This is a genomic window from Halostagnicola sp. A-GB9-2 (assembly GCF_030068615.1).
Classification (GTDB): domain Archaea; phylum Halobacteriota; class Halobacteria; order Halobacteriales; family Natrialbaceae; genus Halostagnicola.
On sequence record NZ_JASJOC010000006.1, the window covers coordinates 227240 to 280438 of the forward strand.

Genomic DNA, 53199 nt, shown 5'->3' on the forward strand with positions numbered 1-53199 from the left:
CGATTCGAGGCCAGTATTGACAGAATCTCTGATTGTCAACGGACATCACACCGATTATTGGAGGATCGAGCGTATAAACAAACGGCCTGCATGGACACGGAGCACTCGCACGCGATCTCGTCGCGACTCGAGAACGAGCGATCCGGGCGGTTTTCGAGGGGCCCGCGACTGTCGTCCTGGCCGACGACGACGATACTTTACGTTCGCTACCCCTACCGATCGCTATGGCAGATCTGGCGGGCCTTCCCGATAGCTGGACCGTCTGGAACGAGGGCGAAGACGGTCGTGTCGTCCTCGCGTACCGACCCGACGTCTTCAACGGCGACGCGTTTCCCGCTCCGTGTTTGCCCACGCTCTATCTTACGCACGGACGCCGCACTCGTCGACCCGGAGCCAACCCGGGGACCGTCGACGACGATTGGCACGTTACGCTCTATCTCGAGCCCGAGGTTTACCTCCGCGAGACCAATCGATTCCCCTCGCGCCCCGAGGCGCTCGAGAGACTCGTCGAACTCGCTCAAGCGTTCGCCGACGGCGAGATCGATTACCGCGACATCTATCAGGTCCCTCGCGAGGAGTACTTCGACCGACTCGACGAACTCACCGGCGGAACCAGCGTGAAAGACTGACGGGCGTGAGTGGCTGAGAAACGCGTATAGTGACGAAACGCGTAGAACTGCAGAGAGTGAAACGCACACCGCTTACCCGCTTCGATCCGGGACGTGAGGCTTAACCGCGAGTGGCGACTACATTCCGATATGTCGACCGTCACCCTCCTCGGAACCCGGCTAGCCGAACCGGGGACCGAATTCGTCTATCAGGGCGAAGCCGACGCCTGTGCTGGCTGTCCGTACCGAAGTCAGTGTCTCAACCTCTCCACGGACACCAAATACCGCGTCACGTCAATCCGCGAAAACGCCCAGACCCTCGAGTGCGCCATGCACGACGAGGGTGTTCGAGCCGTCGAAGTCGAGCCGGTCTCGGTGAAAGCAAACGTCAGGAAGAAAGGCGCGTACGCGGGAAGTAAGAACAGTCTTCCGGGCTCCTGTCCGTACGTCGAGTGCCCGAGCCACCAGTACTGCGAACCCGACGGGGTCGACCTCGACGAGGAGTACCGCATCAAAGAGATCGTCGGCGATCCGCCACACGACGTCTGTCACCTGAACCGATCGTTGCAGTTGGTCGAACTCGAAGTCGACGAATAGCGCGCCCGCCGGTCGGAACGAACGATTCCTTAGGAAGATCGAGATTTGCGGTGGGGTGGTTCACACACCCAGTACGTCTCTCGCTCGTCGATCGTGTATCCGTGATCGGCGAGGATCTCTCGACACTCTGCGGGCGCGTTCCCCTCGATCCCCTCCTCGTGGCACTCGAGAAAGACGAGCGGGTGCTGGGTCTCGAGGGTGCTCCGGCCCCCCTTCAACACCGCGGGTGCGGTTCCCTCCACGTCGATTTTGAGAACATCGGGAGCAGGTCCCGCCTCGACCATCGCGTCGAGGCGCTCGACCGGAACCTGCAGGACTTCCGCGACCGACGCCTCCCAGCGCTCGGCGCTCTCGCGGTCGAACCCGGAGAGTTCCGTGTACGTGGAGACGTAGAACGGCTCCGACCCCCTCTCTTCGCCGAGTCCGACGGGACTGAATTCGAGGCGGTCTTCAAGTCCGTTTAGCTCTGCGTTCGAGAGGAGGTGTTCCGCGGCCGAGGGTGCGGGTTCGAACGCGACGACGTGTCGGTTCGGTTCCGCCGCCAAAAGCGCGAGCGAGTAGGTTCCGACGTTCGCGCCGATATCGTAGATGACGTCGTCCGGACCGCACCGGCTGTCGAGTTCGGCGAGCATCTCGTCGTTGCCGTGGCGGTTGTAGAGTTCGTAGCTCCGGATCGTCCCGGCCGCCGTCCGTTTTTGCGGCGCGATCGCCTCTCGAGCGTAGTTCGCTCTGACGAGCCGATAGTAACCGCCGAGAACCAGTCGTCGAAGTTGCTGGTAACCGCGGCGGCGGATTGACCCTTCGGACATACTCGCCTTCTCGGGCTCTTCGCTGTTGGGTGTTTTGTTGCTCGCTCGGGAGCCGACCCCGATTTCGGCCAGTTCGCGAGAGTCAACAGGGAAACCCTGATACCATCACCCACCCAACCGATTCCCATGAGCGACAACGCCTGGACCGACCGGATCGTCAGCGAGCGGATGACCGTCGACCAGGAGTTCTCCCCGCGAGTGGAGAGCTCCCGGTTCTCGAGTCAGGAGTGGAGCCTGATCATGACCGCGACGGAGTTCGAAATCGAACAGCCCGAAACCCCCGAGGAGGCTCGAATCGTCGCGAACACCGAAAACGTCGATAGTATCCTTCCGGAACTCGAGAACGTCCGATCGCAGATGGGGGCGATGGGCGCTGGCGGCGGCGCTGGTGGCGGCTCGGGATCCGGCGGCGGCGTGGTCGATTCGATCAAGAGCGCGCTCGGAATGGGCGGGGGGTCCTCGGGCGGGTCCCACGATGCCGAACGCGAAGCCGCGGAGACGCTCACCCAGGAGTACGCCGAGGAGTTACAGGCGCAACTCGAGTCGAACCACCGCTGGGAGTCCGTTTGCGAGGCCGCGGTCGACGCCGGAGCGGAGACCGAGTAGTCGAGGTTGTCCCTCCCGGGCGAATCAGAAGGAGCGCCAATCGCCGAATCACGCGTAGCTATAGTCACTGATGATGAAGGATTCTCCGAGACGAACCGTCGGGAAACGCGTCAAGAATCGGGTGTTGCTGCTGGCTGTCCTTACCTAATCCTCGCTCTCGTTGGTGTGAACGACCCCTGCCTACTCGCTCACGTTGACGCCCTCGCTCCTTGAGGAAGGGATCTTGCCCGCCTGCATTTCAGATAAAATCGCCAAACTTCGCAGTAGTTGCCCGACGAGACGGCTCTGTTTCGCTAACCACCCGAGTGAAACATCGTCAACTCGCTCGCTTCGTAGATGTTCATGAGTTCGGTAATCAGTTCGTCGTACGATTCGTCCTCGACTCGCAGTTGATCCAGGCGCTCTACCGTCTCTTCGTCGAGTTCGACTGATGGCATACTCAAGGCTACGTCATCGACAGCTAAAAACACCGAGCCGACACTGAAAGGGGTTGAACCGTCCGGGATTCTAGCCCGTATCCGCCGGGCTGGGAGTCACAAGCCACAGCACATTTAGGTAGCCTCCGCCAGCATAGAAGTATGACAGACGAAGTAGAGACGATAACCTTCTCGATAGAAGCTGACGACGGCGACACGGAGACCGTAACCGTTCCGGCGGGACTCGTCGACATGGTCGCCGAAGGCGGACAGACCCCCACGGAAACGCTCGGCGACGTCGCACTGCTTTCGTTCGCGAGCCGAGCCCACCACGTCGTCCACCACGGCGAGGGCACTGACGAGGAACTCGAGGCCCAGGAAGCTCGCGTGATGGACCTGTTCGAGGAGCGCTTCGGCGTCACCTTCGGCGAAGCGACCGGTCACCAGCACTGAGTTCCGACGGACGACTCGTTCGCTGATCCGTTTCTTCGAGGTCGCACTTCGAGAGTGGAATCGTTCTCTCGGTTCAGCACTCGAGTCACTGTTTCATCTCGAGAACGTCGGTTCAGTTCGACTCGATGACAATCGCTCGGCGGCTGGCTAACTTAATAATATCTCGGGTGTCTTTAGCAAAATACTTGGCACTGAAGCGATTTGACGTAGATTGATGCTCCATCGCTTCGATCCGAGCGACAGATACCGAGGCTCAACGAGTGCTCACAGCCGATGACCGAACAGATCGAAACCGAACGAACTGACGATGCACAGACCGGACAAACGCAAGTTTGTCGAGCAACCGGTCGAGAGGATGGATTGGTCGGCAAGTACGATATCTGGCTGTGTCGCCAGTCCTTCCGAGAGATGGCTCGAGACATCGGCTTTCGAAAGTACGACTGATCCGTGCGGCCGACGAACCCGTTTCCACAATAGTTAGGTGATCTTGCCGGAATTGTGACGTATGGGTGCGTTCGTCGGTCTCGCTCGAGAGCGCTTTAGCCTCCGCTCTGCCGCGGAACTCGCCGTGATTCTCGGCATTGTCGCGCTCATTTTCGACATCTCGATCGGAAGCTACCTCTCGATTCTCGGCGTGATCGCGGCGATCCGTCTGGGTTACGTCTTCGCCGACTCGCGCGGATTCAACCGCGACATCGTCTCGCTCGGATACATGCTACTCGGGACGGTCGTCATGGCCGTCATCATCGCCTTCGAGTCCGCGGGAATCGCGTATTACGCTCTGCTCTGTATTGGGGGCGTCAGTTCGGTCCTTCTCGCTCGAGCCGTCTTCGGTGGCGCCGGAGCAGACTCCTAATCGTCGGTGTCGCGCTATCCGCGATCTTACCGGACCGTTGAAAGTATCGGATTCTCCTCGGGTGGTTCGCCTTCGGTACCGTCGTCCCCATCGGCACCGTCGTCGCCGTCAACTTCGACGCCGTCGCCGTTCTCCGGTGACGCTCCGGGTTCCTCAGGTTCGGCTTCATCCTCCGCCGGTGGTTCCTCTGGAGACTCGGCATCCGACGGACCGTCCGCTTCGTCGGGTTCGTCGTCGAACTCGTCCTCGACGACCCCGTCGTCCTCGGGCACCGGATCCTCCTCGTCCGCGGCTTCCTCGATCGTCACCGTCGCCGTATCGCTGTCGTCCTCGCTCGAGACGGTCGCGTCGTACTCGCTAGGCTCGAGATCAGACGTATCGACGGCGAACGCGACGATCTCACTGTCGCCCTCCCCGAGCGTCAGTTCGATCGAATCAGAGACGCCATCGATTTCGAGATCTATCGACTGCGCCCCCGTTTCCCCACCGACGTTTGCGATTTCGACCTCGAGAGTTAGCTCGTCGCCCTGCTCGACCGGTTCGATCGGCTCGAGGATGTCGACTGAGAACTCGGCGGGTTCGTCCGGATCGATCTCGCCCGCAGGCTCGGTCTCGACGACAACGGGCTCGTCGTAGTCGTAGAATCCCATATCGACCACCCAGGCGAGTTGTTCGTCGTCGTTTTCGGGCGTCCAGTCGACGGTGAACGAGTTCGAACCGGGCGCGAGTTCGTTCGGCGGTTCGTCCTCGGTCGTCCCCTCGAGTTCGCTCTCGACGATCAGGTCGGCGCCGTTGGGATTGTCGTAGCCGAAGGTGACGTCGATCCCGTCGTCGGTCGGCGTCGTCTCCTCGACGTCGAGTTCGGGAAGCTCTGGCCGGACTTCTTCGACGCACTCGCCGGCTTCCGGATTCGAGTAGTCGATGCTCCCGGGAATCGCGTCGGGCGAACTGAAGCCGACAATCGTCGCACCGAAGTTCCCGCTCGGAACTTCGACGAGCGCCCCCTCCTCGGTCTCGGTGACGGCGAACTCCTCGCCGACTTCGAAGACGATCGTTCCTTCGAGCGGTGCCTCGATGTCTTCACCGACCGTGACGGAGTACTCGCCCAGCGTGTTTCCGATACCGCCGCTCTCGTAGAACGTCGTCGCGACGATAATCCGGTCGCCGTCCTCGAACGAGCCGGTCATCTCGGCTTGATAGCAGGTCGGGAACTCCGCCTCGAACTCGTCGGGAACGTCGTCGGGTTCGACCGTGTACTCGATGGTTTCGGTCTCGAGCACGTCGCCGTCGAATTCGGCGGTCTCGTCGTCCGGCTCCGCACCGTTCGCCTCACCATCGTCCGTCTGCGCATCGTCCGCTTCCGCCCCGTTTTCAACCCCATCGACTTCCGCCGCCGAAACGACGTTGACGTCGAGGGTGGCGTTCTCCTCGAGGGGTGGCTCGAGCACGAGCGTCTCGTCGGTGGCCGTTTCGTTCGCCTCGTACGGTCCGCTTGCGGCTAGCTCGGCCCCTTCCTCGTCGGTTACGGTCAGCCCGTACTCGACGGTCGCGCTCGCCTGGTCGACCGCGAGGGTCGAGCCGTTCCCCGTCTGATCGACGACCGAGAGCGTCGCTTCGGGCTCGGCAGGCGGGTCGGGCTCCTCGTCTTCGAGCGCGTACTCGATCGACTCACTCGCGAGTTCGGTTTCGTTCTCGGCGTCGAGAACCGAGACATCGACGGTCGTGTTCTCCTCAATCGGCGGCTCGAGGGAAATCGTCTCGTTCGTCACCGGTTCGTTCGCTTCGAACGGGCCGATTTCTGCCGTCTCGCCGTCGTACTCGGCGGCGATCGCGTACTCGACGGACGCGTTCGCTTCGTCGACCGTGAGTGTCTCGCCGTCGCCCTCCTGATCGGTCACCGAGAGCGTCGCCTCGGGCTCAGCGGGTGGGTCCGGCTCGTCCTCTACGGTGACGAACGCGCTGTCGAGCACCGGTGTGCCACCCTGGGTGACGTAGGGCTCGTCGTCCTCGCCGCCGCTGTCGACGTACTGGAAGGTTTGGTCGTCGGTCGTATCGTGGTGGACGGCCGCAACGATGGGGCCGCTCTCCTCGAGCGGTTCGTCGAGGTCGATCTGGATGTCCTCGTAGTTGCCCGACTCGAGGTACTCGGAGTGGCCGATGACGCCCGCCGGATCGACGCCGACATCGACTCCGTCGTAGACCGCGACGAAGCCGCCCTCCGAGAGCGAGACGCTGTCGACGGTGACGTTCTCACCGGCACTTTCCTGATCGGCGAGGCTAATCGACGCCTCGCCCTCGAGTTCGTCGATCTCCTCGACGATCTGGACGACCTCCACCTCGACGTACTGGACGATCTGGGCTTCGTCGTCGATTCCCTCCGCGACTGCGTACGCAACCGCGTCACCGGCCGCCGCTTGGGTCAGGGACTGCACCTGCGAGACGCTGATCTGCTGGTACTGGATCACGCTCGCGGCCTCCTGGCAGGCGCTCGAGGCGGCGGTCTGGATCTGCTCGATGGACGCTTCCTGATGTTGGGAGAGCGCGCCGCTCGAGGCGCCTTCGGCCAGCGCCTGTACTTGCGTCACCTCGACGGCTTGCTGCTGGAGGACCGCGCCCTCTCCGGCGCCGAACGCCGCCGCTTGGATCTGTTCGACCTGGACGATCTGTTGCTGGATTGCCGTCTCGACGGCACCCTTCGCCGCGCCCGTCGCCGCAGCCTGAATCTGCGTGACCGAAATCTCCTGTTGCTGGACGAGCACGCCCTGTCCCGCGCCGTCCGCGGCGGACTGGATCTGTTCGATTGAGGCCTCCTGGCTCTGGGCGATCGCACCCTTTGCCGAGCCGAAGGAGGCTTCCTGTACCTGCGTGATCGAAATCCGCTGTACCTGCTCGACGCTGACCGTCTGGAGCTGTTTCAGCGGACCCATGCCCGCACCGTGGGCCGCGGCCTGCGTCTGCTCGACGCTCACTGCTTGCTGTTGGACGAGCGCCCCTTTCGCGGCCCCCGTGGCGGCTTTCTGGATCTGTTTGACCGTTACCTCCTGTTGCTGTTCGACCTCAAGTCGCTGATCCTGTTCGAGCGCCTCGGCGGTGCTCCCCTCTATCGCGCCGCTCGCCGCACCCGCCGCCGCGTACTGGACGTGCTCGAGGGTGACCTGCTGGCGCTGTTCGGCCGTGATCTTCTGGTACTGCTCGAGAACGCCGTAGGCCGATCCCTGTGCGGCCTCCTGGATCTTCGGCGCTCGATCGACGCCTTTCTCGCCGGCTTCCGCGGCCGCCCCGGCGGCCGCGCCGACGGTTGCGACCTGTATCTGTTCGACCGTCACCCGCTGGTGCTGTGCCATCGCGCCGTGGGTCGCCCCCCAGGTCGCACTCTGCATTTGACTCGCGTTGACCGTCTGGTACTGCGCTAACGCGCCGCTGGTCGCTCCGCCTACGGCGGCCTGGACCTGCTCAGCCTCGACAGCCTGCGATTGCATCAGCGAGCCGTGGACCGCACCTTTGGTCGCCTCCTGGATCTGTTCGGCTTGTGCCTCCTGATACTGGGCCGCGGACTGGCTCGCTCCCTCGAGGGCCGCCGTCTGCTGTTCCTGCGTGATCTCGACGCCCTGGGCCTGTGCGAGTTCGATACCCTCTTCGACGCCCGCTTCGACGGCATTTTCGTCCTCTTGTGCGAGCGCTCCCGCATCGACCGCCGCGGTTTCCGGTTCGACGGCGGCCATCGAGACGCCCTCGAGGTCAGCCGCCCCCGTCACGACGGATTCGCTTTCGTCGAGTTGCCCGACCTCGGCGTCGTCGATGGTGCCGCCCATTTCGACGCCGTCATCCGCTTCGTCATCGGGAGTCTGCTCGAACAAACCCCCGCCCCCGAGAAACGGCAAGGCGACGACACTGACAACCATCGAGACAGCGACGAGTGCTGTGAGAAGAAGCGTCGCTCGCTTCATCGTATCCCTCGAATCCCGAAATCCGTCGCGTCCCGACTAGCCGCCCCCGTTCGGTCGATTTCTGCTGATCCGTGACTTTTTGCCGGTCCGCATTTCGCCGATCCAAAGTTCCGATGACCTCCCGCCGGTCCGCGATCTGCGTTCCCCCGCGCTTGAGCCGTCGTGCTATCGGTCCCCATACGACCCGAAGCGGGACTAATCGACGCTTAAGCACCCCGTTCGTTCCAGTTAGGAGGGCGATACAATGTCATGTTGGAAACCGACGTTATTTTTTGAAAACTCTGTATACGGCCGGTTGAGTCCATTTTCTCGCCGTTTGGAGAATCTTCGAGGGGCCTTCGAACGGTGGACGAATCTGACAGGTAGTGATTGGTTGGAGTCGTTCATGTGAATCGGGCTCCGCTGGTGCTCGAGTTGATCGCCCCCGTCCGATTAATCTTAGATAGTTGATGTGTGGGCTTGTTTGTGATGTGTTCGATACCGATGAGCCGATGAGGCATTCGATCGACTCGATCGGACCCGTGACGCAGCCACTCGAGACGCGGTAAACCGAAGTTTTCATCACGGTTTACAGAAGAGGGTGGGTATGGAAACCGAACAGGGGTCGGTCGACCTCGTCGAGGGGGACGTGGTCCGGTCGTTTGCTCGAGCGGCGTTACTCGCGGCGCTCATGGGGGCGACCGCTTTCATCGCGATACCGATTTCGGGGGTCCCGGGAACGCTCCAGATGCTCGTCGTCTTCCTCGCTGGGCTGTATCTGGGTCCAGGGTGGGGAGCGTTCGCGATAATTCTCTACCTTCTTGCGGGCGGACTCGGTGCGCCGGTCTTCTCCGGGTTTTCCGCGGGCCCTGGCGTTCTACTCGGGCCGCACGGTGGATTTCTCCTGACGTTTCCCGTCGGTGCCCTACTCGTCGGGTCGATCGTTCATCGCGGACGCGAACTCCGGGATCCGGCCGCCGTTGCCCTTCCGATCGTGATACTCGGTCTCGTTGCCGCGACCATCGTCGTTTATCTGGCCGGTTTCACCTGGTACGCGTGGGTGACGGAAACCTCACTACCAGAAGCGTTCACTATCGTCGCACTCCCGTTGATACCGGGTGATCTGCTCAAGATGGCCGCCGCAATCGCCATCGTTCGCTCCGGCGTTATCGACACGGTGTGACCGAGACCACGCAACGAATTCGCCCGTACAAACTGTATCCATGATCGAACTCCGATCCGTCACGTACGGCTTCGACGATCACGCCGTCCTCGAGGAGTGCACTCTCGAGATCGAAGACGGCGAGTTCGTCCTCCTCGCGGGAGCGAATGGGAGCGGAAAGACGACCTTGCTCCGGCACTGCAACGGGTTGCTAACGCCTGACGACGGCGAAGTGCTCGTCGACGGCGTTTCGGTCGCCGAAAACCCCGTCGCCGCCCGAACCGCCGTCGGGATGGTGTTCCAACACCCGCGAGATCAGTTTGTCTCGTCGACCGTCGGCAATGATATCGCGTTCGGCCCCGAAAACCTCGGTCTCGAGCGAGAGGAGATCAACCGCCGCGTCGAGACCGCACTCGAAGCGGTACATCTCGAGGGTCGGGGGGATGACCGCATCGATACGCTTTCGGGCGGCGAGCAATCACGGGTCGCCATCGCCGGCGCGCTGGCGATGGAACCGACGCATCTCCTGCTGGACGAACCGTTTACCGGTCTCGACGCACCGTCGCGTGACTCCGTTCTCGACCGGCTCGAGTCACTCTCGTTGGCTGGAACGGGGATCGTCCTCGCGACGCACGACCTCCGAGATGTCGCCACTCTCGCGGACCGAATCATCGTGATGCAAGACGGGCACATTCTCGTCGACGAACCGCCAGCAGTGGCCCTCGAGTTGCTGGCCGACCTCGAGATTCGAGTGCCGGCATGATCGGTGGCACGAATCGCTGCCTGACGACCGGCCCGCGTACTCACTCGAGTACTGAACGCAGTATTTTCCTGGATACCGAGGGAATGGTGGAGACTCGACTTTCACTCAGCAATTCTCGAGGTGATTGGGGCGGATGCTGACCTACGAACCCGACGACACGTTCGCCCATCGGCTCGACCCGCGCTCGAAGCTCGCCGTCCAGATCGGGTTCGCCGTCACGGCGCTGGCTCACACCACGCCGCGGGCGCTGGTCGTCTTCACCGCCTTCACGATTCTCGGGCTCGCGGCCGCGGGCGTCCCGCTTTGGCGAGCGTTGTACGGCTATCGGTTCGCGTTGCCGATACTGGCGGCTGCGCCGGTCATTTCGATGCTGACCATCGGCACACCCTGGCTCGTCCCGGCCGACGGCGTCGATCCCGCGCTGGCGAGTTACCGGGTGCTGTTGATCCTCCTGTTCAGTGCGGCATACGTCAGGTCGACGCCCGCACGCGACTCTCGAGCGGCTATTCAACGAACGGTTCCCGGAAAACCCGGCCAACTGCTCGGCATGGGTGTCGGGTTGGTGTTCCGGTTCGTTCCGCTTCTTTTGGCGGATCTCCGTCGCATTCGTCAGGCGATGACCGCCCGTCTTGGCTCCGAACGAAGCGTACTCGACCGTGTCAATCGGATCGGCGTTCTCGGACTCTCGAGGGCGTTCACTCGAGCTGACCGGCTATCGGTCGCATTGCAGGCACGATGTTTCTCGTGGAATCCGACGCTTCCCGCGCTTTCGTTCTCGAAACTCGATTGGGCCGTGTGCGCGTTCGGAGCCGTCCTCGGACTTACGGCGGTGCTTTGACCGTTCGCTCTCGGGAGCGCTCGAGGATTCGATACCCAAAGACGACGCCGCGATGAGAGATCAACGGATCGAAAGCCGACCCGTTTCGGCCGTCCCGTCCTCCGTCTCAGAATCCGGAGCGAAAACGGGAATATCTGAACCGTCCTGTAACTCCCGTTCGAAAAACTCCCGATTGTCTCGAATCGTCGCTTCGTCCCAGGTCCACCACTCGATCTCGAGGAGCTTCTCCCGAACCTCCTCGGGGAATCGCCACTTGATGTGCTCTGCGGGAACGCCGCCGACGATCGAGTATGGTTTTACGTCGTTGGTGACGACCGAGCCGGCACCGATGACTGCGCCGTTACCGACGGTCACCCCTGACAGCACCGTCGAACCGATACCGATCCAGACGTCGTTGCCGATCGTTATCGGGCCGTTCGATGCGGGCGGTAGCTCGCTGTCGAGCACTTCGTCGTACAACCGAATCTGCATCGACGGCTTCGTCATTTCGTGGTTGATCTGCTGGAAGGTACTCCGCTTTGCGATCGCGCAGTACTTCCCGAACTCGACGTTCCCGATCACGTCACAGTTCGGCTCGAAATTCGTCTGTTTGTCAACGGTGATATCCCCATTGAGTATACACCCACGGCTCACTCTCGTCATCGGTCCGAGGCCGATCTCCCCCCGGAACAGACAGCCGCTAGAGACCCGAGCCGACTGTGCAATCTCGAGTTCGAGCCCCTCCGCGTATCGGTTGATCAAGCCGTGTGTGACGGTCGGATATCCGAGGGTGGAGAGAACCCGATCGAGAGTGGTAGTGAGGTTCACATGTAATAATCGTCCCAACGCCGTTTCTGATATAGTTCACTAAACGTACGTGAATAGTCTCTCTCGATATAATAAATACCGAGATGGTACGTTCTCTAGGCGATGAATTATCCCGTTGAGTGGGGTTGTGGATTTCGAACAGACGGCTGTCTCATCCCGGTCGACAGTCAAGCAACAGAGCGCACGCGAACGAAGATGCTATCAACCGCCTACAGATTTGTTTCGGGGCTAGCCGATGGGGTTGAGGGAAGTTCCGCGAGACAGTCCCGACAGTAGGTGAAAACGAAGTCGTTTGCGGTGCCACAGTGCGGACAACTAGCCGGTTGTTCGGGGTCTCGCATCGTGCCGGTTGGTTCTGCGGTCATACTTCGCCGTGTGTGGCTCAAACGTATAGCGACTACCCGTACGTATGCAAGCTTTCGTAGCCCTCCAATAAATCTCGGTCGAGCCGTCCCGGCTCCGTCGCACACGAGCCTCCGAAACCGAAACGGATCTCCGATCTTCGCCTCGGATTCTGCCTGCCGTTGCCTTTTGCTCGCCGGTACCCTTCCTCGAGTATGAGCGCGAACCACGAACGGGAACTCGAGGAATCGCTGATCGAGGCGATCGACGACGTTCGGTACAACAGCGACGACCTCGACGTCGACGAGGTGAGTGAGTACATACTCGGTGAGGACCAAATAAACCGCTACCTGATCGGCCTGCAGGACGACTGTACGCGGGCGTCGTTTTACTGTACGGCGACCAGATCCATCGCCTACAAACCGGTAACTGGCGAGTCGCCGTCGAAACTCGTCGACACGGTAACTGGGGTGTCTAACCGACAACAGCTCCGGGATTGGATCGTCGATCAGGAGTGGTCGTGGATCCACCCACGATTTCGGTGGCTACTCACCGATTGAACGCGGACGAGGTTGCCGAATTTCTCTCTCCAGGTATTATACCACGCTCGTGGATGAAGAATCGCCGCGGTTTTCGTGGCAGTTTCAGCGCCGAAACCGAACCGGCGATAAGATTGATATGTTCGTACTTGCAATAGCAAGTTGCGAAGGAGGAGGATGGGGGGAATCTGTTGTTGCCAACAGTCCGATCATCGCCAACACACCATTCCTTCCCCAACGCATACCCAACACTAGGGTACCCAACGTCAGGCCGTAACAGGCCTTTTGCAGCCGGGAATCAGGGAACGCCACACTCACCAGACCCGTAGTGTGACCAATTGGCTGCTGGTTCGTTGGTCGATGATCTTCGCACGATACTATCTTCGTTTCTCCGAAACTGGCTGTCCGATAACATGTTCCCCGGAACTGACTGGTCAGAAGCATGGTGGTTGAAATCGCCAGCAATAGACGTATCCGCTCGAGTAATGTGACCACAGTATGGCGACGAAACCACCACTCGAATGTCCGCTCTGTCACGATCCAATCAGACACGGTCAAAAACTCGAGCACCACCTCGTTCACAATCACCAAAAACGCCAGCTCGCGAAGTTCGTCGCCACGGAAACGGTTGCCATGGAAAGCAACGAAATCTCGGAGTAACAGCGACTGAACGGTCTCTCCCCGGACATAATTGCTGAGACGATTGTTGCAATTGACACCATTGATCAGTGATAAGAGCCGCCTGTCCGCCGTCAAACCACAATATTCTACGACGTTATCGATACTGCCCATTAGTTTGTGAACCATGTTCACAACCTTATTACGATATAGCGCCGATTTTTACTCGGATGCAACGACGTGACGTTCTTATGGGAAGTGGTGCAGCGTTCTCACTGATACTGGCTGGCTGTGCTGGCGACGACGCGGAGGATGTCGAAGGTGGGACGCGCGATGATGACAACGGGACTGGCGACGACAACGGTTCGTCGGGTTCCGCGGATCTCGAAATCGTTGATCACGATCTCGTCGTCGAGGAGGGAGCGTTCTCAACGGATATTTACGTGGCGGCGACTGTCGAGAACAGCGGCGACGAACCCAGCGGAGATATCGAACTGCAGGCCGATTGGTACGATAGCGACGGAAACTATCTCGACAATGACGCCGGTCGACTCACGTCGCTCGAGGCCGGTGAGACATGGTCAGCGCGCGTCTATCACCACGGATCGGGCACAGAGGATGTCGAGGACTACGAACTTGAAGGCGAGTTCGACGAAGATGCCCACGAGCCCGCAGATGGGTTGACACTGGCCGATAGTACGATGGAGGTCAGAGACGACGAGTTGGTCGTCGAAGGCGAAATCGAAAACGAGACTGGCGAGGAGCAGAGTTACGTGGAGATTGTGGCGAAAGTCTACGACGAGGACGGGGTCGCGCTGGGCGACGAATGGACCAACGTCACCGACCTTCGAGCCGACGAGACGTGGGCGTTCGACGTCGAGTACTTCTCTGCGGACATCCGAAACCGCATAGACGAAGCCGAGGATCACGACATTCTGATCAAGGACTCGAGCTGGTAGCGCGCCGAATCCCGTCTGTTTGGATACCCCACTCATCGGTTGCTACGAGCAAGGGTATCCACGGGCCATCAACCGCAGAGTACTGGAATCGAATGGACCGTCTGCACACCGTCAGACACTCGTCTGACCGGTTTTTCACCTACTGAGTGTCTGACTGAGGTACAAGTGAAACGGCCCCCCGTCGTCGGTATGGTGATCGACCCGTCCACTCGTACACGAAACCGACAGTTCCACCGACAGCGTGTGCCAAACACGCGGAGAACAACACGATGACGACGGTGACGATGGCGATTCCGATGGTGGTGACAGCTATCCGATTGGTCTGGGCGACGCGAGACCGACGACGCGTGACGCTCCGCGAGCGGGTTCGAACGATCGTTCCATTCGTGCTCGTCCTGTTCGTCATCTCCGTCGCGACGCTCGGCTATCTCGAACTCGTCGCCGCGCTACTTGAGATTCTGGAATAAGTGAGCCGAAAGCTGGTCTGTGACCGTGGCCGCGGATTCGTCCGTTCCGAACCACGGCTGGAGCAACGGCCAGAGACACTCTGTTTGGTTCGTATGGACGCCGTCTTCCAAAACGTATTCCTCGTCGTGAAGGACGGGTCGATGCTCATTCTCCATGGCTTGGTAGGCCGGTAACTCATCGGTCCAGACCTCTCCCAGCGGCTTGGAGAGGCCGTCTATCTCCTCAATCATCGGGCCAAGTTCGTCGTCATAGTTCGTTCCCTCCTCAGCAGACACCACTCAAAGCACGTCGCGGCAGGCCGCGACGAGCGTCAGTTCATCTCCCTGTTCTCCCGTCCATCGTGTTCATCCTGCGTTAGCAGATCGTTCAAGATCAAGTTGACCCGAGTGACGCCCCGGCCGTAGCGAGCCGCTTTCTCGCCGTCGTGTGCGGCTACCTCGATTCGACCGTGGCGTTCTCCGGCGGCTCGAACTCGAACGTCTCGTCGTCGAGTTCTTCGTTGAACGAGACCGTCTCGAACCGTTCGATCATCTCGTACCGTTCGCCGTCGGCGTTCTCGAAGATCATCCGCTCTTTCAGCGGGTAGTCGTACTCGTCGTCGACCCAGACCGTCTGCTCGACGACGTTGAGTTCGTCGGGGACGTCGACCGCCTCGAGCGCGTAGACGTATTCGGTGCTACCGATGAGAACGGAAATACCGTCTTCGACCCCTTCATCCTTCAGATCGATGTCGAGGACGTTGGTCTCGCGGTCAGCAATCACTTCGGTTCCTTGGTAGTCGAGGTCGTACCACTGGAGTTGTTCGGCAGCCATCTCGGCTCGATCCGACCGCACGTTTTCGCTCTCGAACGGTTCGTCAGTCTCGTGGTGTTCCGCGAGCGACAACTCCGGATAGTACCACCACGCCCCCGACGCGTTCGAGGCGAAGACGGCCCCGTCCTGATCGGGTTCCGTCGTCTCGAGAACCTCCTCGCGGTAGTCGACGTAGGGTCGTTCGTGGACGAGAACCGTTTCAGAAATCGTCTGGTTGCCGCCGGTTATGTCGATCGTCATCTCGCCGGTGACGTCCTCGAGATCGTCGTCGTAGACGAACGTGCTCTCGAATATCGCCTCCGAATCGGGTTCCTCGCCCGCCGGGAGCGTGAGACAGCCGCCGAGGAGAACGAGCAGCGCGAGCGCGCCGAGGAGCGCCACGAATCGACGAGAGGCCATGGCATAACGACAAAAATGCATCGGCCTAAACGTTTCTATCTCCGTGTCTGTTTAGCGTGGTTCCCCATAGATGTCTCTGCTTGCGAATTTTCTCCTTTTCCTCCCAGCACGGATGTCAGTTATCAGGTGGACCGAGTCCCCGCCGTTCCCACGTTGCTACCATCGTCGTGAGCGTTTCGTGTATCCAGATCCCCTCCTCTGAACAGAGTCCACAGAAGATTTTTCGCATCACCACTTGCTCGCTCAGAGCGTAATGAGTACGAAAAATTTTGGTCGTGTCGCAAAGTCCTTTAGAACTATCTCGGTGCGGAGTGAGACTGCTCTCGGTGAATATCTATATCGGGTTTTGGACTGTTATACCCGCCAATTTCGAAGGTTATGTTCTCAGTGACTGGCCGGGAACGACGAGTCGCCTGGAACGTCTAAACGGTTCGAAGATGCCAATCCCGAACTAAGCGAGCACGCCTGGCAGTTAGCTGCTGATCGACTGCTTGAGTACGACGTCGGACTCGCGGAGGCTGTGGAGGTGCTCAAGAATACAAGCATTTGACAAGAGGGGCGCCACGAGACTTTCACATTCAAATTATATTATCTCACATAGGACTTTCATTCACCCCAAACAGTACACTTGGATTTGGTATTTCGATCACCCTCGTTGCCTACTTAGGTGGTGTTTATCTCGAAATGCCAGAACTGACCGAGGCTTCGCGGCCACTCTTATACCTATTTTTGGCTGTTTGGACATATTCGTCACAGGTCTGTTATTAGAAATATTTCGTTGTACGATGGATGCAATAGATCGGAATATCTCACTGTTTTTCCGGTTTCGAGTGAATCGATCTTGACCGAGACGCCGAGATCCTCGAGGAGTCCCGCCTGCTTGTTCGTCAGCGAGGCTAAGCGAAGAGAGCCCAGTCCGGAGAGCGGTGGCCGCTTCCGAGCCCGAGTACCCGACGTCTCCGAGCATCCCGATCACGCGGCGCCGAAGTCGGGAACGGTCCGAACTGAACGGACATCGTTGCTCTCGTCTAGGACAACGCTCACCCATCACGGTTCCACTCGTCGTCATCACGAACGCCGGCCTCGGGGTGATCGCGGTCGGCCCAGGGGGCGAACAGCTTCTTGTCGACGTGGCCCATCCACTGCTCGCGCTCGAGCAGTTCGTCGGGCCAGATGTTCGACGCCGGCGTGGCGAAGTCGGCGTCTGCCCAGTTGCTCCAGCACGCTTCTGGATCGGTGGAGACCGAGGGGTTGCGTCTGTGACCAGGCTCTTGGTCAATGTTGTCGACCGACTCGCCGGCGACAATCGCCTCGGCGGCCTCGAGGTAGCTGGGATCGGCGTCGGCTAGCCAGAGCAGTCGTTTCGCGCCGGCGTTCGGGTTGTTATCGTGAGCGAACCGAAGCCGTTCGAGGGCGCTGTCGCTCACGCCATCTCACCTCGTACAGCACCGCGAACTCGGTGACTGTTTGCCTTCGAGCAGTCGAAGCAGAGGGAGTTGTGCGGGTGGTCGCTGTTGCGATCAACCACGTACACCTCGCGCTCGTGGTTCTCGGGATCGAACGTACGCCCGCAGTACGTGACGCCGATGAGACTCTCGACACAGAATCCATTGTGGCCAATGTCGAGGTTGACGACGTGGCCGGTCGTCACGCCTGATCACCTCGCCAGTCCGCCCATGTCGACTGGCCGTCGACGTTGGGGCGCTCGACCGTCTGGTCGGGATCGATCTACGGGAAGCCCTCGGTTCGCTCCTCGCCTTGGGGTTCGGGCTCGCTCGCGTACTCGACGCGATCGCCCTGCTCCTCGTACTCGGGGCGCTCAGTAATGTACTGAACAGTTCCGTCGAGTGCGCCGCCGTGCGCCTCGCGATGACCGACTACCACGTCGCGACACCTCCGTTGGTTATCGCGATATCCGATTCATTACCACTCTTAATAGTATTCGGAGTATAAGTAAACCCACAAGAGGCGTCGGGATACCCCGAACCTGAATCGTGGGGTTATAAGTAATTTGGTAGAAGCCGGTGGAGGGACGCAAACCTGAGGTTGAAAGCCGCACGTAAGAATTATATAAATACAGCACTTCGTGAAGGTCATGTCTGATCCGGCCGATCGAGTCGATACGTTGCGGGATCGAATCCGGTCGAGCGAGGACGTGAGTGACGCCGATCGCGACGTCTTGCTCGAGTTCTCCGACGAACTGTTCCTCCGTGGTGCTGAATACTCTGATCATCGTCACGAGAAGTTGCTCCGTCACTGTACGCGCATCGCCGAGGAGGTCGGCGGCCTCGCCGACGCCCTCGAAGATCGCGCCGCCGCGAAGTCGGCGGTCCGTTGGGTCAACCGCCAGTACGACAACGAGGAGACGAACCGGGACTACCGTGTCGCGATCCGCGTCTTCGGCAAGCACGTCACCGAGGGGAGTGAGCCGCCTGAGAGCCTCGAGTGGATCTCCGGCCAGACCTCGAGTAGCTACGACCCGAAGCCTGACCCCCGTGACATGCTCCACTGGGAGGAACACGCCCTCCCGATGATCGAAGCCTGTCACAACAACCGGGACAAGGCCATGATCGCAGTCGCGTGGGACTCTGGCGCTCGGTCCGGCGAATTCCGGTCTCTCCGAATCGCCGACGTCACCGATCACGAACACGGGTTGCAAGTCACCGTCGACGGAAAGACCGGCCAGCGAACGATCACGTTGATCCCGAGTGTACCGTACTTGAACCGTTGGCTCCAGGACCATCCGACCGGCGATCGCGATGACCCACTCTGGACGAAACTCCACAGTGGGGAGGGGCTCTCCTACCAGATGTTCAAAAAGGCGTTCGAGAGCGCGGCCGAACGCGCCGGCGTCGAACGCCCCGTGACGCTCACCAACTTTCGGAAGTCGTCGGCTTCGCACCTCGCGAGCCAGGGCATGAACCAGGCTCACATCGAGGAACATCACGGCTGGACGCGGGGGTCGAAGGTCGCCGCGAGATACGTCTCGGTCTTCGGCGACGCCGCCGATAACGAGCTCGCGAAGATTCACGGAAAGGACGTCAGTGAAGACGAACCCGACCCGATCGCGCCGGTACCCTGTCCGCGTTGTAATCGGGAAACGCCTCGCGACGAGGAGTTTTGTGTCTGGTGTGGTCAGGCGATTGCACGTGGTGCCGTCGAGACGTTGAAAACCGACCAGCGAAAGGTCCAGCGCGTCATCCTGGGCCTCGCAAAGAACGACCCGGAGATTCTCGACGACGTCGAGGAACGTGAGCAAGTGATCTCGGTCCTTGAGGAGGATGCCGAACTCCAGGAGCGCGCCCAGGCCTTCGTCGACGAGCTCGGAATCGACGTCGACGTCGGCGATCTCTGACTGGCTCATGCGTTTGCCTCCCGCTGCTGGCGCAGCGCATCGAGTTCGTTCTCAATCTGCTCGAGCTCGGGATCGCTCGCACCACGATCGAGAAGCGCCCACGCACACGCTCGAGCGTATCCGTCGGTTCCGTGGCGGAGGATCCGAACGAGCATGTCGCGGTTCTCTTTTACCCACTCGCGCAGTTCGTCGTCGGTCTGAGGAAGGTCGTTCATTTGTTGATCACTTGATTGCGGACGTAGAGCCGCTCCTCGAGCGGCCGGTCCATCAGCTCAGGTGACCCGGCCTCGAGGTCGACATCGTCGGGAACAATCCCGTCGTTGAACAGCCCCTGGACCTCGCTGTAGTCTGCCGGTGGCCGGCCGACCATCTGCTCGAATTTGTTTTTATGTTTGCGCGCGTGAGCCGGTCCGGCAAGCGGGTTCTCGAGTTCTTGCTCGCAGACGGAGCACTCGCGTTGGCTCATTGTCGCCCTCCTGGGATGTCTCGAACATCTCCATAGCAGTCGAGTGCAACCGTGATCGCCCGCGCACGCCCTCTCGTGATGCCGAGTTCGTTGGCGACATCGCCGAGTCCTTCGTGGTCCTCGGTCGCCGCCTGTACGTCGGCCTCGGTCACTCCGTCGGGAAGTGCGATATCCGGCTCATCTTTCTCGCCATCGACGCCGTCGACGGTGATCTCGTCGTTTGCTTGGACGTCGTCGCCGGTGCCCGCCGGCGCGTCGTCCGCGGCATCCTCCTCGAGGTCGACATCTGGTGCCTCTGACTCTGACTCCGACTCGTTTTCGTCCTCGGTGGAGGTGCCGTTTTCACCGTTAGTCTCGTGAACGCCGCGGTTGGTCATCTGGCGGTAGACCGCGCCATAGCCAACCTCGAAGCGTTCGGCGGCGGTACTGATATTGCCGTCGGCCTCGTCGTATGCCCGCTCGAGATCCTCGGTGACGGTGTGGTCGAGAACATCCGTCTCGTCGGGATCGCCCGTGTCGCCAGTTCGATCGTCGGGTTCGGCGATCACACCGGAGCCGTCGAGATCGCCGTCGTGAACGGTCACGGTCAACTGTCCGCGGATCGTGTCGTCGGCGGCCTCGAGCAACTGAGCGCTGTCGATGTCGATCGTCGTCTCCTGGAGGGCGTCGACGACATCGGCGAAGCGACGAAGCCCGTCGGCGGCTTCACTCATCGTAATCACCGTACACGGGCTCGTCGAACTCCGCACCACAGCGATTACAGTAGTGCGATGGGCCATCCGGACTGCCGGACGGTTTCCCAGTCTTCTTCCGGACCGCAAGTTGTCGACACTCGGGACAGCGTGGTCGTTCCTTGTTTGGCGTCGTCGATGGTGCTTGACGGGCGTGTTTGAGGTCGAAATCCTCGGGAATGATCTCACTCACCGACGGTCACCCCCTTCGGTTCCGGTGGAGTTCTCAGACTTTTCGACTGGGAGATCAGTTCCCGGCCCGTGTGTTCGATCTTCAGTCGCGATAACGACTCGAATGTCTTCCGGCCCTCCAGCACGTATATCGTTCAGAACACGGTTGACGGCACGAGTGAGGTCGTTTACATCCTCGATGGATTTGACATGCTGGCCGACCATCTTCTCGCACTCGTAGCTATTCGTGCGCTCAGTACCGTCCACACACTGACCGCCATCGGTCGCGACCGCCCGCTCGAAGTCGACGTCGTGCATCTCCTTTCGCGCGTGGCGTTCCATCTCGTCAGAGACATCGACGAGATCCGTATCCCGGTAGGACCAGGAACAGTCATCACAACGAGCCCGATGTTCGGACCGACCGCCATCGGCGACTAGCTGTTGGTCCTGGCAGTCGTGGCGGATCAACTCGCCAAGCGTATCGAACGGCGTTGAGCAGACGTCGCACCAGTGGGCGTCCCCGCTGAGGAACGCATCGCGACCACCGTCAGCGACGACCGCCCGCTGGATCGTTTGGCAGAACGGACAGCGTTCGTTCGCTTCGACGATAACATGATTCGCGGTTGTGCCCGAACAGTTGTGGGCCACTCGGCTGTTGTCGATCTCGAGGTCGCCCTTACAGTCGGGACAGCTCGTGATCGACATCGCCCCGCGAGCGACCACTGTTTGGTAGTCGCAGGGCTCGCACTCGAGAACGACGAGATCGTCGGGGTTGTGGCCGCCGTCGGTGATGGGTTCAGTGTCCGTGTCTTGTGAACGGATCTCCCAACGAACCGATGCGCGCGGTGCGTAGGTGCATGAATCGCAGGACAGGAGCCCGAACGTTCCACTTTCAGAGAACGTTGTATCATCCCCACAGCCCGGACACTCTGCGCGGTAAGTTCCGCTCGAGCGCTGACCACCGTCGGTCAGAACGACCTGCTCGTGTCTATCCTGAACGCGTCCGTGAACATCGTCGCAGCGATGCTTGAGCTCGTACTCGTTGACGACGTAGTTGATCGCAACGCGTTTCGAGTCGCCGGCGTCGATGAGCGTCGTGACCTCGCGAACAGCGCGGTCAACGAGGTCGGCTTCCGATGTGCCGCCATCGGCCCGGAGCTCGCTTGTGGCCTCGAAGCCTGCGTCGGCGGGGTCGTCCTTGAGGCCGTGGGCACGCTCGAGAACCCGCCGGAACTTGCCTTTCCGTCCCGTCGGAATCGTCGAATCCCTCGGTGGTCGTTTGCATATCGACGGGGGAATCTTGTCGCGATCGGCCAGCGTCCACTCGCCGTCCTCGAGGGTCGCTTGGAAACGACTTTCGTAGCCGTATTCGAGATCGCTCGTCACGCCAAGCACGCCGATCGACGCCACGCTGGAATCCGACGTCTTGCCGCGGCGAACGGCGATCGTGTAGAATCGGCGCTCATTCTCGGCGGATTGTGGGTGATCGGCGTCTGCAAACGTGCCTTCGTTGGCCCACTGAACCGGCCCCCACTCGAGGCCGGGGCCGTCCATCTCGACGGGTTCGGGATAGAGACAGTTGTAGGAGGACATCACGCCTCACCTCCATCGATCTGTTTGGTGCCCTCGACCTCGGTGTAGACGGCCTCGAGGATTCGGTGAGCGTGCCCGAACGCGGAGCCTTTCTCGACGCCGTCGACCATCCGATCGTACGCGACGACATCGATGTCCTCGAGACGCGGAAGGTGCGTCTGGTAGAGTGCGATGTAGGTGGCTTTGCGTTCCTTCCCGCTGACCTGGGTGGGCGGCTTCTCGAGTTCGCCCATCGCGACGATTTCAGCGAGGTCCCCGAGTGGGATCGGCTCGTCAGCACGTTCGAGTGCGTGCAGTGTGAGCCGCCGCCGCTCGTTGTCGACGATGAGCGATACATCGTCGATCTCGAGTGGCGTCTCGGGCGTGCGGTCGGTCTCGGTGCCGAGCAGGCCGTCGACGACCCTTCCAACGACGCTCATACTCGTACCCCGTAGAAGAACACCGAATCGTGGCGGTCGGCGCGTTCGAGCGCTCCGGCCAGATACGCCGATGGGGTAGCGTTATCCGCATCGCGTTCGGACGGGTCACCTAGACGGGGTCGCTGGCCTGAACAACCTCCCGTCTGTACTGCCGCGTCTTCGCGCGGCGTTTTTTCCGAAGAACTGTCGCTCGCTGGAGAGTCATCTCGGCCGCGGGCGCGGCCGACGGTACTGCGTTCAGTGGGGTAATATCTTTTTACCCCGGTGTACTCGTTGGACATGCTTTCGAAATCCTCGGGTAGAGGTTCGGAAGCCAGTCCGCCGTGCTCCAACACGGTGGGCGTTTTCATGCCCTGGATCTAGCTTCCAATTAACAGATTGTTACTGCTGTGACTTAATATTACCGTTGCATAGGTACTGTTACTACGTCAGCAATGGTTCTATATGCTATCATACCGTTGGTAACATATATGCCCATAACCAAGCCCGGACCAATGCGGCTCTCGCTCCCGTCTGACCAGCTCGTCCTCGAGAAGTTGACTGAAGGTCGAAATCTCGCTGCCAACATCGCCGCAGACGTGGATCGAAGCCGGAATTACATCAATCAGCGAATGCCGCAGATGCATGATTATGGACTCGTCAGGAAGGTGGGACCGGTCGAGGGGACTGGGCTCTACGAAATCACGCCGAAAGGCATTGCTACACTTCGGCTCATCGACGATTATAGTGAAGGTGAGGTATTTGAGGATCACGTCGAACAACGAGCGGATCAAATCGAAATCCGACAGGTTGTGGTCACCGATCCTGGAAGCGAAGATTCCTAACATCTGTTCTCACCGAATCTCCGATTCGACGGCTCTGAGCGCTTCGTTTATCCACTGGGGGACTAGTCGTGTTGGTGGATCGCGATCGGTACACTGTCCCCCAACAAACTCGAACGTCCACTCCTCTTGACCGTGGTCGAGATGTACTGTGCGCTCGCTTTCATCGCCGTACTCAATTTCGAGGGCAACCACCCGTGGCACCTCCGCCGGGATCTTAGCGTCGACGTCAGTGCGGAGGTCGACATCGATTGTTCGTGTTGCAGTCGACATGACAACCGCTGGTTGGCATGGTGTTTGCTTTAACCCCCCTTTCAATTCCGAATGTTCGTCGGGCGGTTCACTCTGCTCACAGAGTAATCTTCAAAGAGGAAGACATCTGTTGTTGAGATTGTCCGCGAACGCTTCATACAGGTCTTTGTGCTCTTTCTCGTCCTCGTCCATGATGCGCTGTGCGTCCCTGTTCACTCTATGGCCAGTATTAGTCTCTCGAGGAAGGATTAGAGTGACGCACGAGCTTGCGGTAAATTACAGTAGTAATTTAATGATATGTGGCCTTCCCTGTAGCTGTCAAAACTTCGCGCTAAATATTGAGAGCGTATTGAGTGAACGAAGTACATTCTGTCGGGAAAATCCGTCCATCCCTTCTAATATATAAGACTTTATTCCTGACATTTATGTCGTCGCGGGATAACAACGACCTATGAGCAGTATTGGGGAGTCGTCTGGGTACTCACTTGACGATGCTAAACGACTCAACTCTGAGATTTCTCGGGATCAGGATACAGCGCAGCGTGTTATCGAAGACGCGACCGATTCGGAGACAATACAATATCTATTGAACGAACTGAACGAAGAATTTGGTGGGAAGACCGTTGACGTTCTCCATGACGGCCAAAGGGGGATAGGACCAATTCGGAAAGCAATCCTTAGCTCGAATCATATCTCGTCCGAATTAAAGCGAGACGTTGTCTCCCGCGAAGATGATCCACGGAATCTGGACAAGGCTGTCCCAAAGTCTGTGTGGGAGAACGCGCTCGGTGCCTTGGCAGTAGGAAAACCGGTTGTACTGTATGGCCCTACGGGCACGGGGAAGACTACACTTGCCAAACAGCTGGCGATGGAAACGGCAGTCGGCTATGACATAGAGACGGCTGCTCCATCTTGGACGGATCAAGATATCATCGGACGAATCGCACCCGACTACTCGGGAGAGAGCGTAGAGTACACCAAAGAACCAGGTTGCGTTTCAAACGCCGTCATTCAGGCACAAGATTTTGACGAAAACTGGGGGCTGATAATTGATGAACTGACCCGAGCCGACATCTCTAGAATCTTCGGTCCCCTTTACACTGCCATCGAAAATCGATCTCAAACACTATTCGAGACTAACTCTGGAGAGACAATCACTCTTGACTCCAGGGTTAAAATTATCTGCACCATGAACGTGTCCGACAGGACGGTTAACGAGCTGGACGACGCGATCACCCGCAGATTTGCAATGATAAAGGTGGGCGGATACGATCGGGCTGCTAGGGAAGACCTGTTCAGTGGTTGGGTGAAGGATCAGGTTGAGAACGGGCAATTGAGTACATCACAACTGATCAATCTGTTCCATGCAGACTACGAAGGCCTGAATTACGGAACAGACGACGGAACCGGAATCCACGAGTTCGGGCCTATGCACTACCGTGATGTTGCCGCTTTCCTTGGTACCGTCACTGAACCCAACCCTGGTCCAGAAGACGACCCAGGGGTCGGCGTACACAGAGACGATCCCCCGCGAGCAGTGGGAGAGGCTTTCAAGATCTACATATTGCCTCGTCTGCTGAATGATGCGACATTTCCGCAAATTGAAGAGCTACCTAACCACTATCGAAGACTGGACGACGAATTTGATCAATTCGACTTGACCCCTGCGATCGAACTAGCCGAACAACGGTACGAAAGCGAAGAACAGAGACTCAGCGGCCGATGAGCGTACGACCGGGCCGGAGTAGGGATGTTGAAGGGGCGCTTCAGCCGCGGCTACAGGTCGAGGAGAAGGGTAAGCGGAGAGTACGCCAGTATCCGCCAGATATCGTAGACCAACTGAAACGGGCTGCGTTCATCGAAGGTGAAGCAGCCAATACCTACATCAAAAGGGTTAATCCGACAAATGATAACTCAGATCCCAAGGTCGTAACCGTTGAAATTCGAGACGACGAACTGGTCATTGATGTAGAAGATATCGTCGGGATTGTCAATCTCACTCCAAATGCGACGCTCCAGATTGATCCGAAAATAGGCTGGGGAGAAATCTTAGAGATGTTCTTGGATGTCGGCTACCATCGCCGATCACTGAGATATCGGGGCATCCCGATTCGTGATTTCCTCGCAGATGATATCGGAATTGAAGACATATTCATCGTCGTTGCAGTCAATTATCTTAACAGTCTGGACGATATTTTCAGACATGGATTCATCCGTTCATTTGAGCGTAGACGAACAGAAGCACTGGACGCGAGGGGACGGATTGATATACACAGCAGCCTTCGCAATTTTGACCTGCCGAACGGTGTGCCAAAGCACGTCTTCGTTCAAAAGGTCGTTGAGTACAGTATACCTGTTAATGATCTAATTTTTCGTGCTGGGAAAGAGCTACAGAGGCTGTTCCACTTGTATGCAGGTGCGAGTGACAATCAGAACTACACGCGAATATACTCGCGACTTGAGCGAGCAATCAAACGTCTTCAAAGCCGCGGTGTTACGGGAAAGAGTGTCTCGCTGAGCGACGTACCCGAGATTACCACGAACGATATCCCCCGACAACGCCACTACTACGCTCAGGCACTGGAGATCTCGAAGACAATCCTTTCCTCTTCAATTGGCCAGCCCTTAGACCAGGGTCGAGAGGAGCTATTAATGGAATACATCATTGGAATGGAGTCTCTCTTCGAGGAATACGTTGGACTGGTACTGACAGAGGAACTTGAGTACCTACAAAGGAGCCCGATGATCGATGGGCTGGATAACTTCAGCATCAAGAAGGAGTCCTACCAGTTATTTGAAGATGAAAGCATCTCCCTCCGAAGCCAGCCCGACCACGTGATACGGTCTGATAAGGGAGTTGAGGCGGTACTCGACAGCAAGTACTATGCCAAAGCAAAAAGCCCTCTCAAAGGTAGTTGGTCCCGATCTCGACTACTCTCCTACGGCTTCCATTTGGAAACGGAGAACTTGGCGATGGTGGCCCCACTTGCAGAAGCGGAGACATTCAAATTCCAAGGTAGGAGCGGTGAGTTGGCTATTATCACTCCCGAGGCGAACGATTTCTCTACTGAAGGGCTTAGAAAAGCGATTCAAGACTACCTCCGTGATCGCTTCGGCAAACAGCGCAGCACCAATGCGACTACTGATTTACGTAACAGGCCAATCTGTCATCCAGAGGTGGATGCGTCAAATCTGACCGATATCGTCAGTGAGGAAAGACTCACCCCAGTGGCTGTGATAGATGATACGAGAACGATCCTCAACTATATTGTGCGGGATGAACGCCTCTCCAATAAATTAAATCCACGAGAAGTTCGGCCTATCCTTGGTGCAAGCCGGAAGTTGAAAAACTATCTGGAGAAAGAGGGGGTCAACGATTGGGACGTTGTTGTTCCTTTCTTCATTCCAGCCGGTGACCCAGACGCGGAGGCTATCGTGCAGGATGATGAGCTACTTGAGGTTCGACCCGGCCTTGGTGACGCAAACGAGTATATTAGAATACACTGCTTCCAAGTCGACGAAAACGGCCTACTCTCCGATCACTACTCTCCGCCGCCCTTTGGCTTGAACTGGTAGCCCGCCAATTCTCAATTAAACCCCTCCCGTTTGCTCGCGGTAAATAGTCGTTTAAAATCCCCATATGTAATGACATAGAGGAGATAGAGTCCGAACTTTTAGTTGCCGAATTGGGCATTATAAATACATATGGAAAATGCAAGGAAAAATAGCTATCCCGATTTCTATTGGGATGTGACTAGTTCTGGTAACTCGACCTCCGGTTCCACATCTTCGTCGAGTACCCAGTAGAGCCGATCCCGCGTCGGACCATCGTAATCGATGAGATCGTACTCCTCGAGTTTCGATAACTTCCCTCGACGAGCGCGTTTCCCGAGTGGCTGTAGTGGCGACCCAGCGTAGAACTCCTCTGAAACCACGTCGTAGCTGTCGTGCAACTCTCTCCCTGAGAGTTCGCCCGCTTCGTGGACGATCGCGTACAGCACCTGGTGATGGAACGGCAACGAACTCAGATTGAGTTCTCGAATGCGATGTCTGGCGTGCTCGTAGGCGTCGTTGACGTCCCGATCGCGGATACGGCGATGACCGCGTTCGTGAGCGAGTACCGCCGCAGATCGGAGTGACTGGATGCCTTCGCGAGCAACGCCGGCGACCTCGTTGGCGATCGCCTCAAGCTGGGCTCGCGAAACGACGTCGCCGTGCAAGCCCTGGAGTGCCCGCCGCTCGAGGATGTCTGCGAGTTCGTCGACACCGTAGCGTCCAAGCTCAAGGTGGCCCTGGTCAAGGCGGTGCCCGTCGGTAACGTCCAGGCGGGAGAGCCAGTCGGTTCCATCGTGGGCGATCACAACCACCGTAATGTTCGCGATCGCGAGGAGCTCACCGACAGCGTTCGTCTGTGGGAGGTCGTCTCCTTCGTCCAGGACGACGATTGTCTCGCCGGTGATCGCCTCGCGGAGCTCTCGACAGACATCCCTCGCCGGGAGCGTCTGGGAAACGTCGTCGGGTCCTCGAGGGAGTTGCTCAAGCGTTGCTCGAAGGACTCCACCCGTTGTTTTCCCGAGCGAGTCGACGAATACCCGTGTGATGTCGGTCTGTGTCTCGAGGTGATCAACCGCCTTCCGTGCGAGCACAGTTTTCCCGACACCACTGGGCCCAGAGATGAGGACGTCCGACTCGGAAGGGTTTCGGACTGTGAAGCGACGAAGCAGTTGTTCAATCTCGTTCCCCCTATGAAGTAGATCGGGTGGGACGAACTCGTCGTCAAACACCCGAGGATCCCCAATCATATCCTCCACGTTATTTTGGTCCACTAAAAAGACTACTTGCAATTCCGAATACTCACGGAAACCTGAAATTATTATCCGTTGAACCGATCGCGCCAGAAGTCGGTCTTCGCCCAGCGTTGAGTGCAACTTTTCCGATGTGGGATTTCGTCGATGTTCATCGCCGATCGACCACATCCACAGCACTTGATTTCACCAGTTGGTTCGCCGATTTTGAAGCCATCGTCCCAAACCGGTGTCTCGCTCCGGATGATCTGGTACTCCGTATCAGGCGCAAGGGCGTCGCGGCTCATTTTACCTCAACAAACAGGTGGTCGCCCTGTGGCGTGGCGGCTTTGATTCCACAGTCGTGGGTTCCAAGCTGACGAAGAACGGCAGGTGGTACTCGGTCGACATGCTCGAGTAAGACGATTTCAAAGGTCTCGAATCCAGCGTGGTCGTCGACGACTCGAGCGTCCTGGACCACTGGATGTGATTGCACGGCTTCGTTCGCGCTGGTGATGTCCGAGGTTTGGACATTCACGAGGACCACCTGATTTCACCGGAAGTGTGATCTCCCAACTGCTCGTCGATGTCGTCGCGATCGACACTCCCGGGAATCGGCCGCCGGGCCGTCGCGAACAGCGCGCGGTGGATGTGCTTGCAGGTCACGTTCCTGTATGCCGAATCCGGACACTCGCAGTTCGAGAGTCCCTCGAGGTCGACGAGGTACTCCGATCCGCTCTCGGAGACGACCAGGAACAGGTCGTCAGCGCCGCGAACGCGCGGGTCGTCCTCGAGGACGGTGAGGTACTGCTCGAGGGCCTTCCGCTCGCGATCGCCGAGGTCGGTCTGTGGACAGTCGGCGACCGCCATCAGCCTTCGACCTCCTCGAGCAGCGCTTCGACGTAGTGCCCGAGGTCGTCGCGCTCGGCGTGCCGAACGACGAGCTCGGCGAGCCGCACACCTGGGCCCCAGAGTGGCGACGCTTTGAGGTCCTTCGAGAACTCGAGCGTCAGCTCGTCGACGTCCCGTCCAGTGGGGTTCTCGACGTAGCCGAGGAAGCGCTGGTTCGGTGCGTCGAAGTCGTCGGCGACCTCGTCTTCGACGATCGTCTCGGCGACGCCGATGAACGCCTCCGCTCGGCCGTCGACCTGAACATCCCACTGCTCGAGTTGTTCGTCGCTGATCACGTAGCGAGTAGTGCCGTCCTCGTAGTCCTCGAGCACTTCCCGAATCGCGTTGCGCTTCCAGTTCTTGAGGTCCCGGTAATACCAGAACATCGCGAACGCTTCGAGCGTCTCGAGTCGTCGAGAAATCGAGATCTCCCCGTCGGTGCGTTCGGTGACGTCATCGTGTTCGCGAACGACGGTGACCGGGCCTGCCCCTTCGACGAGGAGCGACCGCGGCAACACGGTCCCGTCGACGGTCTCGCCCTCGAGCGCGCCGGCGACGGCGGTGTCGTCTGTTTCGGTCGACATCACTCGTCACCCCCCTCGCCATCGTGATCGTGGACGCGAGACGTTATCCGAACCCGCGAACGCGGGAACGCGTAGCCCTGGAGCGACGAGAGGTTGACGCTCGTCCGTTTTGGGAACTTCACAACGACGACGTCGTCATCCCCCGGATACTCTGGGTTGCACTCCGCGACTGTCTTTCCGTTCCGGGCGTCGACCTCGTTGGCCGGCTCAAGGGGCGTTCGAACGACGACCATTGTCGCATCGAAGTCCTCGCGATCCTCGACGTGATCGCCGATGTCGACGGGGCCGAGATCGAGTTCGGCTTCGGCGATGTCCAGCTCGGCGTTTTCATGCACGGTGTAGGTGTCTGCCTCGCCGCCATCACACCGTATTTCCGGCGCGACCGTCGCCTTCGCGCGTTCGATCTCGAGCGCCTCCGCTCGGTATTGATCCTCTCGTCGTGCCTCACCGTCGTGGACATCGCTCGCAGTGATGACCATTTCAGATCGCCTCCGGGACCGAGTTCTCGAGCGCGTCCGTCGCGAATTCTCGTGCAATCTGGTAAACGTCGAAATGTGGGAGCTCATCGGCAGTTGCGGTATGCTCGCCAGCGACCGCACTTGGGTCGACTTGCGTGGTTTCCGTTTCCGATTCCGATTCCGATTCGTCCGTAACCGTCTTTTGTGGGGTTGTCGTAGTTGACATTGCTTCTCACTGAAGCACGAGAGGTCGGTGCTGGAACACCGGCCTCAGAACTTCTCTGGGGCGTCCCGTGCTCAGTTATTACTCTATTCGCCAACCACTTATAGATTACGTACTGTAATGTACTAATTGTTGCAACCTATAGTAAACTACAATATGTTGGCACAACACTGTTAGCACATGGCTGTAAAGAATCGACCAGTGACACTGGAAGACGACGACCTCAACGGGACTGACCGAGCGATCGTAGAAGAACTTGAACGCGGTCGCGTGACGCCACAGTTCCTCGCAGGCGAGCTCGACATCTCGAGGCCGTACGCGAGCGAACGATTGAAACGACTCCTGGAGCACGAACATGTCGAACGACTTGCCCCCGGATTGTACGAGCTCTCCCAAGATCCTCGTGAAGGTGATCCCGATGACTGACGACCTCGAGCAGCTGAAGGAACTCGCCGGCGAGCAGTGGGGCGACGAGTGGGCGATCCGGGCAACGCACTTTGCGGATGGGACGATCCAAGCCTACGCGTTTCACTCTCGAGGTGTGGTCGATAGCAATGGCGACGTGAAGACACTTGAACAGGAGCGCCTCTACAGTGACGGCGAACAGACTATTTTTCAGCGCGTTCACGTTCAGCGCGAGGACGTCGAGGTGCTCGAAGAACGCAATCTCGAGGGCGACGACTCCTAAGCCACGACGTTCCGACGCCAGCACCCGAAGAAATATGGGGTGTTGACGCCGAATGTTAGTTGCGAACCAGTTCGGCGTGGCAATCGTCACAGATCGTCTGAAATACGTCAACGTCCGCACCGGCCGGCGCTTCCCAGTTACCAGACCAGAAGCGCTTGTCGGCAATCGGATCGTGGTCGCGATCCTCAAAGAATCGGGTGACGAGTTCAACCCTGCCCGAATCTATAAGCACGACGGCGTCTCAAAGGGCGCCTGGTACCGCTATCGGGATGACTTAGAGTCTGCTGGCTTATTCGAGGACGCAGGTACGATCGAGAATAGCCCGCTCTACCGCGTTCTAGACGGGCCGATCGCGAACAACCTTCGGGCAGCGTTTGAGGCCGCGAGTAATTGAATTGTAGGCGATAACATTATTTCTTTATTTAACACTGGCCGCGAAACCCAGGTAAGTATAGGGCCGCACGTATCGACGTGAATGCCATCTGTCTTCGTTCATTCTGATCAGTTAATTAGCAATATTTTAATATAGTCCGGATAGACTATTGACAGAGATCATGACTTCTCCCCTCCCGATCGTGTACATACGCACGTCGAATACACAGGGGATCAGAGGTTCAATAAGACTTCAGAAACTGGTTTTCCTTGGCCAGCAGGAGTCAAATATCCCAGAAAAATATCGATTTATTCCCTACAAATTTGGCCCATATTCATATCAATTACAACGTGATATTGAAAGTTTGATAGATCGGGACTATATTAGCAGGAATACAACACGGAACAACTCTGGGAATTACCGAACGGACTATTCACTCACCCCCAGCGGAATTCGAGCTGCAAAAGCCCTTCTAAAGAAAGATGGCTTTGACAAGATATTCGAAGAAGCCAATAAAGTTACTTCAAGATACGGAGAGGAACGGCTTTCAGATCTAATCAGCTACGTCTATGGGAACTATACCGAGTATACAGATCAATCCACACTTGATATTGAGCGTATTTTGGACGAAGCAACCACTTCACAATTTACGGAACAAGACCCATCTCAGGTTGGCCCGTTCAATCAGATCAAGAAGCTAAGTGAAGAAGAAGGTGAAATAGCTGGGATTGGAAAAGATTTCATTAGACAATCAATAGAGATTGGATCTGGGTTTCGAGCAACTCTTGAGAGGATTAGCGGTGACTCGGTGTCGATATATTGGAGATCGCCTTCACCATCGTTTGATTCTTTCACACAGGTCATCCAGAACGATACAATGGTCCCAGAAGATGCACTAAGTGAAATGCGAGTTCGTGACTCTGAGGGATGGATCCGTGGAGAGTGCAACGAACTGCTGAATAGGGTTAAATCCGACACGTGCCTTTTCCTTAGAACTGAAGCTGAGGACAGCCAGTACACTGTCACTTGGGAAGCCGGAAGGGAAACCAGTGGTGATGAGATTACAATCTACATGACCGAAAGCCAGGCAGATTATAAAGAACTCCGGGCAGCCTTGGTTCAATATGCCACTGCAACTGCACTGGATAGAGAGATGGCACCTAAGAGTCAAGTAGGCACTACCGATGACATGGTCAGTGAATCACTTCGTCAAACTGCGAAGCTCGCAATAAGTTAAACACAATAACATGATGGAAATAAACCAACTTGAGGATCGAGCTTGCTACGAGTCTGATAAAGGTAAATATGGGATGATTGAAGTGAAGACATGTATGGACGGTACGGAGGAAATGTGCTGTCTTTCGAAAGGAGAAACCGGTACTCAACGAACGGAGATTGTAAATTGGCGGAGTCATGTGTCTACCGTTGAGGTACGAATCCGGAGTCTGAACGAAAAGATTACTCTAATGCCAGAAGAAAAGGAAGTCGAGGAATCATATGTGTATGTTGAAAAAGCGCACATAGCCCCCTCAAAGGGGAGTAATATAAACGAGCATAAGTTACAGGTTCCTGCTAGGAGAGATTTGGGAAGTGCATCAACGAACGAAATTATCCAGTTGTCGATGACCGTAGATACGAAACAGGCAGCTGAGGACAGTAGGGAAGGGCCAGTTCTGCATTCCAAAATCCATTTTAAATGAGTTTCCCGAGCCCAGGGCTAGTTCTTGAGGTTACTCCATTCATATCTATTATTATCGTTGAAATTGCTACATCAGGGGGCGAAGGGAAATTTGATGGTGAATTCCAGAAGCAACCGGAATACGATGTAATCGGAGATTCCCCTGCTAGCGCCAAGAATATTCAGTACACAGCGTTATTTAGCTATCATTACGAGCAATCGATGAGATACTTTGATATCGCTACAATTGCAGCCTTTGTCATATTTTTGACTAGGCTCCACACTACAGAAGATACAAGCGGATTGGTTGTCTTCGCTGGGGTCGTTTCAATATGCTTTATCGTTAGTCTCCGTGTCTGGATGCGAAGATACTTCGAGTCAAAAACGCCGACAGAATACGCACGGAAAGACTGGGTATGGAATTTCAGAGGACTCATCATCCGAAAGGGAGATCTTGCTATCGTGACCGCAAACCTCGCTCCAGTCGCGTGTTTAGTGTTTCTGGATTTTATGTAAGTTGATTCAAACAGGATCAAGCCGTCAATTACGTCCCCATCGGATAAGACTGGTACTTCTGCCCCCACTAACTAAAACCAATCACTGTGAAGAACGTAGGCCCGATACCGCGAAAATAGTGACGGGGAATCTATTCCGCTTCGAGTTCCATGACCTGCTCCTCGAACTCCGCGATCCGCTTCTCGTGCGCTAACAGGATGGACATCGACAGGGGTTCCATCGGATCCATCGCATTCTGGTGGTCGGCGGCGTCGGCGAAGTCGCGCGCCTGGCCGAATAGGCAATCGAAATCCCCCTGGTGCTCGGCACGAAGCGCCCGGCGGAACGCTGACCAGTCGTCCTCGATCCAAGACAACTGAGCCCGATAGGTCGGATTTATTTTCCCCATCAGGCGACCTCCCTGATCATCTCCGAGTTGAACGCGGTTGGGTAGACCGGTTGGCGCTTCTCGAGGATGCGAGTCCAGAACGCCAGCGCTCCGGATGCACTGCGGACGGTCGACGAGAACGCGCAGGAATTGTTTGCGACGATCGACGACCAGGACGACGTCGACGACGAAGTGGCAGAGCTCCGAGGTCGGTTGCAGGACGCGCAGGAAACGATCGACCAACTCCAACTTGAGAAGGAACGCCTCGAGGAGAGTGACGGCAACACGGAGGACGATTTCGGGGCCCTCGTCCAGCACGACGCTGTCCAAAGCGCCGTCGACATCGCGAAGGATAACTGCGATCGTTCTGGTGAGCACGTCGACCGGGTGCTGGCGGTGCTCGCGAGCTCCAACGGTGGGCCGTTGTAAGTCGGTGAAATCGAGCTCCTAACCGAGGGTTCGGATACGACGGTTCGATCGGCCTGCAAGGCGCTGTTCGAGGCTGGTGTCGTTCGACGAGAATCGGATGGACGGGCGCACGCCTACGCGCTCGGCGAGCACTTCCTCGAGCGCCGTATTCAAGTGGCTGAACAGCAGGTCAGATAATACACTTCAAAATCTACATTTGGTTTGTTGGCTACATCCCGTCCGGGGGATTTCCGCCTAGCAATTTATCTTTTACAAAACTGTCTCCTTTATCAGAAAGGGAGTACTCCGCCGAACTTGATCGTGGTTGGATCACTTTTTCAACGAAGTCATTATCCTCAAGAAATCTGAGATCCCGGTCGGAACTTCGGTCGTGTAGGTACAACTCCTTTCGGATTTCACGCGTTCGTGTTGGTCCTTCTTGATATAGATATAGGAGTATATTTTCACGCGGCGTCCGTGAAATTGCGGCTTCCTCGGTCCAGACATCGACTGTCATATTCCTAAATTGACGGTGAGTGTACTTAAACACCAACGTTCTTTCACTTATTCCGCCACTCGTAGTGCACCCACTCGAGATCGTCGCGATGGTGGTCGAGCCACTCCGTCGGATCGTCCGTCGCGCAGAGAACCACATCCCACACGGTGTGCCCCGAATCCCTCACCTGAAAACAGACGATCTCCCCCAAGCCGTGGTACGAGCTCCGGAACACGATCGCCTCGCGACCGCGATTCCGGAGCGCCAGGAACTCCCCCTCGACGAACCCCTTCTGCAGTCGGCGGACGATACTCGAGACGTCGTGGTCACGAAGCCGAAGGTACAACTCTGAGAGTTCGTGTTTGAGCACCAGCCGTTCGCGTTCGGCTTCTCGCATATCGACCCGTTCGCTCGAGGCTTCAAAGACCTACCCAGGCCGATTCCGACAGTTCCAAAAACGCTTCTTCAGGTTCCTTCAACAGCCATCTCGAGTATACTCGCCCCACCTACAGATAAGAACACTCCCAACGGATTTTACCGTGCTGTCTTTTCGTTTGATGTTTTCTTGCAGTTCGGTCACGAGAGTACATTCTGTCCCGCCGAATTTTCCTCGCTTCTCCGAAAACACACCGCAGTATAGCGATTCGCACGGCCAGAAGCACTAAGTTGATTATCTACACAAATTTAGATATGGGAAACCAAAATAACAGTAATGGTAGCAATCCGACTCTTGCAGGAATCCTCTCGGCCGTTGGACTGTTCTTCCCGATTCTCTCGGGTGCAGGTCAGCTTTACAATGGTGATGTTGGGAAGGGAATCGCATTCATCCTGATCCAGTGTGTACACGCCGTCATGCTTGTATTCTTTTTCTGGACAGTCATTCCACTCCTCACGTACCCTGCTGTGGGTGCGTATTTCGCCTACGACGCGTACAACACAGCGTAAACGATACTCAGATAGAAAATAGATCACCGAAACGCTAATTGTGTTCTTTTGAGTGTTTAGTTGTATGCGACGCCGAGAATTACTGGGGGTGGCTGGGGTGGGTATCGGAACGACCGTTGCTGGCTGTACTGGATCAGAGGATGATACGCCATCGCTGCCGACTGGTGATGGCAGCGCGGGCAATAACGATGGTACTGCGGATGGCTCTGGTGATGGTGGTACCGAGGGACCCCCACGGTCATCTGAGAGCGAACTCCTCTCGATTGCAGAGTCGGAGGTCGGCACAGGGTCGTCATTATTTCGGTTTGGAACGAATCACTTTGAGGGAGACGGAAGCACGGTCACCGACGAATTCAGCCTGGGTAATGGCCTTACAATTGCCCAGTTCGAACATCGAGATGGGACCTCAAATTTCACTATTGACCTTGTGGCGGGTGAGGGTTTTCCCGATCAGTTTGTGAATGATATTGGGGAGGTTTCGGGGGCTGCGGCAGAGCCGATCTCGAGTGATGATTATCACCTCGAGGTTGGTGCTGACGGTGAGTGGGAACTCTATCTCGGTCAGCCCCGAAGCCCCGATGAAACGATCCGCGTTTCACCTGTTTCGGCAACTGGTGAAGGACAGGATGTCGTTGGTCCGGTGGAGGTATATGAGCCGATAATGGTTTCTGCGACACACGACGGGGAAAGTAACTTCATTGTAGGTGGCTATAGCCGGTCAGCCAGCTCCGGGTTCGGCCGTGAGCATCTCTTCAATGAATACGCGGAGTTCGAGGGCGAGGTAGAAAGCGACCAGACAGGGATTCTATGGTTTGAAGTGAAAGCTGATGGCGAGTGGTCACTCGAAATAGAGCATAAGTAATGTGAAATACCCGCGAGGCGCCTTGGTCACGGTTCGGGAGTGTTCGTTTAAGCACGAGCCGTTCGCGTTCATGTTCTCGCACACCTAGTGTGGAGTTTCGAAAGTTGATAGCCGTATCCAGACCGATTCCGACAGTTCCGATTTTAGCAGACCGCTCAACTCACCGCTCGAAATCGCCCGGTAGTTCATATAGGAGATCGTGGTAGTTTCACCCACGCCAGGATCGTGGGCTCCCCCAGCCTGCTAATCCCCACCTGGCGTTTTCCTTGCATCTTCCCCCTCGAAATCACAGTCACGACACCCATTTCCAGTCCGAATTAGTATATCAAACTGGCAACAAGATTGATGTGTGCATGCCCCAACACCTACTCGCGAACGGGAGGAATGGGGGGAATCTGTTGTTGCCAACAGATCGATTAACACACCAAATCGCCAGTCCTTCCCGACGCATTTTCAGAGGCACGCTCCATTCGACGCCGCCCTTTGTGCGACAGTTTATATGGGAAACCGCGGCCAGACACCCCGATGTCCGCAGAACGACGCGACGATATCCTGATCGCAGTGGCACTGACTCGGTTTAGCGTTCAATTCGAAGACGCCGATCCCGAGCTCGCCGAGTACGCTTGGCAGTTGGCGGCGGATCGGTTGTTCGAGTACGATGTCGCCCCAAGTGAAGCATTGGGGGTGCTCAAGAATATAAACATTTGATAAGAGAGCGGCCACGAGACTTTTCACATTCAAATCATATTATCTCGCATGGGACTTTCATTCACTCCAAACAGTACACTTGGATTTGGTGTTGCGATCACCCTCGTTGCCTACTTAGGTGGTGTTTATCTCGAAATGCCAGAACTGACCGAGGCTTCGCGTCCATTCTTATACCTATTCTTGGTTGTTTGGGGTATATTTGTCACAATGTCCGTTATTAGAAACATTTCGTAGTACGATGGATGCAATAGATCGGAATATCTCACTGTTTTTCCGGTTTCGAGTGCATCGATCACGACTCTGATATCTTCGGCGACGGGCCCTCCCAGACCTCGAGGTTCCGGAGCTCGAGGTATTGGTCGCGAGGCGAACCCCACGTGCCGCCGAAGTAGGTGCCCCACCAAATACGCTCGATGTCCGATTCGACCGTGTCTCGGAACTTGATGTTCGTGCGGTCGAGCGCTAGCTCACCGTCGACCCATACCCGTAGGATGCCGTTCGATTGATCAGGGTCGTTGAGCCGAACGTATTGATCGAGCGTGACGACGTCGCCGCGGTCCCAGCCGACTTGCCACATCATGTCTTCTCCGTGAGGAAGATCGGTCGCTCCGAGGTGGTAAACCTGGCTTAGTCCCTTCATTTCAGCGTCGCCAGCATAGTCTCGAGATTTGGGGTGGTTGGGTCGGATCGTCGCAGGTCGGGTCGACCAGGACACGCCATCTGATGCACGGCCACCGGTTGCCGAGCCTGTCGTCGTGTTCAGGAATCCGGGAAGCTTGCATCCGCCAGGGTTCCCGGCGGGATGATACTCGAAGTCCTCGGGGAAATGGACCTGATAGCGCATATGCGCCTCGTCAGTCCGCCCGCCGAGGATGTCGGTGAGGTCCTTGCCCGGCCGCATTTGGTTCAACTCGCCCTCGCCGATGTCGATCCGTTCAGTCTCGCCCTCGGCGTAGTCGGGGTCTCTGTCAGCGGTCTCGAGGTTGATGATGACCTGTTTGTCGTCGTCGATGGTGATCTCTTGGCTGTGAGGACGGTAGCCGTCAGCAGAGACAGTCAACGTATAGCGACTCTCATAAACGACGTTTTCGTATTTGCCCGATTCGGGCCAGCCGCCACGCCCAAACGCTAGCTGGATGTCGTCGCTGGGGTGGTCGATATGCGCTCGGGCGTCGACCACGAAGTCATCGATGCGGTCTCCCCACTCGTTGCGGATAAGGATCGTGAAGTCGTGTGTGTCGGGAACGTCGTCAACGTCGTAATCGAAACCGTCACCATCGTCTCGGAGTTTGGCCGTGTTTCGGGCGATCTGCTTGAGTTCTTCGAGCGCTTCGGTTAGGAAATTCCCATTCATCGGAGATCACCCATGATTTTGACGATTTTATCAGCCCAAACGGAAGCCATTGGAGCCGCGGCTTCGAGGGCTTCGATTCCGAGAGCGTCGCCGGAGAAAACCATGATTGCTCCGGCTATCCCTCCCTCAAGAGCTACACGTCCAACGCTTTTCCACCGGATTTTCACCGTCTCGTCTTTCTGTTTGACTTTGTTCTGTAACCCCGTGATAAGAGCGTAACCAGCGCCGCCGAGGACCGCGAGTAGTACAAGGCCGATGCTATCGATTTCTGTGATTCCTTCGATCATTTGTGAAAAGTGTCGCGCCGGATTACCGCCGGTTCGGCTGGTTACTGTCTACGTAAGCGACCATTCGGATTCGCTGGTTGCATCCCACGTCGACATGCTCGAGAAGTTGAATGTGTCCGGGGGCTCGTAATCGTCTTCGACGACTGTGAACGGTTGCGTGGCTATCTCTCCCTCCATGTCGCCGTTATCCTCATAGTAGGCGTGAGCTCGGACAAACGGCGTGTACGCGTCTTCAATCTCGATTGTCTCGCCGGTCTCAACGATCGCATTGTTCGAGTACCAATCGATTTGCCCTGATTGCTCCGGCCACGTTATATCGAGCGTTATCGTTTCGGTATCGTGGTCGACATCGATCTCGTTGAGGGTCGGTGGCTGTGGTGCGTCGTTCGGGTCGCCGTGGTCGTACGTCTGCCGCTGGTTGATCCAAAACCGACCCTCTTCGAGTGCGTCTTTCAGCGCGAGTCTCGAAGCGTGTTGGTCGGTCGGGTCGAACTCGTCGTCCGAGAGTGCGACCGTCCACCAACGTTGATCGGGGCCGGCCCCGTGTCCCCAGTCGCCGAAATTACAATCGTTGGCCGCGAAACCCCAGATAGGCCGTTCCGGCATGGTCTGTAACATGAGACTATCCCAAATTTCGAATACGTCATCGAGATTTAGGCCGTCTCCGTAGTGGTTCCCTTGAGAACCGAGAGACTTTGTGAAGATTTCGAGACCGAGCAAGCCACCGGCTAAGCTGTAATTCTCGAAGAACTCGAGATATCGATCCCACTCGTCTGCTGAATCCATGTGTCGAGTCGGATGGGGGATAACAACCTGTCCGCGTCCGTCGACAACCGTGTGGTCTTCGTCCTCGATAACTTGGGGTAAAGCTTCAGCGAAGTCCTCGATGTTTCCGTTTGATCCACCCGATCCGGGGTAATAATCGAAGTCCTGCGGACTCGAGGTAGCGAACAAGTGGCAAATGTGTTCAACGTCGTCGATCTCTTGCGAGGGATATTCAATGATTCCGTCGAGTCCGAGATTTTCGGCGTCGCGATCTGAGTAGTCCGAATTCGTATCGGACATATCGTGATAGCCGGAATCAGCACCGTTCGGGCCCCAGTAGCAATCTTCACTCTCGGCTTGCGAGCCCGCTCCTAAGACTTCATACCACTCATCTTGAGGGAGTGAGTGACCCTCGTTTTCAACACCATCGGCTAAGACGTCGAGCGTGTCGGCGGGCTCGTCTCCGAATCCCCGCCAGTGAACGTGATGATCGGCTTTGTAGAATCCATCATTATGCCAATCGACGTTCGAATACGGGTTATTCCAGATTCGACTCATTCCATCCCCCGGAACGTATTCGTCGATTTCTGTCGGCTCGTCTGATTCATCGGATTGAGCCGTACAACCTGCAAAAACGCTTGCCACGCCTGCCGCAAGTATCCCCCGCCTATGCATGATATTAAATCAACCATGTGTGTACTTTAACCCCATTGATCTGTTGGTCGGCTTGCATCTGGGACAGGCTCGAGAACTTCTATCTCGCATTCTTCGACCGTATTGTTCGTGTAGATGTTGATCTCGCTCGGATACGTTGAGTCATCGAATGTTCCGCGTTTGAGGATTTCCTCGCCCGCTTCGAGGTTTCGGGTAACACCGTCGCCGATAATTCCTGGTCGAGAAGACCTTGGATTGACAATCTCATATCTTCCCGCGAAGCCACCGGCAGGGAAGCTATCATCCACGTTGTTTATGATTGGTATTTCCGTATCTTCGGACCCATGAACACCGTCTCCTGTTCCTGCGTCTTCTGCTGTGTAACTGTAATTTTCGCTATCCTTGCCGTCGAATCGCAGGTAAAGTGAGCTGGATGTATCTGCACGGAAGCTGTCGATTTTGATTATTTGATCTCGATCGGCGTTGACAGAGATATTCGCGTCAATGGTTTCGTCCTCCCATATATCCCGATATACTCGATCATAGTGGAGGTCGGAATCACCACCACCGGTATAGAGTTGATCTATCGAGAAGGTACCGTCCGGTCCGAATTCGAATTGGGCTCCTGTTTCGGGGTGCTCGAGTGTCAGCGAGTCTTCCGTTGTGGTGTCTTGACCGATCGATGCCTCTCTGGTCTTAAGAGAGTCAAACGTTGCGTCACTCCCGTCTGATGAGAGTCCGCTTGTTTGCTCTTCGATCGAGTCAATATCACTTTCTAGTTGTGTACGAGTGTCTTCGATCTCGTTCGATACGTCATTAATCTCCGACAATCGGGCCGCATCCGACGGGTTTTCAGGCTCCGAACTAACAGACGCGCTCTGTGCATCCACCTCACGGATGCTAGTGATGTCATAGTTGTTCGCATCGATGTGCTCATTGAGTGGGTTAGACAGCCCCTCAATCTCTTCAACGTCAATCGTAACCGCAAGATCTCCGTTGTCGATCGTCAGCCCTGGGCCGTGGAGTGATCCGTTAAGGGGACCATTCGTAACAATCCCGCCATCGATTTCGTCGACGTCGAGCGAGCCGATCACCGCATCCGCCGCAGTCAACTCGGAGATATCGAGCGGGAGATCCGCACCTGCCGAGCGTCGACCAACGGCGATAATCCAGTCACCGGTGTTCGGCGGGACGAGCTGCTCCTCGTCACCGTAGTCGACTTCGAACTGGATTCGGTGGTCGCCATATGCCGCAAGGTGCTCGGCCGTGAACCTGAACTCAACCTTACCCTTGTCGGCGTCCGTGACCTCGCCCTCAAGCTCGTCAACGGCCGTGTGTCCCCACGAGTCGTGAACCAGCGTGACCGTGACGGTGTCGGCGTCACTCAGGTCGACGGGCTCGAACGTCCCGGGAACCTCGTCGCTCTCCTCGAGAAGCTGAAACTCGCGGGAGACGTTCGTGTGCTGTCCGGCCGCCCAGATGGCTCTCAGTCGTCTTTGTGTCATATGTGGATCGTGTTGTTACTCGGTGTTTTCGTCGACCGGTTCGGCGTGCTCAACTTCGTGGACGTCAAGGACCATGTCCTCGCCAGTCCGGACGCCCCAACGGCCGGGACCGTCGTCGGGACCGATCCCTTCGATGTCGCTACCGTCGTCGTAGGGGTGATCCCCAGAGTCAATGAACGCAATCGCCTCGCTCTCTGTCGGATAGTCATCGTTCGCGTTCCAGAGGCCACCGAGGATCCGACCGCTCTCGGCACGGTAGATCCCGGTGGCGTAGGGCGTGCCTGTCTCGAGCCAGTCGTACTCCTGATCCGATTCAGCGTCGGTCGCGACGTCTTCACGATTGTCGGAGTTGTTCCGACTCTGGATCCGGAACGTCTCGGTCGAGTTGATGAACTGTATCTCATAGCACGGCTGGCGATCGCCCTCGTTTCCCGGGTCGCCGAACACCGGAAGCCAAATTTGGGTGATGTCCTGCCAGCTCTCGATCGTGAACAAGAACATGATCCATTCGCCGGTATCTGGGTAGCGAGAGAAACCGCTCCCGGGAAGCGTCCAGATATGGTTGAAACCCTCGAACTGGAGCCCCCAGTTCGTATGAAAGCCAGCGCCATCGATGCGCTTGATCGTGCCCCCGGTCGAGCGCTCGTAGTAGGCGCTCATCATGTCCTCGTCGAAGCTGTCAAAGAAACCACGGTCGACATCGTCGACGAGACCGCCAGACGATGCCTGAAAGCCGCCGCTACTCGCAGGGTAGCCTCGCATCACCTAATCATCTCCTTGGTGCTGTCGAGTTCGCTGTCGACCTCCTCGACCCTCTCCGCGACGCTGTACTCCTTGTCGAACGTGATCGTCGCCTCGGCGTCGCCGAGACTCTCGGTGTAGCTCACCTGGTCGATGTCTCGTTCGTCACCGCCGTAGTATGGCACCGGAACTCTCACTCCAGGAGGCATCAGCCGCGGGAGGATGTCGACCGAACCCTCCTGCTGATCCTCGGCGACGCGCTCCTCGAGGCGGCGGTCGGCGATTCGCTGACAGTCCTCGTCGCTCTCGAGCTCGGGGAGCGGACCGATCGGCTCCTCGAGACGCTCACCGACACGATCGATCTCGTCCTCGTCGACAGCCTCGCCGCGGTAGCGTCGGCCGAGCTCCTCTGAGCGTGCACCTTCGACAACGACGGCGTTGCGGTAGTCCCCAACGTCGTACGTCGGATCGATATCGAGGCGTGTCCATCCGCTCGGTCGCGTGATCCGGCCCGGGCGGAACGAGACGGCGTCGATCTCGCCGTCGCCCATCGGGAGATAGAACCGCATCCCCGCTCGCTCGTGAAGGTCCTTCAGGACGCTTTTCGGCGAGCCCGAGACCGTAACACTTGAGAACTGCTGAGGCTCCTCGGGGCGGAGTACGATCGCGTCGAACGGTGTGTGTTCGCGCCAGACTTCCTCGATCACTTGATAGAGATTGACGTTTTGGCGCTCGATCCGGACATGGCCGAGGCGCAGATCGGAGCCGGGACCGAACCCCTCGAGCACGGTCTCGGCCGATAGGATCGACGGATCGACGCGCTGCAACTGGCCGGTAAAAAGCGTCTCACCCCGATGCCGAAGCTCAGCGTCAGCAAACCGCCACTCCGGGAGCGTGTCGTCCTCGGGGACCGTCACTTGCCAGTCCGAGAGATCCGTGTGCTCGCGAACGATGTCGACGCTCTCGATCCCCGCAACAGGTCGCGTCTCGCCGTCGTTGCGCTCGAGGCGCAATTCGTACAACGGTTCGGGTTCGCTGACGAGTTCGCCCTCGAAGGGATCGGGAGAGCCGGCGACGCCGGATCGTGGCCCGCCGGCGGTCATCGGCGCTGGGCCGCCGGCGGTCCGTCCAGGAGGCGAGAGAGTCACACCGTCCTCCGGTCGACGGTTACGGAGAGCTGGGCCGACCAGAACTCTTCATTACTCATGTCGTCACCGGTGTTCTCGAGTCGGATCCAGTAGGGCTGGATCTCGTCGCGATCGCCGCCAACGGAGATACCCCACACGAGACCGCCATCGTCAAACTCGAACTCACTGGTTGTCGACCGGATCGACTCGTCAGAGTCGTCGTCGCGTGGTTCCATGATCGAGAGCTCGAGATCGTCGTCCCACGAGACGCGATCGCCATCGTCGAACCGCATCTGTGCGACCGACCAGACATGGATCCACGAATCGCCTGGTACCGGGAGTGGCTTCGCATAAAAGTCGTCGCTCTCGAGGTTGACCGTCGGCGTTGTGACGTTGGGCTGTTGCCACGGATCCCGTGGGATGGGAGCAGGCTCGCGGCGGCGGTCTTCGACGTCGAGGATGCCCGAGGACTGTGTCGCGCCGGACTCAATCGAGACGACTGCAAGAACGATCGAGTCGCTATTTGCGGTTGAGGGCGGTTGTGGTTCCCACGACTCAGCGTAGCGATACTCCTCGCCGTCGATCGTCGACCACTCGCCGTAGTCGCCCTGGTCGTAGGTGATGTTCGCCTCGCCGTCGCTGGCGTGCTGCGCGACAACGACGTCCCGACGTGGGTTGTCGGTCGAGTTGTTGGCGTGCGTGACGGCGTCGGGAGCGACCTCGAGGACATCCCCGGCGATTCGGACATAGCCAGCTGCGATATCGGTCTCGACGCTATCGGTCGAATCGCCCGCCGTGACTTCACACCCCTGCAGGACGCCGTCGCCCCGGGTTGCTCGCCTGTTCTGGTTCTGTGTCAGCGCATGATGCGCGTGACCGGTTTCGTACTCGTGCATATGTGTCTAAAACGAGAGTTCCGCAACGACGTCGTCGCGATCAGCGTAGTCGTCCATCGACGCGAGCATCGTCAGTTCGAGCGTGACGGTCAGCCCCGTTTCCGGCAGCGAGTTCGTCTCGTCGTAGCTGTCGACCAGTCCCCAGATCCCGCCGGCGGGCGTCTGGTAGGCCGGTCGGACGCCGACGAGTAGCGAGGATCCGCCGTGTGGAACGCGCTCTCGGTAGCGTGGCTCATCTTCGATCGGCTCCTTGAGGATGTACCGGCCGGCCCACTTGCCGACCTCCTGGACGCGCTGATAGCGGTCAGTGTGCTCGAGGGGATCGTAGCTCCGGGGGCCACCGTCGCGCGTGAAGTGAAACTCCCACGAGCCACCTTCGCTGACGGTCCGCGGGGGGATATCCTCAGTGAGCCCGTTCGCGTACGTGACATATTCCTGTTCGCCGTCGTGGAGGTAGACGTACCACGCGGTCTGCGGGACTGATCTAGGTAGGTCTGGCATGAATAGTACCGTCAGTTATGCGGTCCGGTTCGACTCCCGACGTTGGAAGTCGCGAACGATTTCGTCGATCATCTCTTGGAGATCGCCGACAAGCATGTAGGCGTCGTCGGGAGCGTCGATCACGATCGGGCGTGGCTCGCCGCCGTCGTCGCTATATGACTGGCTCGGCTCAGTGGGCCGAGGTGTTCGGGTCGCGGTCGACGCGTCGACGCTGTTGGGTTCAGGGTGAGCCGCCTGGGCAACATCCGAGGACGCCGACTCGAGGCCGCTCGTCCGACTCTCCATCCCTTCGATCATCGAATCCGGAAGACCGTAGATCCAGTCGTCGTTGGCCAGTGGACCGGTATCGGCTGGCGAACTCGGTAAGTACGAGGCGACCGAGTCGACCGCACCCGAGACAGCGTCGGTCGCCTCACCGACTGCCCCAGAGATCCCATCGGCTAGCGATGATATCAAGTTCCCACCGGCTTCCTTGAAGTCCGCGGCGATATCGACCTCCTCAAGAAGGTTAGACGCCATCTCTTGGACCTCTTGGACCGCATCTGACGCCATCGACGAGATCTCGCCGACCGTCTCATTCCGGAGCGTCTCGACGAGCCCGACCGCGCCGTCCTTCATCGATGTTACTTCCTCGATGGCGTCGTCCTTGAGCTCGCCAACGCGTGCGACAGCATCGTCTTTGAGCTGCGTGACCTGCTCAGTCGTGCGCTCCTTCATATCGCGAACAGTCTCGACTTTGTCGTCGGCCCACTGGCGGGCGGCGCCGAGCGTCTCCGTGACGATCTCACCAAACGCGCCCGTGATGTCGCTTAACGCTTCGCCGCGGAGATAGTCCGCGATCGCTTGCATCGTCTCCGGTACAATCGAGTTGCCGATCAGGCCGGTGTAGAACCCTCGCGCGGCCTCGAGGACGGCATCGACGATGAACCCGAACGCTCCAGCGACGATGCCCGGCCCTTCATTTCGCAGGTAGGACGCGACCGACGTGATAGTGTCGACGATCAGGCCGTCGGTTGGCGTCAGCGCCTCGAGGGACGTACGGCCGGCCTCGACGAGACCGTCGAACGCTACGCCAATCGCCGTCTCGAGATCTCCGCGTGCATCCTCGCGCAGGTAGGATGCGACTGCCGACAGTCCGTCCGTGACAATCGCACGGAGCGATCCTTCGGAGCCGAAGATCCCAAGGACGACTGTGCGGATACCTGACCCGATCGCCTTGAAAGCCGAGCCAAGCAGTCCTGGACCGTTCTCCCGGATCCACGTCGCTGCCCTCGAGATTCCCTCTTGAACGATCGGCGGGAGGCGGTCGAAGATCCCACCCCACACAGTCGTGACAACGTTGACGTACGTCTCAAACGCCGAGCGAAGAAGCCCTGGGCCGTTTTCACGCGCCCACGTGACTGCGGCCAAGATGCCCTGTTGAACGATTGGTGGGAGATTGGTTCGGAGGGCAGTGAGCGCAGTCACGGCACCCGTCACGAGCAGACTCATCGCCGACCGAATCATCGACGGACCGTTCTCGCGAGCCCACATCGCGGCCGACGTGATGCTCTGCCGGACGATCGGCGGCAGCTGCTCGCGCATATTGCCGAGGCCGGTCACGAACACCGAACCGAGTCGCGTCGCCGCGCCCCGGAACATCGGGATCCCGGTAGAGGTGATCCAGACGGGTATTCCACTGATCGTCTCGGTCACAGACGAAGCCGCCGACGCAGCGGTCGAGGTAACCTGATCGAACTCTCCGGAGAACGCCAACGCGAGGGCAGCGATGGCCGCGACGACGGCACCGATCGCGAGCGTGACCGGATTGAGGGCGGCGACGAGCGCACCGAGACTGCCGACGACGGGTCCGATCGCACCGACTAGGCCACCGAGTGTCGTGACGGCCGTCGAGAGTGGGCCGATGAGTGCGCCGAACGCGACTAGTAGCGGCCCGATTGCAGCAGCGACACCACCGAGCGCGACGACGATCCGCTGTGTTCGCTCGTCAAGTGTGCCGAACCGGTCGGCGGCCCCAGTGACAGCCTCTGCCGCTGTACGAATGTGGGGGGTGAGCTGTGAGCCGAACTGGACGCCGAGGTCGGCGACCGAGGACTTGAGCATCTCGAGGGAGCCATGCAGTGTGTCCCGCTGGGTTTCGGCGATGTCCTGCGTTGCACCGTCGGAGTCGCGGATCTGTTCGGTGTGATCCTGGAGGGCGTCAGATCCCTGATCGAGGAGCGCCTGCATGGCTGGCCCGGCCTGATCACCGAACAGCTCCATGACCTGGCCAGTGTCAGCCCCCGACGCCTCGAGGTCGGCCATGATGGCGTCGAAGTCCCGCATCTCCCCCTCGGAGTTCTTGACCGAGACGCCGAGATCCTCGAGGAGTCTCGCCTGCTTGTTCGTCGGCGAGGCAAGCGAAGAGAGCCCGGTCCGGAGAGCGGTAGCCGCTTCCGAGCCCGAGTACCCGACGTCGCCGAGCATCCCGATCGCGGCGGAGGCCTCCTCGATCTCCATGCCCAACCCGGACGCGACCGGGCCGATCTTCGAGAGGGCCTGGCCCATGTCCTCCGCGGTCTGATTATGGGCGGAGAACGTCCCGGCCATCGTGTCGGTGACACGGTTGAGGTTCTCCGCTTCGATCCCGAACGCCGAGGCAGTGTCCGTAGCGTAGTCGGTCGCCTCGGCCATGCCGAGGGCGCCGGCCTCGGCAAACGCAGCTACCTCCGGCATCGCTTCCATCGACTCGGCGGCGTCCATCCCCGCTGACGCGAGGTAGTAGTAGGAGTCGGCCGCCTCCTCGTGCGACTTCGTCGTACTCGTGGCGACATCTTGGGCGGTCTGCTCGAGGTCCTGCCGCATCGAGTCGTCGACGTCGCCCATCACGGCGATTGACTCCTGCATCGAGCTCTCGAACGAACTAGCCTGTTTCGCGGCCATCCCACCCATCGCAGCGAGAGGGCCGGTGACACCGGCGGTCATCATCTTACCAGTTGACTGAAGTTTGTCGCCGGTGGACTCGAACGATGAACCCATGTCCTCGGCCTGGCCCTGGACGTCGTCGATCGCCTTCTCGGCACCAGAGTAGTCGATCTCGATAGCGCCGCGGAGTTCGCTAAGCGCACCCACGGCTACGCACCTCGCTTACGGGAAGTCTTGGTCATCTGTAGAACAGTCTGCTAAGTGTCGATCGTTGGGCTATGCGCCGCTATCTGCCGGAGTATCCTTCAGTGTATTATATTTTAGCCTTATCTTCGATGGTCGTGTTATTTGATGTAGAAGAGGAATTAACCAATATGGGAGAGTCTGTAGAGAGCATTAATCGAATCAAGAACGAGATCTCCTCTTTCATTAAGGAAGTCCGAGACTATGCACATAACCAAGATCATGAAATCCCTCAGACAGCAATCTTCACCTCTAATAACTTTCGGGATAGAGAGTGTGAATATTTCATCAATAAGCCATCAAAACTAGTTCGAGATTCTTCAGTTCGGAAATGGTTTTTTGGGGACTTGGCAGAGTGGTTAATCAATCATAATGCTGGGTTTGAGATACCACCTGCACTTGATCCGGATAACACATCGCAAATAAAGAAGCACTATCAAAAACGACTTTTCGAATTCGCAAAGGTGGTAATGAACTACACTGGAACCCTCCACTTCTCTGAGACAGATTTCTATGCTGCTTACAACGACCTGTTTACAAAGCGATATTCATCCGTTCATCATCATCGCATTATTGTCCCTCTCCCTGGACTCTGGTTTGAAAGGTTACGGAACGATTCAAAACAATATCCACTGTCAATCTTGAATGACAATCTTAATTGGGGCAGTTACAAAATATCTCATTTAACAAACCCGACTATTTCTAAACTGACTAATAATGAGATGACTGGGCTTCAGACTTATGGAACCCCGGGAATGGTTGTCAAGAAGGGTCAAACGCAGAAGCGACTCAAGTGGACAAACAAGTTAGATCTCAACCTGCGAGTCAAGGATCGTCAATCATTTTATGATGCTGATCGGACAGGCATTGGGAGAGGATGGACTGGTACGGCTGCAAGAACTGTTGCAACAGATATAGTCAAACAGATACTCACCAGTATTCGGCTATTTCTCCCAGAAAGGGATGTTAGTATAGGTCCGCTCTATAATCTTGAGCGGTCCTGGATGACCCATCGAGGTATTTGTGTTAATGTTTACGGCACCTATTATACTAATCTAACGCAGCAGGAGCCCATGTTTTCACGTAACCATCTCCGTTTATCCAAGGAGCAGTTTTACGACTTTCAGGAGTATTACGATTCATATGGAAGTCACTTCGATTTGACGGGTGAGGGACTCACACTGGCACTTAATCGACTAAATCAGATGTATCAGAAATCGAATTATCAAGATAAAATTGTAGATTGCTTTATTGGGCTTGAGACTACGCTTCTCAAGGATGGAGGTGCAAGCTCTAAAATTGCGGATCGGGGTACAACCCTTCTTAGGCATCATCCAAGTCTCGATGTTCGATATATTCACGATTTGTTGTCTCTCCTAACTCGAATTCGGAATGGCATTGTTCATAATAACGCGCAGGTAGGAGATTACATTGATCTGGAAAATGAGACAGATCCACCCAACGCTCGACCAGTTGAAAAGGTCAGCGTCAAAAACATCATAAATCAAGCAAGATCGATCCTTGGCCACGTTATCCGAGAGTATGCATACCTAATGGAGAAAGAAGGAAAATCAATTCAGGAGGTCAACGTTGACTTCCTTAGCAAACAGACTCGAGATTAGATATTTAAACAGAGATCGAAAGCCCCCTACACTTCTTAATTTCGACCAAATGCATCTTATTTATAGTATCTACAAACGCTATTTCTATATATTGATGATCCTTCTCATAGGCGGTGTTCAGTGCTCTATCCCGCCGAAGAAGTACGGTCGAGTCTCGATCGATTCGTACTCGCTGGCGATCCAGTGAGCTGTCCCACAGGCGCCGCTGTCGGTTCCGTTGGGATCGTAGACCTGAATGTAGAGCTCGTCGGCACCTGGCCAGTCAGGGTCGTCAATCTCGGCGATCGCCTCGAGGACGCCGTCGGCGATCTCCTGGACGTCGTCCTCGGTCGGTACGGACTCGACCGACGCGGCCAGCTGGAGCGTGATCTCGTAGCGGTACTCTCTACCGTCCGAGGACGGTGGGAGTTGCTCGGCATCGACGACTCGCGCCGTTCGCGAGCGGCTGGTAACGTGTGAACGGAGCTCGTCACGAGGCGAGTTCATACTATCAAAAGCGTCTGCTGGCGTACTAGTTGTTCTGGTCGGCCGCTTTGTCGGCCTCCTCGATCCGTTTCCGCTTGCCGGCAGCTTTCATCCGCGCGTACTGGCGGATCGCGTACTTTTCCTTGGGCTCGGTCTCCTGACCGAACTCGGTCGGTGTCTTGCCGAGACCTTCGACGACGACCTCCATCCACGCCTGTCCGTAGCAGTCATCGCGGGTGAGAAAGTCGTCGATTGCGCCCTCCTCCTCGGACGTTAGTCGTCGTTTCCCTCGTCCTCGTCAGTTGCCTCGAGGCGTTCGGCGACGACCTTGCGAGCGAGCCACGACAGCCCCTTTTTGAGCACGTTGCCGTCTTCGTCGACGTCGTCTTCGAGGCCGAACCTACCCCAGCGCTGAGCACCGAGTGAGAGGTCGTCGCCTTCAGGGACCTCCTCGTCGCCCATCACGGGGTCGGTACAGAGCTCGCACAGCGTCTCGAGTTGATGATCGTACAGTCCGACGACGCTCTTGATCGACTCGGGATCGAGGTTCTCCTCGATTTTTTCGTTGACAGCCTCGTCATCATCGGGGTCGACATCCTCGAACTCCTCGGGGTCGGACTCCGAGAGGAGTTTGAGCGTCTCGCGTCGGTGGATCACGCCGGGCTGGGAGAACTCGAAGTTGCGGCCACGGAACGCGATCGCGTCAACGTCGTGGGTCGTCTCCTGCGTGAGCCAGTCTTCGACGGCCTGGGCGTCGGCGGCGCTCTCGCGTTGCTCCTCGAGCTGCTCTTGGCGTTCTTCCTCGGCGCGTTCGTGCTTTTTCTCGCCGCGCTCAAGGACCTCCTCAACGTTCTCGCCGCCGAGTTCGCCAAGGACCTCCTCGCGATCCTCCGGTTCCGGCGGCCTGGGTTGTGACTGAGACATAATTACTCAGTGGTGTCTCCGTTGAGGGCGCCCTCGGGATCGAACCAGTACTTGCCCTCAATCGAGAGCGTGAATCCCATCTCATAGGGTCCGTCGGCGAGCTCCTCGTCGCCAGCCTGGACGCGAACGTTCTCTCCGAGGCGACGGATCGCGTTCGTCTCGTCATCCTCTTCGGCGTTCGGCCAGATTACGAACAGGACGGCCTCATGGCGAACGTTGTGCTGTTCGGCACCCTCCTCGCTGACGAGGCCCGCCGTCTCGAGGTCGGCGTTATCGGCATCGGGATAGATCCCGAGTTCGGCCTCGCGAGTGATGTGACCCTCCTCGGAGATCGTGTATCGGTGGCCGTTGTACACGAACTCGTCCTCGTCGGGATCCTTGCTGATCGTGGTGTCCGCATAGACGTGGTCGAGCCATTCGATCGTTTCTTCTGTGGTACCGAGGTCGGACACGAATCCTATGTCGACCCATCGGCCCTGATAATTCGTCTCGGTGTTGGGTTCTGCGTACATGATGTTGTGATCCGCTCGCTATCCGGGAGCGGGACGGTTGGTTACTCGTCAGCCGATTCGCCTGCGTCGGTGCCGACGGTCTCGAGGATCTTCGCTTTCGGAGCGTTCCCGTTGACGCCGTCGTAGGCATCGCTCGCGGCAATCCGCTGTAGCGTCCGATACCTGAGCCCCTCGAGGAGCTCGCGATCGATGGTACCTGTCTCGGGATCGTCGAGACGCTCGAACTCGTCGCGGAACTTCTCGAGGATGTGCTCGGGCGGCTCGACGACGACGTCGCCACGTCGATAAGCGCCGTTCGATCCGGCCCACGTGAGCGTGCCTTTCTCGTTTCTGTAGACTGTCATGGGGTTAGTTTCGTGACTGTGTAAACGCGAATACTCGAGCGGCCGCACGTTCGCCAGCATCCATCGGAGAGTCGAGGACGCCCGACCCGCCACTGCCGCTGTCGACTTGTGCAAGGTGATCGACACCGAACGACACCGCGGCTCGCTCGGAGATGGCGTCGAGGATGTCCGAAAAGGCTAGATCGGCGCTCGGGCCTGGTCGGTCGCCCTCTATCCAGCCCGCGGTGATGGTGAGTCCGGCCTCGATCTCGTAGTCGACCGACGTCGGCCGCCCCATTGACATGGAGCCGACGGCCTGGACGTCGACGACCACCAACGCCGGCGGGATGTTGTCGGGACTTGGTGCCGTCAGCGGTGTTCGGATCCGCTCGGTTGGATCGCCGGGCTCGTTGCCGTCGCCGAGCGTCTCGAGGAGTCGATCGTCGGTCCGAAGGTCGGTGATGACATCGGCCGTCAGCTCTTTCGTGTTGTCGGAACCGCGCCGGGTCACTTCGATCCCTCCGGAAGCATGGACTCGGCACCGAACGTCGCGTCTCCGATGAGACTCTCGGCGATCGCTTCGCGTTCGGTTCGTTCGTTCTCGGCGG

Annotated in this window: 68 protein-coding genes and 2 pseudogenes (1 of these 70 running past the window's edge); 27 read left to right on the top strand and 43 right to left on the bottom strand. The window is 57.8% G+C overall.

Annotated elements, in window-relative coordinates:
- Positions 1-224 precede the first annotated feature (224 nt).
- Positions 225-629, top strand: a complete 405-nt coding sequence (locus tag QNM96_RS15865; RefSeq protein ID WP_283837572.1) for a DUF5820 family protein — start codon at positions 225-227, stop codon at positions 627-629.
- Positions 630-758: 129 nt separating this feature from the next.
- Complete coding sequence (locus tag QNM96_RS15870; protein ID WP_283837573.1) at positions 759-1205, top strand: UPF0179 family protein; 447 nt, start codon at positions 759-761, stop codon at positions 1203-1205.
- Positions 1206-1234: 29 nt separating this feature from the next.
- Here the strand turns inward: QNM96_RS15870 and QNM96_RS15875 are convergent, their stop codons facing one another.
- Positions 1235-2014 carry an FkbM family methyltransferase gene (locus tag QNM96_RS15875; RefSeq protein ID WP_283837575.1) on the bottom strand — a complete coding sequence of 260 codons (780 nt, stop codon included), beginning with the start codon at positions 2012-2014 and terminating at the stop codon, positions 1235-1237.
- A 126-nt stretch (positions 2015-2140) separates the two neighbouring features.
- Between QNM96_RS15875 and QNM96_RS15880 the strand changes: the two genes are divergently transcribed.
- Positions 2141-2620 carry a DUF5799 family protein gene (locus tag QNM96_RS15880; protein WP_283837576.1) on the top strand — a complete coding sequence of 160 codons (480 nt, stop codon included), beginning with the start codon at positions 2141-2143 and terminating at the stop codon, positions 2618-2620.
- Positions 2621-2913: 293 nt separating this feature from the next.
- Here the strand turns inward: QNM96_RS15880 and QNM96_RS15885 are convergent, their stop codons facing one another.
- A complete protein-coding gene (locus tag QNM96_RS15885) occupies positions 2914-3057 on the bottom strand; it encodes a hypothetical protein (protein WP_283837577.1) in 144 nt (47 codons plus the stop codon).
- A gap of 141 nt (positions 3058-3198) precedes the next feature.
- On the opposite strand from QNM96_RS15885, the gene QNM96_RS15890 reads away from it, so the two are divergent.
- From QNM96_RS15890 to QNM96_RS15900, 3 genes are all read left to right on the top strand, one after another.
- Entirely contained in the window at positions 3199-3489 is a 291-nt protein-coding gene (locus tag QNM96_RS15890; RefSeq protein WP_283837578.1) for a hypothetical protein, read from the top strand.
- Between the two features lie 273 nt (positions 3490-3762).
- Positions 3763-3933 (top strand): 30S ribosomal protein S14, encoded by a 171-nt coding sequence (locus QNM96_RS15895; protein ID WP_283837579.1) that lies wholly within the window; start codon positions 3763-3765, stop codon positions 3931-3933.
- A 61-nt stretch (positions 3934-3994) separates the two neighbouring features.
- Positions 3995-4345 carry a hypothetical protein gene (locus QNM96_RS15900; protein WP_283837580.1) on the top strand — a complete coding sequence of 117 codons (351 nt, stop codon included), beginning with the start codon at positions 3995-3997 and terminating at the stop codon, positions 4343-4345.
- Between the two features lie 26 nt (positions 4346-4371).
- Here the strand turns inward: QNM96_RS15900 and QNM96_RS15905 are convergent, their stop codons facing one another.
- A complete protein-coding gene (locus tag QNM96_RS15905; protein WP_283837581.1) occupies positions 4372-8292 on the bottom strand; it encodes a hypothetical protein in 3921 nt (1306 codons plus the stop codon).
- Positions 8293-8878: 586 nt separating this feature from the next.
- Between QNM96_RS15905 and QNM96_RS15910 the strand changes: the two genes are divergently transcribed.
- The 3 genes from QNM96_RS15910 (at position 8879) to QNM96_RS15920 (ending at position 11034) form a co-directional block, all read left to right on the top strand.
- The gene (locus QNM96_RS15910) at positions 8879-9454 is read left to right on the top strand and encodes a biotin transporter BioY (protein WP_283837582.1); all 576 of its coding nucleotides are present in this window, start codon (positions 8879-8881) and stop codon (positions 9452-9454) included.
- 40 nt (positions 9455-9494) lie between these two features.
- Positions 9495-10196, top strand: a complete 702-nt coding sequence (locus QNM96_RS15915) for an ABC transporter ATP-binding protein (RefSeq protein WP_283837583.1) — start codon at positions 9495-9497, stop codon at positions 10194-10196.
- Between the two features lie 133 nt (positions 10197-10329).
- On the top strand, positions 10330-11034 hold the full coding sequence (locus QNM96_RS15920) for an energy-coupling factor transporter transmembrane component T (RefSeq protein ID WP_283837584.1): 705 nt from the start codon (positions 10330-10332) through the stop codon (positions 11032-11034).
- Positions 11035-11094: 60 nt separating this feature from the next.
- On the opposite strand, the gene QNM96_RS15925 is transcribed toward QNM96_RS15920, so the two are convergent.
- On the bottom strand, positions 11095-11841 hold the full coding sequence (locus QNM96_RS15925; RefSeq protein WP_283837585.1) for a CatB-related O-acetyltransferase: 747 nt from the start codon (positions 11839-11841) through the stop codon (positions 11095-11097).
- A 557-nt stretch (positions 11842-12398) separates the two neighbouring features.
- Between QNM96_RS15925 and QNM96_RS15930 the strand changes: the two genes are divergently transcribed.
- Entirely contained in the window at positions 12399-12743 is a 345-nt protein-coding gene (locus tag QNM96_RS15930) for a hypothetical protein (protein WP_283837586.1), read from the top strand.
- Positions 12744-12827: 84 nt separating this feature from the next.
- On the opposite strand, the gene QNM96_RS15935 is transcribed toward QNM96_RS15930, so the two are convergent.
- Positions 12828-13514, bottom strand: coding sequence for a hypothetical protein (locus QNM96_RS15935; protein WP_283837587.1), 687 nt, complete (start codon positions 13512-13514; stop codon positions 12828-12830).
- A gap of 56 nt (positions 13515-13570) precedes the next feature.
- Between QNM96_RS15935 and QNM96_RS15940 the strand changes: the two genes are divergently transcribed.
- Together QNM96_RS15940 and QNM96_RS15945 are read left to right on the top strand one after the other, a co-directional pair.
- Entirely contained in the window at positions 13571-14299 is a 729-nt protein-coding gene (locus tag QNM96_RS15940) for an FxLYD domain-containing protein (protein WP_283837588.1), read from the top strand.
- Between the two features lie 269 nt (positions 14300-14568).
- Positions 14569-14766 carry a hypothetical protein gene (locus tag QNM96_RS15945; protein ID WP_283837589.1) on the top strand — a complete coding sequence of 66 codons (198 nt, stop codon included), beginning with the start codon at positions 14569-14571 and terminating at the stop codon, positions 14764-14766.
- Between the two features lie 51 nt (positions 14767-14817).
- Here QNM96_RS15945 and QNM96_RS15950 read toward each other — a convergent pair.
- The 6 genes and pseudogenes from QNM96_RS15950 to QNM96_RS15975 form a co-directional block, all read right to left on the bottom strand.
- Positions 14818-15111: pseudogene (locus QNM96_RS15950) on the bottom strand (IS1595 family transposase); the annotation flags it as partial.
- A gap of 88 nt (positions 15112-15199) precedes the next feature.
- Positions 15200-15979, bottom strand: a complete 780-nt coding sequence (locus QNM96_RS15955) for a DUF2092 domain-containing protein (RefSeq protein WP_283837590.1) — start codon at positions 15977-15979, stop codon at positions 15200-15202.
- Positions 15980-16014: 35 nt separating this feature from the next.
- Positions 16015-16229 (bottom strand): annotated as a pseudogene (locus QNM96_RS15960) (hypothetical protein); the annotation flags it as partial.
- A 790-nt stretch (positions 16230-17019) separates the two neighbouring features.
- Complete coding sequence (locus QNM96_RS15965; RefSeq protein WP_283837591.1) at positions 17020-17406, bottom strand: hypothetical protein; 387 nt, start codon at positions 17404-17406, stop codon at positions 17020-17022.
- Entirely contained in the window at positions 17403-17630 is a 228-nt protein-coding gene (locus QNM96_RS15970; RefSeq protein ID WP_283837592.1) for a hypothetical protein, read from the bottom strand. Before QNM96_RS15970 ends, QNM96_RS15965 begins: the two co-directional genes overlap by 4 nt.
- Before the next feature lie 77 nt (positions 17631-17707).
- Positions 17708-17863 (bottom strand): hypothetical protein, encoded by a 156-nt coding sequence (locus tag QNM96_RS15975; RefSeq protein WP_283837593.1) that lies wholly within the window; start codon positions 17861-17863, stop codon positions 17708-17710.
- Between the two features lie 211 nt (positions 17864-18074).
- Here QNM96_RS15975 and QNM96_RS15980 point away from each other — a divergent pair, with 211 nt between their 5' ends.
- On the top strand, positions 18075-19334 hold the full coding sequence (locus tag QNM96_RS15980) for a site-specific integrase (RefSeq protein WP_283837594.1): 1260 nt from the start codon (positions 18075-18077) through the stop codon (positions 19332-19334).
- Between the two features lie 5 nt (positions 19335-19339).
- Here QNM96_RS15980 and QNM96_RS15985 read toward each other — a convergent pair whose 3' ends face one another.
- From QNM96_RS15985 to QNM96_RS16010, 6 genes are read right to left on the bottom strand one after another with little or no spacing between them, the layout of a single operon-like run.
- Positions 19340-19549 (bottom strand): hypothetical protein, encoded by a 210-nt coding sequence (locus tag QNM96_RS15985; protein ID WP_283837595.1) that lies wholly within the window; start codon positions 19547-19549, stop codon positions 19340-19342.
- Positions 19546-19800 carry a hypothetical protein gene (locus QNM96_RS15990; RefSeq protein ID WP_283837596.1) on the bottom strand — a complete coding sequence of 85 codons (255 nt, stop codon included), beginning with the start codon at positions 19798-19800 and terminating at the stop codon, positions 19546-19548. Before QNM96_RS15990 ends, QNM96_RS15985 begins: the two co-directional genes overlap by 4 nt.
- A complete protein-coding gene (locus tag QNM96_RS15995; protein ID WP_283837597.1) occupies positions 19797-20513 on the bottom strand; it encodes a hypothetical protein in 717 nt (238 codons plus the stop codon). The genes QNM96_RS15990 and QNM96_RS15995 overlap by 4 nt, the downstream gene beginning before the upstream one ends.
- Positions 20506-20724 (bottom strand): hypothetical protein, encoded by a 219-nt coding sequence (locus QNM96_RS16000; RefSeq protein WP_283837598.1) that lies wholly within the window; start codon positions 20722-20724, stop codon positions 20506-20508. Before QNM96_RS16000 ends, QNM96_RS15995 begins: the two co-directional genes overlap by 8 nt.
- Positions 20721-22295, bottom strand: coding sequence for a hypothetical protein (locus QNM96_RS16005; protein WP_283837599.1), 1575 nt, complete (start codon positions 22293-22295; stop codon positions 20721-20723). Before QNM96_RS16005 ends, QNM96_RS16000 begins: the two co-directional genes overlap by 4 nt.
- Entirely contained in the window at positions 22295-22714 is a 420-nt protein-coding gene (locus QNM96_RS16010; RefSeq protein ID WP_283837600.1) for a hypothetical protein, read from the bottom strand. Before QNM96_RS16010 ends, QNM96_RS16005 begins: the two co-directional genes overlap by 1 nt.
- A gap of 494 nt (positions 22715-23208) precedes the next feature.
- Here QNM96_RS16010 and QNM96_RS16015 point away from each other — a divergent pair, with 494 nt between their 5' ends.
- Positions 23209-23538, top strand: a complete 330-nt coding sequence (locus QNM96_RS16015; protein ID WP_283837601.1) for a hypothetical protein — start codon at positions 23209-23211, stop codon at positions 23536-23538.
- Positions 23539-23547: 9 nt separating this feature from the next.
- On the opposite strand, the gene QNM96_RS16020 is transcribed toward QNM96_RS16015, so the two are convergent.
- Positions 23548-23808 carry a hypothetical protein gene (locus QNM96_RS16020; protein ID WP_283837602.1) on the bottom strand — a complete coding sequence of 87 codons (261 nt, stop codon included), beginning with the start codon at positions 23806-23808 and terminating at the stop codon, positions 23548-23550.
- 430 nt (positions 23809-24238) lie between these two features.
- Between QNM96_RS16020 and QNM96_RS16025 the strand changes: the two genes are divergently transcribed.
- Entirely contained in the window at positions 24239-25513 is a 1275-nt protein-coding gene (locus QNM96_RS16025) for an AAA family ATPase (RefSeq protein WP_283837603.1), read from the top strand.
- On the top strand, positions 25510-27363 hold the full coding sequence (locus QNM96_RS16030; protein WP_283837604.1) for a hypothetical protein: 1854 nt from the start codon (positions 25510-25512) through the stop codon (positions 27361-27363). Before QNM96_RS16025 ends, QNM96_RS16030 begins: the two co-directional genes overlap by 4 nt.
- 164 nt (positions 27364-27527) lie before the next feature.
- On the opposite strand, the gene QNM96_RS16035 is transcribed toward QNM96_RS16030, so the two are convergent.
- The 6 genes from QNM96_RS16035 to QNM96_RS16060 all read right to left on the bottom strand — a co-directional run bounded on the left by QNM96_RS16035 (position 27528) and on the right by QNM96_RS16060 (position 30730).
- The gene (locus QNM96_RS16035; protein WP_283837605.1) at positions 27528-28589 is read right to left on the bottom strand and encodes an AAA family ATPase; all 1062 of its coding nucleotides are present in this window, start codon (positions 28587-28589) and stop codon (positions 27528-27530) included.
- A 286-nt stretch (positions 28590-28875) separates the two neighbouring features.
- Positions 28876-29109 carry a hypothetical protein gene (locus tag QNM96_RS16040; RefSeq protein WP_283837606.1) on the bottom strand — a complete coding sequence of 78 codons (234 nt, stop codon included), beginning with the start codon at positions 29107-29109 and terminating at the stop codon, positions 28876-28878.
- The gene (locus QNM96_RS16045; protein WP_283837607.1) at positions 29106-29441 is read right to left on the bottom strand and encodes an SWIM zinc finger family protein; all 336 of its coding nucleotides are present in this window, start codon (positions 29439-29441) and stop codon (positions 29106-29108) included. Before QNM96_RS16045 ends, QNM96_RS16040 begins: the two co-directional genes overlap by 4 nt.
- Positions 29441-30046, bottom strand: a complete 606-nt coding sequence (locus QNM96_RS16050; RefSeq protein ID WP_283837608.1) for a hypothetical protein — start codon at positions 30044-30046, stop codon at positions 29441-29443. The genes QNM96_RS16045 and QNM96_RS16050 overlap by 1 nt, the downstream gene beginning before the upstream one ends.
- The gene (locus QNM96_RS16055; protein WP_283837609.1) at positions 30046-30525 is read right to left on the bottom strand and encodes a hypothetical protein; all 480 of its coding nucleotides are present in this window, start codon (positions 30523-30525) and stop codon (positions 30046-30048) included. Before QNM96_RS16055 ends, QNM96_RS16050 begins: the two co-directional genes overlap by 1 nt.
- A gap of 1 nt (position 30526) precedes the next feature.
- Positions 30527-30730 (bottom strand): hypothetical protein, encoded by a 204-nt coding sequence (locus QNM96_RS16060; protein WP_283837610.1) that lies wholly within the window; start codon positions 30728-30730, stop codon positions 30527-30529.
- A gap of 198 nt (positions 30731-30928) precedes the next feature.
- Between QNM96_RS16060 and QNM96_RS16065 the strand changes: the two genes are divergently transcribed.
- From QNM96_RS16065 to QNM96_RS16090, 6 genes are all read left to right on the top strand, one after another.
- Positions 30929-31153 carry a winged helix-turn-helix domain-containing protein gene (locus QNM96_RS16065; protein ID WP_283837611.1) on the top strand — a complete coding sequence of 75 codons (225 nt, stop codon included), beginning with the start codon at positions 30929-30931 and terminating at the stop codon, positions 31151-31153.
- Entirely contained in the window at positions 31146-31415 is a 270-nt protein-coding gene (locus tag QNM96_RS16070) for a hypothetical protein (protein WP_283837612.1), read from the top strand. Before QNM96_RS16065 ends, QNM96_RS16070 begins: the two co-directional genes overlap by 8 nt.
- 52 nt (positions 31416-31467) lie before the next feature.
- Entirely contained in the window at positions 31468-31809 is a 342-nt protein-coding gene (locus tag QNM96_RS16075; RefSeq protein WP_283837613.1) for a hypothetical protein, read from the top strand.
- Between the two features lie 160 nt (positions 31810-31969).
- Positions 31970-33025: a hypothetical protein gene (locus QNM96_RS16080; protein WP_283837614.1), complete on the top strand. Its 1056-nt coding sequence runs from the start codon at positions 31970-31972 to the stop codon at positions 33023-33025.
- A gap of 10 nt (positions 33026-33035) precedes the next feature.
- Entirely contained in the window at positions 33036-33488 is a 453-nt protein-coding gene (locus QNM96_RS16085) for a hypothetical protein (protein ID WP_283837615.1), read from the top strand.
- Positions 33485-33982, top strand: coding sequence for a hypothetical protein (locus tag QNM96_RS16090; RefSeq protein WP_283837616.1), 498 nt, complete (start codon positions 33485-33487; stop codon positions 33980-33982). The genes QNM96_RS16085 and QNM96_RS16090 overlap by 4 nt, the downstream gene beginning before the upstream one ends.
- A 130-nt stretch (positions 33983-34112) precedes the next feature.
- Here the strand turns inward: QNM96_RS16090 and QNM96_RS16095 are convergent, their stop codons facing one another.
- Positions 34113-34370, bottom strand: a complete 258-nt coding sequence (locus QNM96_RS16095; protein WP_283837617.1) for a hypothetical protein — start codon at positions 34368-34370, stop codon at positions 34113-34115.
- A 66-nt stretch (positions 34371-34436) separates the two neighbouring features.
- Between QNM96_RS16095 and QNM96_RS16100 the strand changes: the two genes are divergently transcribed.
- Positions 34437-34778 carry a hypothetical protein gene (locus QNM96_RS16100; RefSeq protein ID WP_283837618.1) on the top strand — a complete coding sequence of 114 codons (342 nt, stop codon included), beginning with the start codon at positions 34437-34439 and terminating at the stop codon, positions 34776-34778.
- A 208-nt stretch (positions 34779-34986) separates the two neighbouring features.
- On the opposite strand, the gene QNM96_RS16105 is transcribed toward QNM96_RS16100, so the two are convergent.
- A complete protein-coding gene (locus QNM96_RS16105) occupies positions 34987-35274 on the bottom strand; it encodes a winged helix-turn-helix transcriptional regulator (RefSeq protein WP_283837619.1) in 288 nt (95 codons plus the stop codon).
- A gap of 43 nt (positions 35275-35317) precedes the next feature.
- Entirely contained in the window at positions 35318-35650 is a 333-nt protein-coding gene (locus tag QNM96_RS16110) for a hypothetical protein (protein ID WP_283837620.1), read from the bottom strand.
- Positions 35651-35943: 293 nt separating this feature from the next.
- Between QNM96_RS16110 and QNM96_RS16115 the strand changes: the two genes are divergently transcribed.
- The 3 genes from QNM96_RS16115 to QNM96_RS16125 all read left to right on the top strand — a co-directional run bounded on the left by QNM96_RS16115 (position 35944) and on the right by QNM96_RS16125 (position 37768).
- Positions 35944-36198 carry a hypothetical protein gene (locus QNM96_RS16115; RefSeq protein WP_283837621.1) on the top strand — a complete coding sequence of 85 codons (255 nt, stop codon included), beginning with the start codon at positions 35944-35946 and terminating at the stop codon, positions 36196-36198.
- A gap of 64 nt (positions 36199-36262) precedes the next feature.
- Entirely contained in the window at positions 36263-37060 is a 798-nt protein-coding gene (locus tag QNM96_RS16120; RefSeq protein WP_283837622.1) for a cell surface glycoprotein, read from the top strand.
- A 525-nt stretch (positions 37061-37585) separates the two neighbouring features.
- Complete coding sequence (locus tag QNM96_RS16125) at positions 37586-37768, top strand: hypothetical protein (RefSeq protein WP_283837623.1); 183 nt, start codon at positions 37586-37588, stop codon at positions 37766-37768.
- A gap of 292 nt (positions 37769-38060) precedes the next feature.
- Here QNM96_RS16125 and QNM96_RS16130 read toward each other — a convergent pair whose 3' ends face one another.
- From QNM96_RS16130 to QNM96_RS16170, 9 genes are all read right to left on the bottom strand, one after another.
- A complete protein-coding gene (locus QNM96_RS16130) occupies positions 38061-39122 on the bottom strand; it encodes a polysaccharide lyase (protein WP_283837624.1) in 1062 nt (353 codons plus the stop codon).
- Positions 39119-39409: a hypothetical protein gene (locus QNM96_RS16135; protein ID WP_283837625.1), complete on the bottom strand. Its 291-nt coding sequence runs from the start codon at positions 39407-39409 to the stop codon at positions 39119-39121. The genes QNM96_RS16130 and QNM96_RS16135 overlap by 4 nt, the downstream gene beginning before the upstream one ends.
- Positions 39410-39457: 48 nt before the next feature.
- A complete protein-coding gene (locus QNM96_RS16140) occupies positions 39458-40732 on the bottom strand; it encodes a hypothetical protein (protein ID WP_283837626.1) in 1275 nt (424 codons plus the stop codon).
- A 143-nt stretch (positions 40733-40875) separates the two neighbouring features.
- Entirely contained in the window at positions 40876-41940 is a 1065-nt protein-coding gene (locus QNM96_RS16145; RefSeq protein ID WP_283837627.1) for a hypothetical protein, read from the bottom strand.
- 408 nt (positions 41941-42348) lie between these two features.
- A complete protein-coding gene (locus QNM96_RS16150) occupies positions 42349-43095 on the bottom strand; it encodes a hypothetical protein (protein ID WP_283837628.1) in 747 nt (248 codons plus the stop codon).
- The gene (locus QNM96_RS16155) at positions 43095-44222 is read right to left on the bottom strand and encodes a hypothetical protein (protein WP_283837630.1); all 1128 of its coding nucleotides are present in this window, start codon (positions 44220-44222) and stop codon (positions 43095-43097) included. The genes QNM96_RS16150 and QNM96_RS16155 overlap by 1 nt, the downstream gene beginning before the upstream one ends.
- Complete coding sequence (locus QNM96_RS16160; RefSeq protein ID WP_283837631.1) at positions 44219-45097, bottom strand: hypothetical protein; 879 nt, start codon at positions 45095-45097, stop codon at positions 44219-44221. The genes QNM96_RS16155 and QNM96_RS16160 overlap by 4 nt, the downstream gene beginning before the upstream one ends.
- 6 nt (positions 45098-45103) lie before the next feature.
- On the bottom strand, positions 45104-45598 hold the full coding sequence (locus QNM96_RS16165) for a hypothetical protein (protein WP_283837632.1): 495 nt from the start codon (positions 45596-45598) through the stop codon (positions 45104-45106).
- A 15-nt stretch (positions 45599-45613) separates the two neighbouring features.
- Positions 45614-48709 (bottom strand): phage tail tape measure protein, encoded by a 3096-nt coding sequence (locus QNM96_RS16170; RefSeq protein WP_283837633.1) that lies wholly within the window; start codon positions 48707-48709, stop codon positions 45614-45616.
- Between the two features lie 71 nt (positions 48710-48780).
- Between QNM96_RS16170 and QNM96_RS16175 the strand changes: the two genes are divergently transcribed.
- Positions 48781-50367, top strand: coding sequence for a HEPN domain-containing protein (locus QNM96_RS16175; RefSeq protein WP_283837634.1), 1587 nt, complete (start codon positions 48781-48783; stop codon positions 50365-50367).
- A 117-nt stretch (positions 50368-50484) separates the two neighbouring features.
- On the opposite strand, the gene QNM96_RS16180 is transcribed toward QNM96_RS16175, so the two are convergent.
- The 7 genes from QNM96_RS16180 to QNM96_RS16210 form a co-directional block, all read right to left on the bottom strand.
- Positions 50485-50853: a hypothetical protein gene (locus tag QNM96_RS16180; protein ID WP_283837635.1), complete on the bottom strand. Its 369-nt coding sequence runs from the start codon at positions 50851-50853 to the stop codon at positions 50485-50487.
- 25 nt (positions 50854-50878) lie between these two features.
- Positions 50879-51040, bottom strand: coding sequence for a hypothetical protein (locus QNM96_RS16185; protein ID WP_283837636.1), 162 nt, complete (start codon positions 51038-51040; stop codon positions 50879-50881).
- Between the two features lie 65 nt (positions 51041-51105).
- A complete protein-coding gene (locus QNM96_RS16190; protein ID WP_283837637.1) occupies positions 51106-51756 on the bottom strand; it encodes a hypothetical protein in 651 nt (216 codons plus the stop codon).
- 2 nt (positions 51757-51758) lie between these two features.
- Positions 51759-52208 carry a hypothetical protein gene (locus tag QNM96_RS16195; protein WP_283837638.1) on the bottom strand — a complete coding sequence of 150 codons (450 nt, stop codon included), beginning with the start codon at positions 52206-52208 and terminating at the stop codon, positions 51759-51761.
- A 101-nt stretch (positions 52209-52309) separates the two neighbouring features.
- Positions 52310-52612, bottom strand: a complete 303-nt coding sequence (locus tag QNM96_RS16200) for a hypothetical protein (RefSeq protein ID WP_283837639.1) — start codon at positions 52610-52612, stop codon at positions 52310-52312.
- A 4-nt stretch (positions 52613-52616) separates the two neighbouring features.
- The gene (locus tag QNM96_RS16205) at positions 52617-53102 is read right to left on the bottom strand and encodes a hypothetical protein (RefSeq protein WP_283837640.1); all 486 of its coding nucleotides are present in this window, start codon (positions 53100-53102) and stop codon (positions 52617-52619) included.
- Positions 53099-53199, bottom strand: the end of a protein-coding gene (locus tag QNM96_RS16210) for a hypothetical protein (protein WP_283837641.1). Its footprint extends 133 nt past the window's final position; 101 of the gene's 234 nt are visible here — the last part of the coding sequence; the start codon falls outside the window, past its right edge; its stop codon occupies positions 53099-53101. Before QNM96_RS16210 ends, QNM96_RS16205 begins: the two co-directional genes overlap by 4 nt.

Excerpts from the sequence above, each read along its gene's own strand:
- QNM96_RS16060 (WP_283837610.1), bottom strand. The coding sequence starts at position 30,730 with ATGTCAACTACGACAACCCCACAAAAGACGGTTACGGACGAATCGGAA.
- QNM96_RS15880 (WP_283837576.1), top strand. The coding sequence starts at position 2,141 with ATGAGCGACAACGCCTGGACCGACCGGATCGTCAGCGAGCGGATGACC.
- QNM96_RS16095 (WP_283837617.1), bottom strand. The coding sequence starts at position 34,370 with ATGGGGAAAATAAATCCGACCTATCGGGCTCAGTTGTCTTGGATCGAG.
- QNM96_RS16025 (WP_283837603.1), top strand. The coding sequence starts at position 24,239 with ATGAGCAGTATTGGGGAGTCGTCTGGGTACTCACTTGACGATGCTAAA.
- QNM96_RS16045 (WP_283837607.1), bottom strand. The coding sequence starts at position 29,441 with ATGGCGGTCGCCGACTGTCCACAGACCGACCTCGGCGATCGCGAGCGG.
- QNM96_RS15930 (WP_283837586.1), top strand. The coding sequence starts at position 12,399 with ATGAGCGCGAACCACGAACGGGAACTCGAGGAATCGCTGATCGAGGCG.
- QNM96_RS15990 (WP_283837596.1), bottom strand. The coding sequence starts at position 19,800 with ATGAGCCAACGCGAGTGCTCCGTCTGCGAGCAAGAACTCGAGAACCCG.
- QNM96_RS16110 (WP_283837620.1), bottom strand. The coding sequence starts at position 35,650 with ATGCGAGAAGCCGAACGCGAACGGCTGGTGCTCAAACACGAACTCTCA.
- QNM96_RS15870 (WP_283837573.1), top strand. The coding sequence starts at position 759 with ATGTCGACCGTCACCCTCCTCGGAACCCGGCTAGCCGAACCGGGGACC.
- QNM96_RS15900 (WP_283837580.1), top strand. The coding sequence starts at position 3,995 with ATGGGTGCGTTCGTCGGTCTCGCTCGAGAGCGCTTTAGCCTCCGCTCT.
- QNM96_RS16200 (WP_283837639.1), bottom strand. The coding sequence starts at position 52,612 with ATGACAGTCTACAGAAACGAGAAAGGCACGCTCACGTGGGCCGGATCG.
- QNM96_RS16030 (WP_283837604.1), top strand. The coding sequence starts at position 25,510 with ATGAGCGTACGACCGGGCCGGAGTAGGGATGTTGAAGGGGCGCTTCAG.
- QNM96_RS16160 (WP_283837631.1), bottom strand. The coding sequence starts at position 45,097 with ATGCACGAGTACGAAACCGGTCACGCGCATCATGCGCTGACACAGAAC.
- QNM96_RS15910 (WP_283837582.1), top strand. The coding sequence starts at position 8,879 with ATGGAAACCGAACAGGGGTCGGTCGACCTCGTCGAGGGGGACGTGGTC.
- QNM96_RS16075 (WP_283837613.1), top strand. The coding sequence starts at position 31,468 with ATGTTAGTTGCGAACCAGTTCGGCGTGGCAATCGTCACAGATCGTCTG.
- QNM96_RS15935 (WP_283837587.1), bottom strand. The coding sequence starts at position 13,514 with ATGGGCAGTATCGATAACGTCGTAGAATATTGTGGTTTGACGGCGGAC.
- QNM96_RS16050 (WP_283837608.1), bottom strand. The coding sequence starts at position 30,046 with ATGTCGACCGAAACAGACGACACCGCCGTCGCCGGCGCGCTCGAGGGC.
- QNM96_RS15940 (WP_283837588.1), top strand. The coding sequence starts at position 13,571 with ATGCAACGACGTGACGTTCTTATGGGAAGTGGTGCAGCGTTCTCACTG.
- QNM96_RS15995 (WP_283837597.1), bottom strand. The coding sequence starts at position 20,513 with ATGAGTGAAGCCGCCGACGGGCTTCGTCGCTTCGCCGATGTCGTCGAC.
- QNM96_RS15890 (WP_283837578.1), top strand. The coding sequence starts at position 3,199 with ATGACAGACGAAGTAGAGACGATAACCTTCTCGATAGAAGCTGACGAC.
- QNM96_RS15915 (WP_283837583.1), top strand. The coding sequence starts at position 9,495 with ATGATCGAACTCCGATCCGTCACGTACGGCTTCGACGATCACGCCGTC.
- QNM96_RS16175 (WP_283837634.1), top strand. The coding sequence starts at position 48,781 with ATGCGCCGCTATCTGCCGGAGTATCCTTCAGTGTATTATATTTTAGCC.
- QNM96_RS15920 (WP_283837584.1), top strand. The coding sequence starts at position 10,330 with ATGCTGACCTACGAACCCGACGACACGTTCGCCCATCGGCTCGACCCG.
- QNM96_RS15945 (WP_283837589.1), top strand. The coding sequence starts at position 14,569 with ATGACGACGGTGACGATGGCGATTCCGATGGTGGTGACAGCTATCCGA.
- QNM96_RS16020 (WP_283837602.1), bottom strand. The coding sequence starts at position 23,808 with ATGTCGACTGCAACACGAACAATCGATGTCGACCTCCGCACTGACGTC.
- QNM96_RS15955 (WP_283837590.1), bottom strand. The coding sequence starts at position 15,979 with ATGGCCTCTCGTCGATTCGTGGCGCTCCTCGGCGCGCTCGCGCTGCTC.
- QNM96_RS16100 (WP_283837618.1), top strand. The coding sequence starts at position 34,437 with ATGCGAGTCCAGAACGCCAGCGCTCCGGATGCACTGCGGACGGTCGAC.
- QNM96_RS16185 (WP_283837636.1), bottom strand. The coding sequence starts at position 51,040 with ATGGAGGTCGTCGTCGAAGGTCTCGGCAAGACACCGACCGAGTTCGGT.
- QNM96_RS16070 (WP_283837612.1), top strand. The coding sequence starts at position 31,146 with ATGACTGACGACCTCGAGCAGCTGAAGGAACTCGCCGGCGAGCAGTGG.
- QNM96_RS15985 (WP_283837595.1), bottom strand. The coding sequence starts at position 19,549 with ATGAACGACCTTCCTCAGACCGACGACGAACTGCGCGAGTGGGTAAAA.
- QNM96_RS16165 (WP_283837632.1), bottom strand. The coding sequence starts at position 45,598 with ATGCCAGACCTACCTAGATCAGTCCCGCAGACCGCGTGGTACGTCTAC.
- QNM96_RS16125 (WP_283837623.1), top strand. The coding sequence starts at position 37,586 with ATGTCCGCAGAACGACGCGACGATATCCTGATCGCAGTGGCACTGACT.
- QNM96_RS15895 (WP_283837579.1), top strand. The coding sequence starts at position 3,763 with ATGACCGAACAGATCGAAACCGAACGAACTGACGATGCACAGACCGGA.
- QNM96_RS15865 (WP_283837572.1), top strand. The coding sequence starts at position 225 with ATGGCAGATCTGGCGGGCCTTCCCGATAGCTGGACCGTCTGGAACGAG.
- QNM96_RS16140 (WP_283837626.1), bottom strand. The coding sequence starts at position 40,732 with ATGAGTCGAATCTGGAATAACCCGTATTCGAACGTCGATTGGCATAAT.
- QNM96_RS16015 (WP_283837601.1), top strand. The coding sequence starts at position 23,209 with ATGCGGCTCTCGCTCCCGTCTGACCAGCTCGTCCTCGAGAAGTTGACT.
- QNM96_RS16055 (WP_283837609.1), bottom strand. The coding sequence starts at position 30,525 with ATGGTCATCACTGCGAGCGATGTCCACGACGGTGAGGCACGACGAGAG.
- QNM96_RS16130 (WP_283837624.1), bottom strand. The coding sequence starts at position 39,122 with ATGAATGGGAATTTCCTAACCGAAGCGCTCGAAGAACTCAAGCAGATC.
- QNM96_RS15905 (WP_283837581.1), bottom strand. The coding sequence starts at position 8,292 with ATGAAGCGAGCGACGCTTCTTCTCACAGCACTCGTCGCTGTCTCGATG.
- QNM96_RS15980 (WP_283837594.1), top strand. The coding sequence starts at position 18,075 with ATGTCTGATCCGGCCGATCGAGTCGATACGTTGCGGGATCGAATCCGG.
- QNM96_RS16105 (WP_283837619.1), bottom strand. The coding sequence starts at position 35,274 with ATGACAGTCGATGTCTGGACCGAGGAAGCCGCAATTTCACGGACGCCG.
- QNM96_RS16150 (WP_283837628.1), bottom strand. The coding sequence starts at position 43,095 with ATGCGAGGCTACCCTGCGAGTAGCGGCGGCTTTCAGGCATCGTCTGGC.
- QNM96_RS16190 (WP_283837637.1), bottom strand. The coding sequence starts at position 51,756 with ATGTCTCAGTCACAACCCAGGCCGCCGGAACCGGAGGATCGCGAGGAG.
- QNM96_RS15875 (WP_283837575.1), bottom strand. The coding sequence starts at position 2,014 with ATGTCCGAAGGGTCAATCCGCCGCCGCGGTTACCAGCAACTTCGACGA.
- QNM96_RS16120 (WP_283837622.1), top strand. The coding sequence starts at position 36,263 with ATGCGACGCCGAGAATTACTGGGGGTGGCTGGGGTGGGTATCGGAACG.
- QNM96_RS16090 (WP_283837616.1), top strand. The coding sequence starts at position 33,485 with ATGAGTTTCCCGAGCCCAGGGCTAGTTCTTGAGGTTACTCCATTCATA.
- QNM96_RS16085 (WP_283837615.1), top strand. The coding sequence starts at position 33,036 with ATGATGGAAATAAACCAACTTGAGGATCGAGCTTGCTACGAGTCTGAT.
- QNM96_RS15885 (WP_283837577.1), bottom strand. The coding sequence starts at position 3,057 with ATGCCATCAGTCGAACTCGACGAAGAGACGGTAGAGCGCCTGGATCAA.
- QNM96_RS16115 (WP_283837621.1), top strand. The coding sequence starts at position 35,944 with ATGGGAAACCAAAATAACAGTAATGGTAGCAATCCGACTCTTGCAGGA.
- QNM96_RS16180 (WP_283837635.1), bottom strand. The coding sequence starts at position 50,853 with ATGAACTCGCCTCGTGACGAGCTCCGTTCACACGTTACCAGCCGCTCG.
- QNM96_RS16010 (WP_283837600.1), bottom strand. The coding sequence starts at position 22,714 with ATGAGCGTCGTTGGAAGGGTCGTCGACGGCCTGCTCGGCACCGAGACC.
- QNM96_RS16005 (WP_283837599.1), bottom strand. The coding sequence starts at position 22,295 with ATGTCCTCCTACAACTGTCTCTATCCCGAACCCGTCGAGATGGACGGC.
- QNM96_RS16080 (WP_283837614.1), top strand. The coding sequence starts at position 31,970 with ATGACTTCTCCCCTCCCGATCGTGTACATACGCACGTCGAATACACAG.
- QNM96_RS16035 (WP_283837605.1), bottom strand. The coding sequence starts at position 28,589 with ATGATTGGGGATCCTCGGGTGTTTGACGACGAGTTCGTCCCACCCGAT.
- QNM96_RS16135 (WP_283837625.1), bottom strand. The coding sequence starts at position 39,409 with ATGATCGAAGGAATCACAGAAATCGATAGCATCGGCCTTGTACTACTC.